The organism is Duganella sp. Leaf126 (assembly GCF_001423125.1).
In the GTDB taxonomy this organism is placed as follows: Bacteria; Pseudomonadota; Gammaproteobacteria; order Burkholderiales; family Burkholderiaceae_D; genus Rugamonas.
Genome location: NZ_LMNW01000012.1, coordinates 570,799 through 628,469, shown reverse-complemented (window position 1 = coordinate 628,469; position 57,671 = coordinate 570,799). Strand labels below are relative to the sequence as shown.

Below are 57,671 nucleotides of genomic sequence, written 5' to 3'. Positions count from 1 at the left end.
TCGAAGATGCGTACTACACCACCGCCTTCATCGACCTGATGGCGGGCCAGGTCTGGGGCCAGGGCTTTGCGCCGCCCGTGTTCTGCGACGAATTCCGCGTGGTCAGCCAGCGCATCCTCAAGGAACGTCATTTGAAACTGCTGCTGGAAAAAAACGGCGCGCGCTATGACGCGATCTGGTTCGGCCACATCGATGCGCTCGGCGACCGCGCCAGGGTCGCGTTCCGGCTCGACGCCAACGAATTCAATGGCGTGACCAAGGTGCAGCTGCTGGTCGAGCACGCGGAAGCGGCATAAACCGGGCAAAAAAGCGGCGCGCCAGTTTGATTTCGGATTGCCTTTCATCCGAAAACAGAGTATAACCACACCATCACCGGAGGATTTATGCTCAATTTTGCCTACCCCCGCAGCCGCTTCGAACCCACCGTGCTGGTGGACCTCAATGCCAAGGCCGAGCGCGAGCGCCTGTCGACGTCGGCGCTCAAGGGCTTTTTCAAGCTGGCGGCCACCTGGAGGCTGCGCGACGACGACGCGCGCCAGTTGCTGGGCGGGCTGTCCAACAGCACCTGGTACGACTGGAAGAAAAAGCCGGAGCGCACGCTGGAAGTGGACTGCATCACCCGCATCTCCTACCTGCTCGGCATCTACAAGGCGCTGCACATCCTGTACGGCGACCGGCTGGCAGACGAGTGGATCAACCTGCCCAACACCAACCAGATTTTCGACGGCCGCACACCGCTTGCCTACATGCTCGCCGGCGGCCTGCTGGCCATGCAGACGGTGCGCCAGCTGCTCGACGCCCGGCGCGGAGGGCTGTAAGTGGCCGTTACCCTGGTGCCACCGCTGACCACACTGCGCCAGTTCGATACCTGCCGCCTGCTGCCGTCGCGCTTTGCCGACGTCGAGGATTCGGTGCTGGCGCCGCTGGCCGACAACGACGCCCACCTGCGCGACTTGTTCGAGCTCGACAACGCCACCAATGCCCGTCTGCGCACTCAGAACGGCGGCCCCTCCACCGGCGCCGGCACCGGCATCAGCGTCGATGAACTGGTGTTCGGCGTGCCCAATTTCCGCATCATCAACGCCGCCTATACCTACGCCCATCCGCAGGGCAGCCGTTTCAACGACGGCCGGCGCGGGGCCTGGTACTGCGCGTTCGACGCCGAGACGGCGCTGGCGGAGGTGAGCTTCCACAAGACGGTCGAATATGCCGAGATCGGCCGCTTCGACGACAGTGTCCAGTACCAGTGCATGCTGGCCGATTTCACGGCCAGCTTCCACGACCTGCGCGGCCAGCCGCGCTACGACGCCTGTCTGGCGCCGGACAGCTATGTCGCCTCGCAAACGCTGGCCGAACAGCTGCTCGACGGCGGCTCGCTGGGCGTGCTGTATCCGAGCGTGCGGCGCGCCGGCGGCACCAACCTGGCGTGCTTCCGCCCCGCGCTGGTGGGCAATGCGCGCAAGGGCGCAGCCTACCGGCTGACCTGGCGCGGCGCCCCCGACCCGATCATCGAGATTTTATAAAATAAAGACTATGCAAACCAAACCGGAAAAAGACACCGAACTGCGCGACAAGGTCAACCGCGAGACCGCGCGCCTGCCGTTGACCGAACTGCTCAAGCATTTCGCCCAGGGTAATGTGGTGTGGGTGGCCGACTCGCTCGACCTGGTCGATGTGGCCGTGCGCATTTCGCACGACGACAAGGCCAGCATCGGCAAGTGGATGGAGGCCGGCCTGCTGGCCAAGGTCAGCGACCAGCAGGCCCAGGGCTGGCTCGACACGAACGCCCAGCTGTGGGCGTCCGTGGTCAGTCCCTTCATCCTGGTACAGCAGCACAAGGCTGTACCGGCGCGCCTGCATTAGTTCTTGAAGCTGCCGCCATCGAGCGTGAGCGTGCCGCCGCAAGCCGGCGTGGTCGCTTCACGGTTGCCGCTGGCGGTGGACTGATTGCTCTCCCACACGGCCGAGGCGCCCACCTTCACGAACTTGTACTGGATCGCCGTGGCCGGCGGCAGCTGTACGGTGCGCGACCACGGCACGTTGGCGCCGCTGCCCTCGATGGTCATCTGGGTGCCGGAACCGGGCGTCCAGTTGCCGAGCGCCGCCTGGTTGCCGACCACGTTCAGGTTCTGGCCGAACGTGGTGTTGGCGTTGGCGATGCGGAAGGTGACCGGCACCGTGCTGCAGCTGCCGGGATTGGTGGTGCCACCGCCGCTGCCGCCGCCCGACCCTGCCACCTTCTGGTTGATGTGCAGCGCCACGGCAGGCACGCTCGCGCCGCCGTTGCCGGGAATGCTCACGCTGATCACGCCATTGCTGCCGACCGTCACGCTGCCGCCGGTACAGGCGGTGCCGGCGCTGTTCAACTGGCCCTGCACCACGTTGCAGTAGGTACCGGCAGGGAGCTGGGTTTGCAGCGATGCATTCCAGGCAGCGCTGTCGTTGTTGATCGCGACATACCCCTTGGCGCCGCGGCCGAAGGCGATCTGGTTGGCGGTGCCGGTGGTGAAGTTATCGACGCCCTGCCCCGCCGTCACCGAGCGGAATTTGACCATGTTGGCAATATCGCTCCAGCGGTGGATGAAGTCCCACTGCTGGTTGATGACCGGATTGCCGCTGGCATCGAACGGGCTGGCCGATGGCGGCCCCTGGTCGTAGCTGCTGAAGCGGAAGCCCGAGTGCAGCTGGGCCTGCCCGTACGGCCAGGCCAGCATGAAGATATTGGCCAGGTCGTAGCGCTTGGTGCCCTGGGTGTCGTTGACGCTGCCCGAGACGTAGTTGCTGGCGACCAGCGAGCTGCCGTTGCGCTCGGTATCCCAGTTGTTGACGAACACGGTTGCTTTCTCGCTCGGCACGAAGCCCCAGCTGCCGCCCCAGTTGCCGGGCGTGCCCATGATGGTGCGCACCTGCGACAGGCTGGCGCCGTTCTCGTTGCGGAACATGGCTTTCAGCGCGTACGAATACTGGAACTCGTTGAGGGTGCCGGCGGCAAAATACGTCGAGCGCACGACGTTGCTGTCCGGGATCACCTCCTGCGTCACCCACAGCGGTTCGCCCGACGTCGTCGTTTGCGTGACGCCGCTGAGGAAGCCCTGAATATCGGACGGCTGCATGTGCTTGGCGGCGTCGAAGCGGAAACCGTCGACACCGAGCGAGCGCAGCTTGTTCAGGTAGGTCTTGACCTGGCCCTGGACGTAGCTGCCCTCGGTTTTCAAATCGGGCAAACCGCTGAGCCGGCAGAACATCACGTTGTTGCGGTTGCCGGGCGAGCCGTAATCGCCACCGGCGATGTCGCACGCCGGGTGGAAATCGCTGGCGCTGAAGAACGGGTACGTGAGCGACGTCGAATTCCAGGTCGAGCCGTCGGTGGCCGTGCCGGCGCCGGCTGCCACGTGGTTGACCACCACGTCCACGTACACGCGCACCTTGGCCGCGTGGCAGGTATTGACCATGGCCTTGAACTCAGCCTCAGTTCCCATATTGCTTTGCAGCGAATTGAAATTCACGGGCTGGTACACGTCCCACCAGGTGCCGAGGCTGGCGGCAGCCGTCGGCGGCGACACCTGCACCGCGCCAAAACCTTGCGGGCCGAGGAAGCTGGTGCACTCCTTGGCGATATCGTTCCACTTCCAGCGGAACATCTGGGCCGAGGTATCGGTGGGGTTGAGCGCGGCATGGGCCGGCGCCAGGGCTGCAGCGCCGATCAGGCCGGCAGCGCACAGGATGCGGGGGATGTTGCGAAGTCTCGTCGGGGTCATCATCGTGTCCTTTGTCGTTATGTTGGGGATATCATTGTCTCCCACGCAAAATGTAGCAGAACTACAGCGGTTTGCCAGCATAAATTTCAAGCGTTTACTGAAAAATTCTCCGGGAACAGTAATTCGACTACATGAATGCCTGTAGTCGTGATATGGATCGCGATATCGCAGCGGGGAAAAAATTGATTAGACGCCCGCTCCGCCAGGGCACAGCATGGGGCACTGCCGCAACGACGGCAGCCATAACATATCGGAGACTACATGACACCCCTGAAACAACTGACCCTGTGGGCGGCTGCCGGCTGCCTGTCCCTGGCCTCGCTGGGCGCCGCCGGCGCCACGTTCACCCTGACCGGCGACCTGGTCACCCACGATCCGCAGCTGTACAAGGCGGCCAGCACCTGGTGGATCGTCGAAACCAGCGACACCGGCATCGGCGTCAAGTACTCGGCCGACGGGCGCGCGTGGAAGCAAGGCGTGCCGGTCTTCGGCAGCGGCCTGTCGTGGTGGGGCCAGTACAACGGCAACACCAAAAGCGTCTGGGCGCCCGACGTCCACGAATGGAACGGCAAGGCCATCCTGTATTACGCGGTGTCGAGCTTCGGCAAGCAGAAGTCGGCCATCGGCCTGGCCACGGCGTCGAGCATCGCCCAGGGCAACTGGACCGACCAGGGCGCCGTGCTGACCTCCGCCGCCGGCGACGACTTCAACGCCATCGACCCGAATTTCTTTGTCGATAAGGCGGGCCAGCCGTGGCTCAGCTACGGCTCGTTCTGGACCGGGATCTATATCACGCGGGTGGACGCCAACACCCTGAAACCGTTCGGCGCCCGCACCCGGCTGGCCGCCGACAGCATCGGCATCGAAAATCCCTTCATCATCGCCAACGGGTCCTATTACTACCTGTTCGTCTCCAAGGGCAAATGCTGCGATGGCGCCAACAGCACCTACCGCATCGCCTACGGCCGCGCGACCAGCGTGACCGGGCCCTATCTCGACAAGAACGGCGTCGACATGCGCAACGGCGGCGGCACCGTGCTCGACGCCGGCGGCGGCCGCTTCATCGCACCCGGCGGCGAATCGGTCAGCAACGGCGTGCTGGCCCGCCACGCGCTCGACAGCCAGAACAACTACACGCCGATCCTGTTCATGAGCGACCTGTTCTTCACCAACGGCTGGCCGACCTACTGATGCTGTCCGCGCCGCTGGTGGTTGCCACCACGCTGTCGGCGGCAGCGCTGGTGCTGGCCGCAGCCGTGGATGGCGGCCGGGCGCCAGCGGCAGCAGCCGCCAGCACGGCGCCACACGTCCTGTCGCAGCTGGCGCCGGCGGCAACTGGCAGCAGCGCTGGCCGCGCGGCCCCGATGAACGACGCCTTGACGGCGGCGGACACGGCTGCCGTCCCCGGGATGGCAGCAGCTGTGCCGGCGGACAGCCGCAGCCTGGCGCTGACCGACGACCAGCACCTGATCGCCGACCAGGCGCTGCATGCGGTAATGGACGCGTATCTGGCGGACCGCCGCAATCCGCAGCGCCTGCAGCAGCTGGCCGGCTTCGTGCGCGCGCGGCTGCCGGCCGGCGCGGCCAGCGAAGCGCTGGCCCTGGCAGCGCGCTATGACGCCTACCTGACCGCGCACGATGCGCTGCTGAAGGCACAGAACTTCGGCGACCAGCCCGACCTTTACCGGCTGGCCGGCTGGCAGGCCCAGCGCCGCCAGCTGCGCCAGCGCATGCTGGGCGCCGATGTCAGCGAACAGTGGTTCGGCACCGACGACGCCTACCTGGAACAGGCAATCGCCGAACGCCGCCATCCGCCTGCCAGTACTGCGCAACGCCCCGCCAGCGACGACGAACGGCTGCACGCCCTGCACATGCAGGCGGTGATCGACGCGGCGCTCGGGCGGGCAGCACCGTGAGGGTCGCCGCGGTCAGGTCGGCGTATCGACGTCGTCCCAGTCGCGGTCCTCGAAGCGTACCAGCCAGTTCAGCGCATGGTGACGCTCCTGCAGTACGCTGTCGTTCAGGCCGGCCGGCACCGCCGTCTTCTTGAGCAGCGCCTGGCGCGAGGCCCAGTGCAGGCGGTAGTGCAGGTCGAGCGCGTCGAGCACCTCGGCGCCGCTGCGCATGACGGGCTGCTTGCGCAAGCCGTCGGTCGCGCGCTCGATGACGGTGCTGGAGATGGCTGCCACATCGCAGATCGCATCGGGGAACGGCAGCGCCTCCTGCAGACCGAGCGCCCACTGCAGCTCCAGGATCGCTTCGTAACGCCACAGGAACTGGGTGACTTCGTCGGCGGGGGGCGCATCCTTGGCCAGAAAGTCGCGCTCGCGCTCCGTCAGGCCGGCAAACGCCGGCGGGAAGCGCTGCTGCAGATCGGCCACCGCGATCGGCTGCTCGCCGGTCAGCGACTCGGCGCGGATGGTCACGGCAAACAGCGCCAGCATCCGGCGCAGCACCTCTTCCGGCGTACGCAGGCGCAGCTCGGGATCCGACACCACCGGCGGCAGATCGGCCGGCACGGCGATCTGCCTCTGGGCCAGCAGCGCATCGGTACGCGCCTTGCGCGCCCAGGCCGCCGGCGGATACGGCACGGCAGCCTGCGGTTCGCCATCGGCGCCGCCGGCGTTCAGCAAGGCGCGGCCGTGCGGATCGAGCACGCTGCCATCGGGCATGAAGGCAATCGCGTTGGCCATCTCCATCCAGGCCAGTAAACCCGGCATGTCGGCCGGCGCCACCGCCAGGCTGACGTGCTGCTGCACGCGCTGGATGTGGCGGATGACGTGGTAGCGGGTGCGCGTCATCTGCCCGTTGCCGGCGTCGGCCACGTGGTGCATGAAACCATTAAGGTGCGGGGCCAGCGCCGGATCGGCCAGGCTGCGCGCGGCGCCCGTGGTATGGGGAAAATCGCGCGGCGGCAGCTCGGCCACGGTGGCGTAAGCATTGACCAGGATCTGGTCGCCTTGCGGGACGGACGGCATGGCCGGGGACAACAGCTGCTTGAGTCGTTTGAACATGGTGATGATGGATGCCAGTGGGGTAATAAGAGCTTGCGCTGATCAACGCATATCGAGCGCGCGGGCCCGGCGCGGCGGCGGGAAGGCGCGGTCGAGTGCAGCCAGGTCGTCGCCGCTCAGGCGAAGGTCGGCGGCTGCGCGGTTGGCGCGTACATGATCGGGCGCGACCGCCTTCGGTATGGCCATCACGCCATCCTGGTGCAACACCCAGGCCAGCGCGATCTGCGCGGGCGAGACGCCATGCGCGTCCGCCAGTGCGCGCAGCGCCGGATGACCGAGCAGGGCCGCCTGGTCGCGGCCGCTGCTTTCGAGCGGAGAATACGCCATCACCGGCAAGCCGCGCGCGCGGCACCACGGCAGCAGATCGAACTCGATGCCGCGCTTGAGCAGGTTGTACAGCACCTGGTCGGTGACGGGCGCGCCATAGCCGACTGCCTCTTCCATGCTGGGCAGATCGAGATTGCTGACGCCGTAATCACCGATCTTGCCGGCCCGCTTGAGCGCCTCGAAGCCGTCGAAGGTTTCGGCCAGCGGATGGTGGCCCTGCCAGTGCAGCAGGTACAGGTCGATGCGCTCGATGCGCAAGCGCCGCAGACTGCGCTCGCACGCTGCGCGCACGCCGTCGAAGCTCGCGTTGTGCGGATAGACCTTGCTGACGATGAAAGCCTCCGAGCGGCGCCCGGCAATCGCCTCGCCGACCACTTCCTCGGCGCCGCCCTCGCCGTACATCTCGGCCGTATCGATCAGCGTCATGCCCAGATCGAGCCCCAGGCGCAGGGCCCGCACCTCGTCCGCCTTGCGCGCCCCATCCTCGCCCATATTCCAGGTGCCCTGCCCCAACACCGGCACATCGGCCCCGGCAAGCGTCACTGTCCTCATCACCCCTCCCGCAAATCCAGCAGTGTACCCAAAACCGCGCCGCCCCCGGTTCCCGATGCGGTTGAAAAATACCGCGGTTTGAGCGAAAAACCCCGATCCGGCGGCCGGCGCCCCCACGCAAACGCGGCGCTGAGCTGAACGGCATTGGCCACCGCACCGCAAGCTATTGCGCCAGGTCCACCGCGTAAAGCGCGTAGCCTTTGCCGCTGCCGTCGTCGGGCTGCAGTTCGGTGACGCTGGTCAGGCCGGCTTCGGCGGCCTGGGCGAGCATGCCGGGAGCCGAGTGGAATACGACCGGGCCGGCCACCTGCACCGGGGCGAAACGCCAGCTGCGGGTGGCGCCATTGCTGGCGCGGGTCAGGTGTTTGGCACTGCGGATGTAGGCGATCAGCACGTCGCGGCTGCTGTCCGGCGCTGCGATCACGGTCCGGCTGCCGTCGAGCCCGGGGAAATTGCCGCCGCCGCTGGCGCGGTAGTTGTTGGTGGCGACGACGAACTGCTGGCCGGGCGTGACCGGCGCGCCCTGCCAGCTCAGCGCCACGATACGCTGTCCCACCGGCCGCGTGACGTCGATCTGGTAGCTGATGTCGGCGCTGGTGGGCATGTCGAAGTTATAACCGGCCACGCCGGTGTTGACCAGCTCCTGCGGCGCCGTCACGGCCGGATCGATGCGGTTGAAGCGCTCGGCCGATTTTTCCAGCCACGCCTTCAGGCCCGCGCCATCAACCTTCACCGCATGCAGTTCGTTCGGGTACAGATACAGGTCGGCGGCGTTGTTCAGTGCCAGCGCACCCGCCTTGACGTCGGTGTAGTCGCCGGCACCGGCAGCGCCGGTCTTGAACGGCGACGCCATCGACAGCACCGGCAGCGAGGCGTATTGCGGCAGGTTGGCCTGCAGGTAGCGGCGCACATACTCGGTCTGCGCCTGGTTCACCAGCTGCACGGCGCTGACGTCGCCCACGTCGGCAAAGTACGACGACATGCGGAAATCGCTGCTGCCCAGCGGCGTTTGCACGTAGCGGATGGTGGCCTCGTGTTCGGCCGCCACCAGGTCGGCCATGGCCGGATCGGCTGCCACGTAGCTGCCATCGGCATTGCGGATGCTGCGCGCCTCCACCGTGGTGCGGGTCTTATCGACCTGCCAGTGCTGGCCGTCGTAGGTCAGGTGCAGCGCAATCACGCCCAGGTGCTTGCCCCACAGGCTGGCCATCACGGCCGGTACGCCGTGCACGGTGCCGCGCGTCTTGTCCACGCCCGGCAGACTGAATTGCGGGACCGTGCTGGCGGCCAGCGGAAACGGCAGGTGGGCATGGCCGATCAGCATGGCGTCCACGCCCGGCACCTGCGCCAGGTAGTAGTTGGCGTTTTCCATGTCGGGGGTGTAAGGCGCGCCGTCGATGCCGCCGTGCGACAGCGCCACGATCAGGTCCGCGCCCTGGGCGCGCATCAGCGGGATGAATTTCTGCGCCGTCTCGCGCACGCCGCGGGCCACCAGCTTGCCGTCGAGCCAGCGCTTGTCCCAGGCCAGGATGCCGGGTGGCGCAAAACCGATGATGCCGACCTTGATGGTGGCGGTCACGGGCTGGCCATCGGGACCGGTGGCGCTGATCTGCCGCTTGAGGATGCTGTATGGGGCAAACAGGGGCTTGCCGGTGCGCTTGCTGTCGATATTGGCCAGCACGATCGGGAACTTCGGTCCGGCACAGCGCGGCGTCCCGGCCGGTACGCCATCGACATCGAAAGCGCTGCCGGTGACCTGGTTCAGATAGGGCAAACCATAGTTGAATTCATGGTTGCCGATGCCGGCGCCATCGACGCCCAGCATGTCCATCGCCTTGTAGATGGCCGGCAGCTGGCCGCACGGCACCGGGGCCACCCTGGCCTGGTAGTCCGCCAGGGCCGTGCCCTGCAGCGCGTCGCCGTTATCGAGCAGCAGGTTGTTCGGATACTGGGCGCGCGCCTGGCTGATCAGCGTGGCCGTGCGGGCCAGACCGATCGACGGCTCGGGCTTGAGCTTGTAATAATCATAACTGAGCACATTGGCGTGCAGGTCGGTGGTCTCCAGCAGGGCCACGGTGGCCTGGGTGCCCGCCACAGGATCGGCTGCCGTCGCTGCTGACACCGGCCTGTTCGCGCCCAGCAGCAGGCATGGCAACATCGGAAGGAGGCGGAACAATGGCGGCAGCGGCATAAGGTATCAGTTCAGGAAAGATCGCCGCATGATACGCAGCGATCGGGCCCGAATCAAGCACTATGCAACCGGACGCGCCCTCGGATTTTATAGCGGTTGGCGAGCTTTTTCGGCGTTCGGACGCCATCGCTCCCTGTCGGTTATGCCCCGCTTCCGGTATCATCACGGGTATGACTACAATTCCTTTCCAACCGTTCATTATCGGGGTCGCTGGCGGTAGCGGCAGTGGCAAATCCACGGTGTCCCAGCAACTGCTTGCCGCGTTCGGGGCCGACATGGTCTCGGTGGTGATGCAGGACGATTATTACAGCGACCAGTCGCACCTGGCCCCCGAAGTGCGCACCCAGCAAAACTACGACCACCCCAACGCCTTCGAATGGCCGCTGCTGGTGCAGCACGTGCAGGCGCTGCGCCGCGGCGAAACCATCGACATGCCGGAGTACGACTTCACGCTGCATAACCGTTCCAACCGCACCATTGCGGTCAAGCCGGCGCCGGTGATCGTGATCGAAGGCCTGTTCGCGCTGTACGACGCCGACCTGCGCGACATGATGTCGCTGAAAATCTATGTCGATACCGCTTCCGACGTGCGCTTCATCCGCCGCATGCAGCGCGACATCACCGATCGCGGCCGCTCGGTCGAAAGCGTGGTCGGCCAGTACATGGACACCGTGCGCCCGATGCACAAGCAGTTCATCGAACCGACCAAGCGCAATGCCGACGTGATTTTCCCGCACGGCGCCAACGGTCCGGCCATCGACGTCATCACCGCCAAGATCGCCAGCGTGATCGGCCAGATGCAGCGCACGTAAGACGCTGCATCTGGCCGCGTGCCGCCCGCGGCAGCGCCCCATGACGCGCCTAGCGTATAATGGCGGGTTTGATTTCGCCCCTTAGAGAAAAAGAAAGAAGAACAAACATGGAAGCCGAACGCATCAACGCCCTCTCCGCCCTGCTCGCCGATCTGACCACGCGCGAAGCCGAACTTCGGAGGTATCTTTGACTTCGATAAAAAGTCGGAGAAGCTCGAGCAGGTAAACGAAGAAATGGAAGACCCGACGATCTGGAACGACCCCAAAAAGGCGCAGGATCTCGGCAAGGAAAAAAAATCGCTGGAAGCGATCGTGTTTGCGCTGACCAAGGCGGACACCGATCTCAAGGACATGGCCGACCTGTTCGCCATGGCCAAGGAGGAAGGCGACGACGACACGCTCGAAGCGCTGATCGCCGACGCCGAATCGGTGCGCGCGGTCATCGAGAGCATGGAATTCCGCCGCATGTTCAACAACCCGATGGACCCGAACAACTGCTTCATCGACATCCAGGCCGGCGCCGGCGGCACCGAAGCCCAGGACTGGGCCTCGATGCTGCTGCGCCAGTACGTGCGCTATTGCGACCGCAAGGGCTTCAAGGTCGAGGTGATGGAGCAGTCCGACGGCGAGGTGGCCGGCATCAAGACCGCCACCCTGAAGGTCGAGGGCGAATACGCCTACGGCTTCCTGCGCACCGAGACCGGCGTGCACCGCCTGGTGCGCAAGTCGCCGTTCGACTCGGCCAATGGCCGCCACACGTCGTTCACGTCGCTGTTCGTCTATCCGGAAGTCGATGATTCGATCGATATCGAGATCAACCCGGCCGACCTGCGCATCGATACCTACCGCGCGTCCGGCGCCGGCGGTCAGCACATCAACAAGACCGATTCCGCGGTGCGCCTGACCCACGGCCCGACCGGCATCGTGGTGCAGTGCCAGAACGACCGCTCGCAGCACCGCAACAAGGCCGAGGCGATGGAAATGCTGAAGGCCAAGCTGTACGAACTGGAACTGCGCAAGCGCATGAGCGAGCAGCAGAAGCTGGAAGACTCGAAGACCGACGTCGGCTGGGGCCACCAGATCCGCTCCTATGTGCTGGACCAGTCGCGCATCAAGGACTTGCGCACCAACTTCGAAACCGGCAATACCAAGGCAGTGCTCGACGGTGAACTGGACGACTTCATTTCAGCTTCGCTGAAACAAGGCGTATAGCAATATAACAAGGCTTAACAATGACTTCGACTTCCCCGCGCGCGTTCATCTTCGACATGGACGGCACCATCGTGGACAACATGGCCTACCACACGCAGTCGTGGCTGGCCTTCTTCGCCAAACGCGGCCAGCAGCTCGAGCCGGACGCGTTTTTCCGCGACACGGCCGGCCGCCAGGGCCATGAAATCATGCGCAGCTACCTGGGCCAGCAGCTCACGGCCGAGCAGGCGGCCGCGCTCGACGAGGAAAAGGAATCGCTGTACCGCCAGCTGTATGCGCCGCACCTGGCGCCCACGGCCGGCTTCGAGGCCTTCATCGCACGCGCCAAGGCCGCCGGCGTCCGGCTGGCCGTGGCCACTGCCGCGCCGCCGGCCAATATCGACTTCACGCTCGACGGGCTGGACCTGCGCCGCCAGTTCGATGCGATTGCCGGCGCTGCCGACGTGGCGCGCGGCAAGCCGAACCCCGACGTGTTCCTGCTGGCCGCCGAGCGCGCCGGCAGCGCACCGGCCGACAGCATCGTGTTCGAGGATGCGCCGCTGGGCGTGGAAGCGGCGCGCCGGGCCGGCATGCGCGCGGTGGTGCTGACCACCACCTTGCCGGCGTCAGCGTTCGCCGAGTTCGACAACGTGATCGCGATTGCGCGCGACTTCAGCGAGCTCGATGTCGAGGCGCTGTTCGCCAGCGCGTCCGACGTCGCCGCTTAACTATTTACCGCCATCTTCACCCCACCAAAGAACAGACCATGACTACGGATCTTCAAGACCAAGCAAGCGCCTCCGCCAACCCGCCCGATGACAACAAGATCATCGCCGAGCGCCGCGCCAAGCTGGCTGCCCTGCGTCAGCAGGGCGTGGCCTTCCCGAACGACTTCAAGCCGCAGCACAAGGCGGCCGACCTGCACGCCGAATTCGGCGGCAAGACGCGCGAGGAACTGGAAGCCAACCCGGTCACCGTGGTGCTGGCCGGCCGCATGATGCTCAAGCGCGAAGCCGGCAAGAAGGCCGCTTTCGCCACCCTGCAGGACGCGTCGGGCAAGAATGCCGACGGCCGCATCCAGATCTACGCCACGCTCGATCTGACCGGCGAAGCCGCGATGGCCGCGCTGCACCACTACGACCTCGGCGACATCCTGGGCGTGACCGGCACCCTGTTCAAGACCAAGACCGACGAGCTGACCGTCAAGGTCACCGAACTGCGCCTGATCACCAAGTCCCTGCGCCCGCTGCCGGACAAGTTCCACGGCCTGGCCGACCAGGAAACCAAGTACCGCCAGCGCTACGTGGACCTGATCATGAACGAGGAAACCCGCCGCACGTTCAAGGCCCGTACCGCCGCCATCTCGTCGATGCGCCGCTTCATGGAAAAGAACGACTTCATGGAAGTCGAAACGCCGATGCTGCACACCATTCCCGGTGGCGCCTCGGCCAAGCCGTTTACCACCCACCACAATGCGCTCGACATGCAGATGTTCCTGCGCATCGCGCCCGAGCTGTACCTGAAGCGCCTGGTGGTGGGCGGCTTCGACCGCGTGTTCGAGATCAACCGCAACTTCCGCAACGAAGGCGTGTCGATCCGTCACAACCCCGAATTCACGATGATGGAGTTCTACGCGGCCTACACCGACTACCAGTGGCTGATGGACTTTACCGAAGCGATCATCCGCCAGGCCGCCATCGACGCTCACGGCACCGCCACCCTGACCTACGGCGGACGCGAGCTGGACCTGGCCAAGCCGTTCCATCGCCTGACCATCGTCGAGGCGATCAACAAGTACGCGCCCGGCTACACCACCGAGCAGCTCAACGACGCCGAATTCATCAAGCAGGAACTGCTCAAGTTCGGCGTCAAGCCGTTCGCCACGGCCGGCCTGGGCGCGCTGCAGCTGGCCCTGTTCGAGGAAACCGCCGAAGCGCAGCTGTGGGAGCCGACGTACATCATCGACTACCCGGTCGAAGTGTCGCCGCTGGCACGCGCCTCCGACACCCGCGAAGGCATCACCGAGCGCTTCGAGCTGTTCATGGTGGGCCGCGAGATCGCCAACGGCTTCTCGGAGCTGAACGACGCCGAAGACCAGTCGGCGCGCTTCCTGGCCCAGGTGGCGGCCAAGGACGCCGGCGACGAAGAAGCGATGTACTACGACGCCGACTACATCCGCGCGCTCGAATACGGCATGCCGCCAGCCGGCGGTTGCGGCATCGGCATCGACCGCCTGATGATGATCATCACCGACTCGCCCAACATCCGCGACGTGCTGCTGTTCCCGCACCTGCGCCGCGAAGAATAAGGTGATCGGCGTCGCTCGCCGATCCCTGAAACCGTAGCAACCGTCCCTCCGGGGACGGTTTTTTTTCGCCCGCATTTTGCGCCCCTGCGTGCGGTGGAGCCGCTTCGTCCGTGCGTGCGCCCTTCCCGGTCCACCCGTGCTGCCTACAATGGAACGATCACCGTTTCCGCCCACAGGAGCACGCCCATGCAAATCAGTTTGGAAGGTCAGACCGCCATCGTCACCGGCGCCAACTCGGGCCTCGGTCGCGGCATCGCACTTGCCTATGCCAAGGCCGGCGCCAACGTCGTCGTCAACTACCATTCGCACCAGGACCAGGCGGACGAAGTCGTGTCCGCCATCACCGCTGCCGGCGGCAAAGCCATCCCGTTCCAAGCCGATGTCGGCGAGGAAGCCGACGTGCAGGCGCTGTTCGCCGCCGCCATCGACAAGTTCGGCGCCATCGACATCGTGGTCGCCAACTCGGGCCGCCAGGACGATGCGCCGAGCGCCGACATGACGCTGGCGCAGTGGGAAGGCGTCCTGAAAACCAATCTGACCGGCCAGTTTTTGTGCATGCGCGAAGCGGTACGCACCTTCCGCAAGCAGGGGCAGCGCGAGGGCTCGCGCGCGCTGGGCAAGATCATCTGCATGAGTTCCGTCCACCAGCGCATCCCCTGGGCAGGCCACGTCAACTATGCGGCGTCCAAGGGCGGCGTGCACCTCTTGATGGAAACCATGGCGCAGGAAATGGCGCCCGAACGAATCCGCATCAACGCCATCGCCCCCGGCGCCATCAAGACCGCGATCAATGCCGACGTTACCGCCGATGGCGGCACCGAGGCGCTGCTCAAGCTGATTCCATACGGCCGCGTGGGCCAGCCCGAAGACGTTGCCAACGCCGCCCTGTTCCTGGCCTCCGACCTGGCCGATTACGTGGTGGGCAGCACGCTGTTCGTCGATGGCGGCATGGCGCTGTACCCGGGCTTCGAGGACAACGGCTGATGGCTGCCGCCCGCCGCGCCGCGACCGCCGGTTCGTCCGCATCGACCGCATCGTCCAGGGCAAACAAGTCCGAGGCCCCGGCCAGGCGGGCGACATTGGCCGCATCGGCCGCATCGGCCAAGGCAACCAGGCCGCCGAAAGCAGCCAGGGCTGCTAAGACGGACAAGGCGTCAGGCGGCCGAGGCGCTCCGCAGCCCCTCAAGCCGGGCGAACCGGAACCGCCGGCGCACGACCGGCAGCGCCAGGAGCGCGATATCGCCGACCACGGCATCATCGGCAACCTGGCCACGATCGCGCTGGTCGCGTGCGACGGCGCCATCGACTACATGTGCTGGCCCAACCTGGACAGCCCCAGCATTTTTGCCGCCCTGCTCGATGCCGACTGCGGCGGCGTGTTCGAGTTCGCGCCCGACATCGAATCTCCGCGCGTGATGCAGATGTACATCCCGGATACCAACGTGCTGCTCACGCGCTGGATGGGCAGCGACGCCAGCGCCGAACTGACCGACCTGATGGTCGATACCTCGGAAACGGGCGAAGCGCCGACCCGCCTGGTGCGCCGCCTGGTCGTCACGCGCGGCACCGTCAGCGTGCACGTACGCTGCGCACCCCGCTACGATTACGCACGGATCACGCCCGAGGTCACGATCGAGGACGGCGCTGCGCTGTTCAGCGCCAAGGACTGCCCGCCGCTGCGGCTGTCCGGCGCCGATTTCACCATCCGCGACGGCGAAGTCCACGCGCGCCTCCAGCTCAAGGCCGGACAATGCGTGACGCTGATGCTCGACGCGCCGGACGCGCCGCTGACCGCTGCCGACGAGATCGGACAGCTGATCGACGCAACCATCAGCCGCTGGCGCGCCTGGTCGGCGCAGTCGACCTACAAGGGACGCTGGCGCGACGCGGTCGGCCGCTCGGCGCTGGTGCTCAAGTTGCTGACCTCGCGCCGGCACGGATCGATCGCGGCTGCCGGCACGTTTTCACTGCCGGAAGCTGCGGGGGGCGTGCGCAACTGGGATTACCGCGCGGCCTGGATCCGCGACTCCTCGTTCTCGATCTACGCGCTGATGCGGCTCGGCTACCATGCCGAGGCCAAGGATTTCTATCGCTGGATCGGCGACCGTGCCATGCATTCGGCCAGTGGCGGCCAGCTGAAGGTGATGTATGCGCTCGACGGCGGCAAGGTGCCCGCCGAGACCACGCTCGACCACCTGGCCGGCTACGGCGGCGCCGCGCCGGTACGCATCGGCAACGACGCGGTGGACCAGCTGCAGCTCGACATCTACGGCGAGCTGATGGACTCGATCTACCTCAGTAACAAGTACGGCGAAGCGATTTCGCACGACCGCTGGCTGGGCGTGTGCCGCGTGATCGATTATGTGGCGCGCAACTGGAAAAAGCCGGACGCCGGCATCTGGGAAATCCGCGGGCCGGCACGCCACCACCTGCATTCGCGCCTGATGTGCTGGGTGGCGATGGACCGCGCGATCCGGCTGGCCAGCAAGCGTTCGCTGGCCGCGCCGTTTACACGCTGGATCAAGGTGCGCAACGCGATCCAGGACGATATCTGGGACCATTTCTGGGACGAGAAACTCGGCCACTTCGTCGAGGAACGCGGCAGCAAGGACCTCGATGCATCGATGCTGCTGATGCCGCTGGTGCGCTTCGTCGGCGCCACCGATCCGCGCTGGCTGGCCACGCTCGACGCCATCGGCAAGCACCTGGCCGACGACGGCATGGTGTACCGCTACAAGCGCGACGACGGCCTGCCCGGCCAGGAAGGCGCGTTTTCCGCCTGCTCGTTCTGGTACGTGGAGTGTCTGGCGCGCGCCGGCCGCATGGACGAAGCGCGTCACATCTTTGAAAAACTGCTGCGCTACGCGAACCACCTGCAGCTGTACGCCGAGGAATTCGACGAGCGTGCCCACCTGGTGGGCAACTTCCCGCAGGGCTTCACCCACCTGGCCCTGGTCAGCGCGGCCTTCTACATCGACCGCGAAATGGAAGGCCGCGCCCCGCGCGACTGGCCGGCATAGCAGCGCCCACTGCCGCCATGGCACTGAGGGCGCCTGAAAAAACCTCCAGGGCAAGGCGCAGCGACGAAGACAGTACGCTGGTACGGCAAGTCGCTGCAACGCCGCCATGGAGGTTTTTCAGGTGCCCTACTGGATCACTCGGTAGCAGGGTTCGTAAGCCTTACCCGGCAACTTCATCCGGCTATGCTCCACGAAAGACGTCAGCAGCGCATCCATCGGCCCCATGATGGACTTGTCGCCGTGGATCTCGAAGTGGCCGTGCTGCTCGATGGCGCGGATGCCCTCGTTCTTGACGTTGCCGGCTACCACGCCGGAAAACGCGCGCCGCAGGTTGGCCGCCAGCAGGTGCACTTCCTGGTTCTTGTGCAGACTGAGGTTGCGCATGTTGGCATGAGTCGGCGCGAACGGCATCTGGAATTCGCGGTCGATCTTCAGTCCCCAGTTGAAGTAGTAGGCGTCGCTGCGGCTCTTGCGGTATTCGCGCACGGCGCGGATCCCGGCCTGCATTTCGCGCGCGACGGCTTCCGGATCGTCGATGATGATCTTGTAGCGCTCCTGCGCCTCCGGGCCCAGCGTGGCGTGGATGAAGTTATTAATCTGGACAAAATACTCGCGCGAGGTTTCCGGGCCGGTGAACACCAGCGGGAACGGCAGTTCGGCATTATCGGGATGCAGCAGGATGCCGAGGATGTAGAGGATCTCTTCGGCCGTCCCGGCACCGCCGGGGAACACCACGATGCCGTGACCGGCGCGCACGAAGGCCTCCAAGCGCTTCTCGATGTCGGGCATGATCACCAGCTGGTTGACGATCGGGTTCGGCGACTCGGCAGCGATGATGCCAGGCTCGGTGATGCCGAGATAACGGCCGTTGGTCAGGCGCTGCTTGGCATGGCCGATGGTGGCGCCTTTCATCGGGCCCTTCATCGCGCCCGGACCGCAGCCGGTGCAGATATCGAGTTCGCGCAAGCCCATTTGATAGCCGACTTCCTTCGAGTAGTTGTACTCGGCGCGGTTGATTGAATGGCCGCCCCAGCACACGACCAGGTTCGGGTTGAGCATCGGTTTGAGCACGCCGGCATTGCGCAGGATGTGGAACACGGCATCGGTGACGTCCTCGGTGCGGCCCATGTCGAACTTGTCGGAGTGGGTGACCTCGTTGCTGACGAAAACGATGTCGCGCAGGACCGCGAACAGCTGTTCGTGGATGCCCTTGATCATTTTGCCGTCCACGAAAGCGGTGGCCGGCGCGCCCTTGATATCGAGCTTGATGCCGCGTTCGCGCTGCACGATGCTGATCGAGAACGACTCGAAGCGCTCGAGCAGTTCCTTGCCGTCGTCGATGGTGCTGCCGCAATTGAGCACGGCCAGTGCGCAGTTGCGGAAGACGTTATACAGGCCGCCCTGGCTGGTATCGAGCAGTTTGTTTACTTCGGCCTTGGACAGTACTTCGAGCTGGCCTTCCGGCGAAATCAGGGTATCGATGACGTCATGTTCCATGTTGCGTAAATCCTTATGTTCAGAGGCGCGCACTCGCGCAGTCGGTGAATATCGCGCTGGGTTTCCTGCCCTGCCAATATACGACAAGTCTGCGCGGCGTGCGCAGAGATTGCGTGGCGTTTGCACGGCGTGCGAAGGCGGCCATCGCGCAAAAAGTACTTTCTAAACCGTTTGTAGATTAAAATGGCGCCCGATTTGGCTCCTCACGAGGGAGCCCGACACCTTTTTTAAACAGATCAATGAAGAGGAGACCCCGCATGAGCGGTGCCACCATCAACAAATCGGAAGCTGCCGTCCCCGAGTTCAAGCAGATCATGGGCCATCCCGCCCCCCTGTGGATGCTGTTCATGACCGAATTCTGGGAACGCTTCGCGTTCTACGGCATACGCTGGGCACTGGTGCTGTATGTCGTGGCCCAGTTCTACAACGGCGATCCTTCCGGCGAATCGGCAGCCAACCTGGTGTACGGCTCCTACCTCGCGCTGGTCTATGCCGCCGCGCTGTTCGGCGGTTACGTGGCCGACCGCGTGCTCGGCTACCAGCGCTCGATCCTGGTCGGCGCCGCCTTCATGGCGGCCGGCCTGTTCATGATCGCCGTGCCCAACGAAGAAGTGTTCAAATTCGGCCTGGCCACCATCATCGTCGGTAACGGCATGTTCAAGCCGAACATCTCGACCATGGTCGGCAAGCTGTACACGACCGCCGACCCGCGACGCGACTCGGGCTTCACCATTTTCTACATGGGCATCAATGCCGGCGCCATGGTGGCGCCGGTGCTGACCGAATGGCTGGCCGCCAAGGTATTCGGTACCGACGGCATGCCGGCGTACAAGGTGGTGTTCATGTCGGCCGGTGTCGGCATGCTGATCAGCCTGGTATGGTTCTTCATCGGCCGCGCGCGCCTGCTGGGCATCGGCGCGCCCGACGCCGCGCACGCTGATCCGAAGCGCTTGCTGTTCGTGATCGTCGGTTCGCTGTGCGTGATCCCGGTCGTGTACTTCCTGCTCGCGGCCGGCGCCGAGAAGCTGCAGGTCGTGCTGACCATCCTGTTCATCCTGCTGTCGGTGATGCTGATCGTCGAGGGCATCAAGAACGGCAAGGTCGCGCGCGACAAGGCCATCGCCATGCTGGTGATCTTCTTCTTCAATATCATGTTCTGGATGTTCTTCGAACAGGCCGGCAGCTCGTTCACCTTCCTGGCCGATAAGATCGTCGACCGCGAAATGTTCAACTGGACCTTCCCGGTGGCCTGGTTCCAGACCGTCAATTCGCTGGCCATCATCACGTTTGCGCCGCTGATCGCCTTCATCTGGGTCAAGCTCGGTCGTAACAACCCGTCGATTCCACGCAAGTTCGGCCTGGGCCTGCTGTTCAACGGCCTCGCATTCGGCCTGCTGATGTACGCGCTGTCGATGCTGGTCAATATCGACAACAAGATCCCGTTCTGGACCCTGTTCATGGTCTACGTGCTGCAGTCGATCGGTGAGCTGTGCCTGTCGCCGATCGGCCTGTCGATGGTGACCAAGCTGGCGCCGGTGCGCCTGGTGGGCCTGGGCATGGGCGGCTGGTTCCTGTCCACCGGCATCGGCAACAACCTGTCCGGTATCTTTGCCTCGTACGTCAGCGGCGAAGCGGGCATGTCGGTCACCTCGGCGCTGTCGGGCTACACCTTCGGTTTCTATTCGCTGATGGCGGGTGGCGTGCTGCTGTTCCTGATCGCACCGCTGATCCAGAAGCTGATGCACGGTGTGAAGTAAGCGCGGCATAGGGTAACGACAACCACCATGACAACGGCGCCCTCGGGCGCCGTTGTCATTTGCACTGCATTATTTGAACTGCAGCGGATGGGCAGTCAGCCACACCTGCAGCGTGGCCGCCGCCTCGGGCGGCAGGTGCAGGCCAAGCTTGGAACGGCGCCACAGGATGTCGTGCGCGGTGCGCGCCCATTCGTACTTGCGCAGGTATTCCACCTCGACCTGGTACAGGCCGGGCACGATCTCCTCGCCCATGTCGGCGATGGTGGTCCGCTCGCGCAACAGGGTATGGATGCGGGTGCCGTATGCACGCGCATAGCGCACCACGAGCAGTGGCGGCAGCCAGGCGTAATGCGCTTGCGCCTTGCGCACCCATTCGTCGAAACCGAACACCGACCGGTTCTGCGGCTCGGCGCCGAACAGGTCACCGCCGGGCAGGCAGGCATGCGCGGTCCAGTTGCCATGGCGGTTGTCCAGCGCCCTGGCGATCAGTTCCACCGCGTCTTCGGCCAGCTTGCGGTAGGTGGTGATCTTGCCGCCAAAGATGCTGAGGATGGGTGCACCGTCGCTGTCGACTTCGAGCTTGTAGTCGCGCGTGACGGCCTTGGCGTCGGCGCCGTCGTCGAGCAGCGGCCGCACGCCGGAAAAGGTCCACACCACGTCGGCCGGCGTCACCGGCGTGACGAAGTAGCCGCTGGCGAGCTGGCACAGGTAGGCGACTTCGGCGTCGTCGATGGCGACGTTGTCGGCGTCGCCCAGGTAGTCGATGTCGGTGGTGCCGATCAGCGTGAAGTCGCGCTCATACGGAATCGCGAACACGATGCGGCCATCGCGGTTCTGGAAGATATACGCCTGGTCGTGCTCGAACATGCGCCTGACCACGATGTGGCTGCCCTTGACCAGGCGCAGATGGCCGCTGCCTTCCTTCGGCGTCGCCTGGTGCAGCGTGCGGGTCGTCCACGGTCCGGCGGCATTGACCACGTACCGGGCATTGACGCGGATGGTGCCGCAGGTGGGCTTGTCGACCAGCGCTTCCCAGCCGCCGCCCTTGCGCGTGAGCGAGGCGACCCGCGCCTGGGTCAGGATGGTGGCGCCCTTCTCGCTCGCGTCCATGGCGTTGAGCACCACCAGCCGGGCGTCGTCCACCCAGCCGTCGGAGTAGGCAAAGCCGCAGCGGAATTCGGGCTTGAGCGGCTTGCCGGCCGAGTGGCAGCGCAGGTTGACGGCAGCGGAGCGCGGCAGCAGCTCGCGTTTGGCCAGGCTGTCGTAGAGCCACAGACCGGCGCGGATCAGCAGGGCCGACCGCTGGCCTTTTGCGTGCGGCATCACGAAGCGCAGCGGCCACATGATGTGGGGCGCGGCGCGCATCAGCACCTCGCGCTCGAGCAGCGCCTTGCGCACCAGGTTGAATTCGTAGTATTCGAGGTAGCGCAGGCCACCGTGTATCAGCTTGGTGGAGGCCGACGACGTGTGCGCCGCCAGGTCGTCTTTTTCGCACAGGACGACCGACAGCCCGCGACCGGCCGCATCGCGCGCGATCCCCGCGCCATTGATGCCGCCTCCCACGATCAGGACATCGCAATCGAGCGTGTGCTGCGGTTCCGCCATGAGTTCCCCGAAATGGTCGCTTGTTTTCTTGTTATCGTTTGAAATGTAGCCAGATTCGCCACGTCCTGCTACGGTACGACAAATTTGGTTTTGATGATAGAGGGCAACCGTAGCGTCCGCCTAAAATTCCCGTCATCGGCCACGTTACTTATGAATATGATATGTAAGGAAACCTCGAAAAACCGTAGCGAGCGGCCCGGTATCGGCTTTGGTAGCGCAAGCGTACGAAGGTACGCTGAGCAACGGGAAGGCGATAGCGGGTCGCGCAGTAGGTTTTACGAAATTCCCTTAAGCTTGCTCAAATTGGCTTGGTCTATAATCTGCGCACCGTATTGATAGCGAGACCGACGTTTTGACTGCTACCTCCAACAAACTGCCCCAGTGGCTCAATCGCCGCAATGCCATCCGCGGCGTGATCGTGATCGGCCTGGCCATCCTGGTAGGCGCCGTCGCGCTGGCGGCGTACATGTTCCTGGCGATTGCGCCGAACCTGCCCTCGCTCGACAAGATTTCCGACTACAAGCCCAAGATCCCGCTGCGCGTGTACACCGCCGACAATGCCCTGATCGGCGAATTCGGCGAAGAGCACCGCGACTTCATCCCGATCAAGGAGATGCCGGACCTGATGAAAAAAGCGGTGCTGTCGATCGAGGACAAGCGCTTCTACGAACACAATGGCATCGACTGGGTGCGCGCCCTGGGCGCGGTCAAGGCCAACCTGGGCGGCTCGTTCCGCCAGGGCGGCTCCACCATCACCATGCAGGTGGCGCGCAACTTCTTCCTCACGCGCGAAAAAGTCCTGGGGCGCAAGCTCAATGAAGTGATGCTGTCGCTGAAAATCGAGCACGCCCTCTCCAAGGATGAAATCCTCGAGCTGTACATGAACCAGATCTACCTGGGCCAGCGCTCGTTCGGCTTCGGCAGCGCTGCCCAGACCTACTTCGGCAAATCGGTGAAAGCGTTAAATATCGCCGAGATGGCGATGCTGGCCGGCCTGCCGCAAAATCCGGCGCGCCACAACCCGATCACCAATCCGAAGCGCGCCAAGCAGCGCCAGCAGCTGGTATTGCGCTCGATGCGCGACCTCGGTTACATCACCGAAGACCAGTACCAGCAGGCCCTGCACCAGCAGATCCATATCAGCGCCAAGGGCCAGCAATTCGAGGTCCACGCCGAATACGTGGCCGAACTGGCGCGCCAGGCCGTGTATGCGCAGTTCCAGGACGAGGCTTACACGCGCGGCATCAGCGTGTACACCACGCTGCTCAAGGATGACCAGAATGCCGCGTACGAATCGATGCGGCGCAACGTCATCAACTACGATCAGCGCCATGGCTACCGCGGTCCGGAAGCCTTCATCACGCTGCCGGCGGGCGAGGAAGAACGCGACGACGCCATCGAGGAAGCACTGCAGCGCCGACCGACCAGCGACCGCCTGACGCCGGCCGTGGTGCTGGCCGCCAGCGCCAAATCGGTCAAGGTGCAGAACGACGCCGGCGAGGAAATCACCATCAGCGGCGACGGCCTGCGCCTGGTGGCTGCGGCCCTTTCCGACAAGGCCAAGGAGTCGCTGCGCATCCGCCCCGGCGCGGTCGTGCGCATCATGCAGAACGATAAAAAGGGCTGGACCATTTCGCAGGTACCGCAGGTGGCGGCAGCATTCGTGTCGATGGATGCGGTCACCGGCGCCTACCACGCCATGGTGGGCGGCTTCGACTACAACCTGCAGAAGTTCAACCACGTCACGCAGGCGTGGCGCCAGCCCGGGTCCTCGATCAAGCCGTTCGTGTATTCGGCCGCGCTGGAAAAAGGCTTTTCGCCGGCCACGCTGCTCAATGACGAGCCGCTGGAACTGACCGCCGCCGAAACCGGCAACCAGCCATGGAGCCCGCGCAATGACGATGGCAAGTACGAAGGCCCGATCACCATGCGCTACGCCCTGGCCGAGTCGAAAAACGTGGTCACCGTGCGCATCCTGCGAGCGATCACGGTGCCGTATGCGCACGACTACCTGGGCAAGTTCGGTTTCGATCTGTCCAAGCATCCGAAGAACTTCACCATGGCGCTCGGCACCGGTTCGGTGACGCCGGCGCAGATGGCGGGCGCTTATGCGGTCTTCGCCAACGGCGGCTACTCGGTCGAGCCCTACCTGATCGCGAAGATCGTCGATGGCGACGGCAAGGTCATCTCCGAAGCCAAGCCGCGCACCACCCTGCCCGACGAAGCGCGCGTACTCGATCCGCGCAACGCCTATGTCACCGATAGCATGCTGCGCGAAGTGACCCGTACCGGCACCGGCGGCGCCGTGGCGCGCCTGGGCCGCCACGACATGGCCGGCAAGACCGGCACGTCGTCCGATGCGGTCGATGGCTGGTTTGCCGGCTACGGCGGCGGCATCGTGGCGGTGTCGTGGATGGGCTTTGACGATTCCAAGTCGCTGGGCAACAAGGAATTCGGCGCCACGGCAGCGCTGCCGATCTGGCTCGACTACATGAAAGTGGCAATGAAGGACCGCCCCGCGCGCGACCGCCAGGTACCGGTCGGCCTGACGCAGGTCGGCAACGAGTGGCTGTACGATGAATTCATGGGCGACGCCGGCCGCGCCTCGCTCGACCTCGACAGCCAGCCGCCCGGGGCCGAAAACATCGTGCCCGTGCCGACCGGTGCCGGCGCGCCGCCACTGCCGCCACAGCCGCAGGTACAGCCGCCAGCGCAATAAGCGCCCGGGCGGCGCCGCTACGCGAGCGAACGACGATACCGCAGCGCCCGCCCGCGCGGGCGCGATATCGGACTAGCGGCACAAGGGGCGGCATCAACTGTGGGCGCTGCGCTCCTGTCCAAATGTCGGAGCGCCTCGGTCGGCTCTGACCCTCATGCCGTTAACTTGAGCGAAAAGTACGCATTTTGTTAGCATAAAAAACGTCATCCCTGCGCAGGCGGGGACCCAATTTGGCTGACAGGTCGACGCATCTGGCACAACTTGGGTACCCGCCTACGCGGGTACGACGGATATGCACACCGTAACCTAAAGGGCCCCTTTCGCTGCATTAGTATCTGAATCTGAAGAAGCGTCAGCTGAGATAGCCGCGCATCATGCGCACGGCGCTGGCGGCGAACTGGTCGGGGGTGATGTCGGCAGCGCGGTATTTCCAGCGCTTGACGTACCAGTCCTGGAAGGTCGCCATCAGGTGCGAGGCCAGCAGGTCGGCGCTGCCTGGCGGACGCGATGGCAGGCGCACGATGACGTCGGCGAACAGCGACTGGACATACAGCTCGGAGTTCTTGGCGGCGTGGCGCAGCGCCGGCTGCAGCACGCGCGAATCCATGTACACGAAATAAAACCAGGGCTGCAGGATTTCCGAGATGTAGATCGACGAGCGGATCAGCGCCTCCAGGCGGTCGAGCGGATCGACGATGCTGTCGAACAGCAGCGGCACCTGGTGCGTGGCGTGGCGCACCACGTCGCCGATCATTTCCGCCAGCTGGTCCTTGGTGGTGATATAGCCGTACAAGCCGCCCATCGACAGGCCGGTCTCCTGGCACAGGTCGCGCAGGTTCATGGCGCGGAAGCCGACATCGTTGGCGAGCTTGAAGGTGGCGTTGAAGATGCGCTCGATGTTTTCCAGCGCCGGCTTGCGGCGCTTGACGGTAATGCGGTCAGCGTGATGGTCGAGCAGATAGGCCCAGATATTGCCCGCGTCGAGCGGCGTCATGGTCTGGAACTGCTCAAAAGTGAAGTCTGGCTGCACGGCAGTCTCTTTACTTGTTTTTATAAAAAATATTATAGCGTATGCCTGGCGTCCGCCGTCCGGTTCAGTCCTGCTGTACCTTCTTGCGCCGCTCCAGGTAATTCGACATGCTGACAAAGAATGTGGGCGTGATATAAAGCGTCAGCAGCTGCGAAAAAATCAGGCCGCCCACGACTGCGATGCCCAGCGCCTGGCGCGACTCGGCGCCGGCGCCGATGCCGAGCGCGATCGGCAAGGTGCCCAGCAGCGCCGCCATGGTGGTCATCATGATGGGCCGGAAGCGCTCGGCGCAGGCCTCCTGCATGGCCTCCACTGCGCCCAGCCGCTTTCCGTCTTCGCCGGTGCGCATCAGCTCCAGCGCGAAATCGACCATCATGATGCCGTTCTTCTTGACCAGGCCGACCAGCAGCACCAGGCCGACAAAGCTGAACAGATTCAGTTCCTGTCCGAACAGCCAGAGCATCAGGAGCGCGCCGAAGCCGGCCATCGGCAGCGCGGTCAGTATCGTGACCGGGTGGACGAAATGTTCGTACAGGATGGCCATCACCATGTAGATCAGCAGCACGGTGACCAGCAGCAGGATGGGCAGGCTGCGCAGCGAGTCTTCGAACGCCTTGGCGGCGCCGGCAAACGTGCCGGTGAACTGCCTGCTGCCGGCGGCGCTGAGCTGGTGCACGGCCTCGGTGGCGGTGCCCAGCGCCACGCCGGGCGCGGTATTGAACGACATGGACACCGCCGGCAGGCCGCCATAGTGGTTGACCGCCACCGGGCCGACATCGCTGCGCACCTGCGCCACGGCGCGCAGCGGCACCATGTCGCCGCTGGCGGACAGCAGCGACAGCTGGTCGAGCGCATTGATATCGGCCTGGAACTGCTTGTCCACTTCGAGGATGACCGGATACTGGTCGGTGGCGCCGAAGATATTCGACACCTTGCGCCCGCCGTACGCGCTTTGCAGCGCCGTCTGTATCTGGGCCGGACTGACGCCGACCGCAGCGGCCAGGTCGCGCCGCATCTCGACGCGGATTTCCGGATTGCGCAGCTGCAGGTCGCTTTTCACGTCCTGCAGTTCCGGCAACTGGCCCAGCCGGCGCAGGAAGTCGTCCGACGCCGGATACAGGGTTTCCGTCGCGGTGGACTGCAACACGTACTGGAGGCCGGTGTTGGGACCGACGCCGATCTCGATGGCGGGCGGGTTACGCAAGGTCAGCTCGATCCCCTGCACCCGGTTCGCTGCGCTGCGTATCCTGGCGATCACTTCGTCGGCCGACGTTGTTCGCTGCGCAAACGGCTTCAGGCCGATCAGCAGGCGCCCGCTGTTGCCCAGCGTGCCGTCGCTGCCGATGACCGACATCACGGCGTCCACGTCGGGATCGGCACTGACGATGGCGGCGATCTTGTTCTGCCGCGCCAGGAAGGTGGCGTACGGCGTTCCCTCGGGCACCCGCGTGTCGCCATCGATCTTGCCCGAGTCCACCTTGGGAATGAAGCCCTTGTCCACCACGTGGTACAGGCCGACCATGCCCACCACCACCGCGCCCGAGAGCAGCAACATCGCACCGCGGTGCTGCATGCACCAGGCCAGGCTGCTGCGGTAGCCGTTCAGGGTGGCCGTGAAGCCCGCTTCGAACCAGCGGAAGATCGTCATCTCGCTTTGTTTGGCGCGCAGGTAGCGCGCAGCCAGCATGGGCGTCAGCGTCAGCGAGACGGCGCCCGACAACATCACCGCGACCGCCATGGTGACGCCGAATTCGGTAAACAGGCGCCCGACGATACCGCCCATGAACACGATCGGAATGAACACTGCCGCCAGCGACAGCGTGATCGAGACGATGGTGAAGCCGATTTCGCCGGCGCCGGTCAGGGCCGCCTGCTGGCGCGGCATGCCCTGCTCGAGGTGGCGTACGATGTTTTCGAGTACGACGATGGCGTCGTCCACCACCAGGCCGACAGCGAGCGTGAGCGCCAGCAGCGAGACGTTGTTCAGACTGTAGCCGAGCAAATGCATGACGCCGAAAGTGCCGATCAGCGACGTGGGCAGGACCAGCACCACGATCAGCGTGGCCGACAGATTACGCAGGAACAGCATGATCACCACCACCACCAGCACCAGCGACGCCACCAGCGTCCACTCCACGTCGTGGATCGACTCCTTGATGTAGTCGCCGCGGTCGTACAGGATCTGCAGCTGCATGTCGCCCGGCAGCTGGCTGCGGATCTCCTCGACCGCCTTGCGTGCGGCCGTGGTCACCGATACCGTGTTGGCGCCGGGCTGGCGGCGCAGGTTGACCTCGATCGCGCGTTGCTGGTTGACGAAAGCGGACGTCTTGATATTTTCCACGCTGTCCACCGCGCGGCCCACGTCGCGCAGCCGCACCGGCTGGCCGTTATCGTAGGCCAGCACCAGTTTGCCGAACGACGCCGCGTCGTGCAGCTGGCCGTCGGCCTTGACCGTGTAGCTGCGGGCCGTGCCGTCGAGCGTGCCCACCGGCGCGTTGGTGTTGGCGTTCTGGATCGCGCTCACCACCTGGTCGAAACCGAGCTTGCGCGCCGTCAGCGCATGCGGATCGACGTACAGGCGTACCGCATAGCGCTGGGCGCCGTTGACATCGATCTGGCCGACCCCGCTGACGGTCTGCAGGCGCAGGGCAATCCGGTCCTTGGCGAACTGGTTCAGGTCCGACAGCGGCAGGGTCTTCGAGCTGATCGCCAGGTGCATGATCGGCGCATCGCTGGGATTGGCCTTGCGCAGCTGGGGCGGATCGATATCGGTCGGCAGCAGCGCCTGCGCCTGCGAAATCGCTGCCTGCACGTCCTGGGCGGCAGCGTCGATATTGCGTTCCAGCTTGAACTGGATCAGCACCCGCGTACTGCCGCTGGTGCTGGTGGACGTGATGGTATCGACGCCATCGATGGCGCTGAACGCGCGCTCGAGCGGCGTGGCGACGGAATTGGCCATGGTCTCCGGACTGGCGCCGTTCAGCGTCACGCGCACGCTGACGGTCGGGAAATCGACGTTGGGCAATTCGTTGACGGGCAGGCTGGCAAAGGCAAAGCCGCCGAAGATCACCAGAGCGCTCATCAGCACGGCCGTCATCACCGGGCGGCCGATGAACAGTGCGCTGATATTCATCGGCTGCCGCCGTTGCTGGCGGTTGCAGGAGCTGCCGCACCCGACGTCGCGGTGATCCTGACTGCCGAACCATCGCGCAGAGTCGACGGCAGCGCCGCGAGCACGGTTTCGCCGGCGGCCAGGCCGGCCGCGATCGCCACCGTGCCATCGAGGATGCGGCGCACCTTGACCGGCCGCATGCGCGCCACGTCGTTCTGCACCACGAACACGTAGGGGCCGTTCTGCCCCTGCTGCAGCGAGCGTTCCGGCACCGTGACCGACTGCTCGTCGTCGCCGAGGATGATGCGCAACGCGTAGAATTCGCCGGGCCACAAGGCATCGTCGCCGTTGTCGAAACGCGCTTTGAGGGTCACCGCGCCGGAAGTATCGCCGAACGCGTTATCGACGAACAGCAGGTGGCCGCTGGCGCGCAGCTTCTGGGTCAGGCTGTCGCGCGCCTCGACCGCCAGGCGGCGGCCGGCCGGCTGCTGGCGCAGGGCGTCGCGCAGCTCGCGTGCCGTTTCCTGCGGCAGCGAAAACACCAGATCGACCGGGTGCATCACATTGATCACCAGCAGCGGGTTGCTGTTGTTGGCGGCGACCAGGTTGCCTGTCTTGACCAGCACCGCCCCTGCGCGGCCGGCAATCGGCGCCCGCACGGTGGCGTAATCGAGGGCAATGCGGGCCTGTTCGATCAGCGTCTTGCTGGCCGCAGCCGCTTCCTGCAGCGACTTGTAATTGCTGACGGCGGACTCGTAGTCGCGCGCCGACACGTACTCCTTGTCGGCCAGCGGCTTCAGACGCGCTGCCGCGGCGCCGGCATCGCTGGCCAGGGCCTGGTCGCGCGCATACTGGGCGCGGGCCTGCGCCAGGCTGGTGACCAGCGGTGACGATTCCAGCTCGAACAGTACCTGGCCGGCCCTGACCTGGTCGCCGTCATGCACGAGCACACGGCGGATGATGCCGCCCGTCTGCGGTCGCACTTCGGCGCTGTCCCGGGGCTGGACCTTGCCCACGCTGTCGACCACCTGGGCCACCGCCTGCTGCCTTGCGACCGTCACCTCGACCGGAATCGCGGGCGCCGCCTTGGGCTTGTCCTCGGGCTTGCGCTGCCACCACCATGCGATGGCGGCCAGCGCCACCAGCACGACGACGGCCAGCAGTGTTGAATGTTTGATGCGTCCGCTCATGGCCGACCTTTCTGATTTTCGGCCAACGCGCTGCGGCTGCCGACTGCATAAGCCAGGCTGGCATAGGCCAGCCTGGCGCCATACTGGGCCTGTATCAGGCTGACACGGGCCTGGGCCGCATCGCTCTGGGCGACCATCAGCTCGAGCAAGGTGCCCACGCCCACGCGGTAGCGTTCGCGCGCGGCCGCCTCGGCCTCGGACGCGCTGGCCAGCAGATCGCGGGCGCTGGCAATCACCGCGCTGGCGCTGGCGGCGCCCTGGAAGCTTTGCCAGACTTCGAGCTCGACGCTTTGCTGCTGCTGCCGCGACTGCGCAGCCAGCTGCTCGACCCGGGCCTGCGCCGCGCCCGTCTGCGCGCGCACCAGGCCGCCGTCGTACAGCGGGAAGGACAGGGCCAGACCGATGGTGCGACTGCCGGCAGGGCTGGTATTGTTACTGAAGCTGCGGTTCAGCTGGGCGCTCAATGCCAGCGTCGGCAGGCCCTGCGCCCGGGTTGCGCGCAACTGCGCTTCGCCCTGCCGCAGCTGCGCCTGGGAGGACGCCAGGTCGGCGCGCGTCAGGCGCGCCATCGCCAGCAACTGATCGACGCCGGGCAGGTTGGGCTGGTCGGCCAACGGGGCACCGTCATCGGCCAGCGCCAGCGCGCTGGTCACCGGCAGGCCCACTGCACTGGCCAGCTGGCCGGCAGCACTGCGTGCAGACGACTGCGCCTGCACCAGTTGCAAGCTGGCCAGGCTCAGCGCGGCGTCGGCCTGCGCCGTGTCACCGGCGGTGCCGACGCCGGCACTGCGCCGCGCGCGGGCAGCGTCGGCGCTGGTGCGCGCGGCGGCAACGGTCACCTCTGCTGCCGCCGCCAGCTGGCGCGCGCCGAGCAAGGTGAAATAGGACTGCTCGACATCGTTGAGCACCGTCTGCAATTCCCGGTTGTACAGCAACCGGCTGCTGAGCTCCTGCCACTGCGCCGCTTCCACAGCGTCGGCGCGGGCGCCCGCATCGAACACGATCCACGCCAGGCTCAAGCTCGGCGACACTGTCCGCGTGACACCCGAAGCGTCGGCGCCGCTGGCACGCGAGATCGTGAACGGGATATTGGCATTGACGGCGGGTTTCAACAGGGCGCGCGCGCCATCGACCCCGAACTGGTCGGCCAGCGCACCGGCCCAGGCGGCCTTGGTGGCCGGGTTGTGGGCCAGCGCATAGTTGCTCAACTGGGCCAAGGTCCAGGAAGTGGTCTGGGTGGCGGGATCGGCAGCGTCCGGCGCCGTAAAAGGTCTGACCGGCAAGGATTGCTGTCCCGTTGCGACCGGCCACGGCTGACCGGCAACCGGCGCACTGTCCACACCCGCCCTCGCTGCCGCGCACCACACCATCGCGCCCAGCACCAGCACGCTGGCGGTGCGCATGCGGGCGTGCCGCCTGTAAAACAAGGGCGCACTCATGAAATGCGTCCGCCCAGGCGGCAGCAACCGACCAGCTCATCTGACAACGAACCATCGCGGCGCGGAGCAAAAGCCAACGTTGCCTTATATGAAACTGGTTTCATTGAATAGCTGCAATTTAGAAATATCGACGCTAGCGATGTTGAAGCAAGGTCCGCTTGCCATCCGTACGCTAGCGAACATTGGGGTGCGATTGCAGCGGACAAAAAAAAGCAGCCACGCGGGCTGCTCGATCGTACTGCGGTACCAGAAGTGGCTTACCTTTTTGTTTTACGTAGCCAATATCCGTTGTCATGCAAGTCACGTCAATCGAAATCTGCGGCGCGCCGCGACGCTGTGGCGCGGCGGCGACGGAAAATCGGGTAAAGTGGTGTAATCGATAACCCGACCGCAATCAGTACTCCGCACCATGGCCTATCCGATAGAACACAAGCTGGTGGTCGGCATCGCGTCGAGCGCGCTGTTCGACCTGACCGAATCGCACCAGGTGTACCTGGAAAGCGGCGCGGAAGCGTACCGCCAGTACCAGGAACGTCATCTCGATGTCGTGCTCGGCAAAGGCGTGGCGTTTCCGTTCATCCGTCGTTTCCTGTCGATCAACACCCACCATGCGCAGGCAGCGCCGGTCGAAGTGGTGCTGCTGTCGCGCAATTCGCCGGAAACGGGGTTGCGCGTGATGAACTCGATCGCCCATTACGGCCTCGACATTTCGCGCGCCTGTTTCGTGACCGGCAAGTCGCCGTACACCTACCTGCCCGCCTTCAATACCTCGCTATTCCTCACCGCCAACGAGCAGGACGTGCGCATGGCGCTCGACGCCCATTACCCGGCCGGGCTGGTGCTGCCGGGCCTGACCGAGGACGACGATGCCGACGGCGAGTTGCGGGTGGCCTTCGACTTCGATGGCGTGATTGCCGACGACGAATCGGAAACCGTCTTCAAGCGCAACAACGATGTGGCCGAGTTCCATGCCCACGAGCGCGAGCGGGTGGCGATTCCGCACCAGCCGGGGCCGCTGGCCGACCTGTTCCAGAAGCTGTCGGCCATGCAGCGCCTCGAAGACCAGGCGCTGCTGGCCGATCCCGGCTACCAGCGCATCCTGCGCATTGCCATCGTCACGGCCCGCAGCGCGCCCGCGCACGAGCGCGTGGTCACCACGCTCAAGAGCTGGGGCGTGTCGGCCGACGAAACCTTTTTCCTGGGCGGCATGGAAAAGGCGCGCATCCTGTCGATCTTCAAGCCGCACCTGTTCTTCGACGACCAGCTCAGCCACCTGAAATCGCCGGCCGGCAATATCCCGATGGTGCACATCCCGTTCGGCATCGCCAACCTGGCGGCGACCCACGCACCGAAGCCGGGGTAGCCGCCTGCCCGGTGACGGGGCTTCGTCTATAATGTCGGCACCGTTTATCACCGTGCCTCGCAGCCCCAGCGCCTATCCTCGTGTCCCTACAAATCGCCAACGTTCTCCCCAAACCCGGCAACCGGTTTGCCCTGCCCACCCTGCATGGCTCGTCGGACGCCTGGGCGCTCGCGCAAGCGGCGCTTGCCCTCAAACCGCAAGGCCGCATGCTGGCCGTGATCACGTCCAGCGCAGCGGACGCGCAGCGCCTGCGCGACGAGATACCGTGGTTTGCGGGCGAGGACGTGCGCTGCCACCTGCTGCCGGACTGGGAAACGCTGCCCTACGACGCCTTCTCGCCGCACCAGGACCTGGTGTCCGAGCGCCTGGCCACGCTGCACGAAATCTCGGGCGGCCAGTGCGACGTGCTGCTGGTACCGGCCACCACCGCGCTGGTGCGCATGGCGCCGCCGTCGTTCCTGGCGGCCTACACCTTCTTCTTCAAGAAGGGCGAGTCGCTCGACGAAGCGCGCCTGAAATCGCAGCTGACCCTGGCCGGCTACACCCACGTGACGCAGGTGATGTCGCCCGGCGAATACTCGGTGCGCGGCGGCCTGATCGACCTGTTCCCGATGGGTTCCGCCCTGCCCTACCGGCTCGACCTGTTCGGCGACACGGTGGAAACCATCCGCACCTTCGATGCCGACACACAGCGCTCGCTGTACCCGGTGGGCGAAGTGCGGCTGCTGCCGGGGCGCGAGTTCCCGATGGACGAAGCGGCGCGCACCACGTTCCGCAGCCGCTGGCGCGAGCATTTCGAGGGCGACCCGTCGCGCTCCGTGGTGTACAAGGACATCAGCAGCGGCATCGCCTCGGCCGGCATCGAATACTATCTGCCGCTGTTCTTCGAGCAGACCGCCACGCTGTTCGACTACCTGCCCGACGGCGCCGCGCTGGCCCTGGTCGGCGACATCGACGCCGCCATCAAGCGCTTCTGGGCCGACACCACGTCGCGCCACCGCTTCCTGAAGGCCGACCGCGAACGCCCGATCCTGCCGCCCGAAATGCTGTTCCTGTCGGACGAGCAGTTCTTCACGCTGGCCAAGCCGTACGGCCGGATGACGATTGCCAGGGATCCCGACCAGGGCGCGTCCGAACTGTCGGCGCCGATTCCGAATATCGCCGTCAACCGCCACCTCGACGATCCGCTGACCAACCTGCGCAGCTACCTGCTGCAGGCCGGCACCCGGGTGATGATCTGCGCCGAGACCAACGGCCGCCGCGAAACGCTGCAGCAGTATTTCAGCGAATACGACCTGGCCCTGACGCCGGTCGAAGGTTACGAAGGCTTTGCCACCTCTGATGCCAAGCTGGCGCTGGGCGTGGCGCCGCTGCACGCCGGTTTCGAGCTGGCCACGCCGACCGAGCGGCTGATCTTCATCACCGAAACCGAGCTGTATGCGGGGTCGGGCCGCCGGGTCGGCAAGAAGAAGCAGGAAGCCGTCACCCAGGTCGAATCGATGGTGCGCGACCTGTCGGAACTGAAAATCGGCGACCCCGTGGTGCACATTAACCACGGCATCGGCCGGTACATGGGCCTGACCAGCATGGACCTCGGCGAAGGCGAAACCGAGTTCCTGCACCTGGAGTACGCCAAGGACACCAAGCTGTACGTGCCGGTGTCGCAGCTGCACGTGATTTCGCGCTACTCGGGCGCCTCGCCCGACGACGCACCGCTGCACACGCTGGGCTCGGGCCAGTGGGAAAAAGCCAAGCGCCGCGCGGCCGAGCAGGTGCGCGACACGGCCGCCGAGCTGCTCAACCTGTACGCGCGCCGCGCGCTGCGCCAGGGCCACGCGTTCGAATATTCGGCGCATGATTACGAACGCTTCGCCGAGAGCTTCGGCTTCGACGAGACGCCCGACCAGCAGGAAGCGATCAACAACGTGATCCGCGACATGACCTCCGGCAAACCGATGGACCGCCTGGTGTGCGGCGATGTCGGCTTCGGCAAGACCGAGGTGGCGCTGCGCGCCGCCTTTATCGCGGTCATGGGCGGCAAGCAGGTGGCGATCCTGGCGCCCACCACCCTGCTGGCCGAGCAGCACGCGCAAACCTTCACCGACCGCTTTGCCGACTGGCCCGTGCGCATCGCCGAGATGTCGCGCTTCCGCACCGGCAAGGAGATCAACCAGGCCATGAAGGGCATGGCCGACGGCACGCTCGATATCGTGATCGGCACGCACAAGCTGCTGTCGGACGACGTCAAGTTCACCCGCCTGGGCCTGGTCATCATCGACGAGGAACACCGCTTCGGCGTGCGCCAGAAAGAGGCGCTCAAGTCGCTGCGCGCCGAAGTCGATGTGCTGACGCTGACGGCCACGCCGATTCCGCGCACGCTGGGCATGGCGCTCGAGGGCCTGCGCGAGTTTTCCATCATCGCCACCGCGCCGCAAAAGCGCCTGGCCATCAAGACCTTCGTGCGCAGCGAGGGCGAATCGATCATCCGCGAAGCCTGCCTGCGCGAACTGAAACGCGGCGGCCAGGTGTACTTCCTGCACAACGAGGTGGAGACCATCGGCAACCGGCTGGCGATGCTGACCGAGCTGCTGCCCGAGGCGCGCATCGCGGTCGCGCACGGCCAGATGCACGAGCGCGACCTGGAAAAGGTCATGCGCGACTTCGTGGCGCAGCGCTACAACATCCTGCTGTGCACCACGATCATCGAAACCGGGATCGACGTGCCCACCGCAAACACCATCATCATGCACCGCGCCGACAAGTTCGGCCTGGCGCAGCTGCACCAGCTGCGCGGGCGCGTGGGCCGCTCGCACCACCAGGCTTACGCCTACCTGCTGGTCAACGACGTGCAGGGCTTGTCCAAGCAGGCGCAGCGCCGGCTCGACGCCATCCAGCAGATGGAAGAACTGGGCAGCGGCTTCTACCTCGCCATGCACGACCTGGAGATCCGCGGCGCCGGCGAAGTCCTCGGCGACAACCAGTCGGGCGAGATGACCGAAGTCGGCTTCCAGCTCTATACCGACATGCTGAACGAGGCGGTGCGCTCGCTCAAGGCCGGCAAGGAGCCGGACCTGGCGGCGCCGCTGGCCACCACCACCGAGATCAACCTGCACACGCCGGCGCTGCTGCCGGCCGACTTCTGCGGCGATGTCCACGAGCGGCTGTCGATCTACAAACGGATGGCCAACTGCACGTCGCAGGGCAAGATCGACGACCTGCAGGAAGAGCTGATCGACCGTTTCGGCAAGCTGCCCGACCCGGTCAAGGCGCTGATCGAAACCCACCGCCTGCGCATCGCCGCCAAGACCGTCGGCATCATCAAGATCGACGCCCACGGCGAAGCAGCCAACCTGCAGTTCATGGCCCAGCCGCCGATCGACCCGCTGCGCATCATCGAGCTGATCCAGAAAAACCGCCAGATCAAGCTGGCCGGCCAGGACAAGCTGAAAATCACGGCAGCCATGCCGGACCTGGCGTCGCGCGTCGCGCAAATAAAAGGTGCAATTAAACAACTTACCGGGAACTAGGCCCCGGCAAGGGCAAGCGACGAGGTTGACCGCGGGCCACTTCCGTCGTAACTTGAACACTGCATTCAAACAACGCAGTCCTCACCCTATCGATAATGACAACCGCTACAACATCCATGAACCTGGTATTACAAGGGGGCGACGACTGCCGCGCGCGCCTGGAACGCATCGCTGCGCTGACGGCGCCGCGCTCGCTCACCTGGCTGAGCGAGCGCGCCGTGCGCTGCGAGGGCATCGCCTTTTCGCCGGCGCTGCGCCAGACCATCGAGGTGGCAGCCAACGCCGCCCAGCTCGACGCGACCTATACCATCGGCTTGCAGAAACTGAGCGACTTCAAGCTGGTGGCGATGGACATGGATTCCACGCTGATCACCATCGAATGCATCGATGAAATCGCCGACATGCAGGGCTTCAAGGCGCAGGTATCCGAAATCACCGAAGCGGCAATGCGCGGCGAGCTCGATTTTGCCGCCAGCCTGACGCGCCGGGTGGCGCTGCTCGAAGGCCTCGAGGCTTCGGCGCTCGCGCGCGTGTACGACGAGCGCCTCCGGCTGTCGCCGGGCGCGGAAACCATGCTGCAGGCGGTCCAACGGGCCGGCCTGAAAACCCTGCTGGTCTCGGGCGGCTTCACGTTCTTCACCGAGCGCCTCAAGGAGCGCCTGGGCCTCGACTACACCCACGCCAACGAACTCGAAATCATTGACGGCAAACTGACCGGCAAGGTGCTGGGCGCCATCGTCGATGCGGACGTCAAGCAGCAGACCGTGGAGCGGGTGTGCGCGGAACTCGGCATTTCGCCGTCGCAGGCCATCGTCATGGGCGATGGCGCCAACGATCTGAAAATGATGAGCATCGCCGGCATGTCGGTGGCGTTCCGCGCCAAGCCGGTGGTGCGCGAACAGGCCAGCGTGGCGCTCAATTTCACCGGACTCGACGGCATCCTGCCGCTGCTGGCGTCTGCATGACGAAACTCACGTCCAAAGGCTGTCTCCAGTGCCGCCAGGCCGAGCCGCTGGGGTTCGAGTTCGCGTTCGCGTACCAGCCCATCGTCGAACTGAGCACGCGCCAGATCTATGCCCACGAGGCGCTGGTGCGCGGCCCCAATGGCGAATCGGCATGGTCGGTGCTGTCGAAAGTGAACGAAGACAACCGCTATGCCTTCGACCAGGCGTGCCGGGTGGCCGCCATCGAAGGCGCCGCCAGGCTCGATCTGCAGGGGTATTTGTCGATCAACTTCCTGCCCAACGCCGTGTACATGCCCGAAGCCTGCATCCAGCGCACGCTGCAGGCGGCCGAGGAATCCGGCTTCCCGACCGAACGCATCATCTTCGAGGTGACCGAGGGCGAGCAAGTGCAGGACCGGCCGCACCTGGTCAACATCTTCCGCGAATACCGGCGTTTCGGTTTCCAGACCGCGATCGACGATTTCGGCGCCGGCTACGCGGGCCTGAACCTGCTGGCCGAGTACCAGCCGCACATCATCAAGATCGACATGGACCTGGTGCGCGGCATCGACACCAGCAGCGCCAAGCAGGCCATCGTGCGCGGCATCGTGGCGATCTGCCGCGACCTCAATGTAAAAGTGCTGGCCGAGGGCATCGAAACCGCTGCCGAACGCGACACCCTGCGCGGCGCCGGCATCGACCTGATGCAGGGCTACCTGTTCTGCAAGCCGGCCCTGCGCGCAGCAGGCGTCATCGATCCGGCTGCCTGGGGTTGAACGGCGTGCATGCCTGCGGCTGCCGCCTGCTCGAGGTGGACGATGCCGTGCAAAAGGCAGTGATACCGCTGGCGCTGCTGTATCCGGCAACCGGCAGCGAGACCACCGCCCGATTCGGTCCCTACACGCTCGACGTGGCGCAGGATGCGGCGCCCGTCGGCGGCCCGTATCCGCTGGTGGTGGTCTCGCACGGCAATGCCGGCACGCCGTGGGCCTACCGCGAACTGGCCCGGCACCTGGTGCAGGCCGGCTACGTGGTCGCCCTGCCCGCCCACCCCGGCAATACCCGCAACAACAATAACCGCGCCAATACGGCCGCCAACCTGGCCAACCGGCCGCGCCACATCTCGGTCGTGATCGACGCTGCTTACCGCGCGCTGCCAGGCATGCTGCTCGCCGACACGGTGGCCGTGATCGGCCATTCGATCGGCGGCTACACGGCGCTGGCGGTTGCCGGCGGCCAGCCGTGGACCGGCCCCTACGAACGCAAGACCAACCCGCCGCAGCCGGTGCCGGTCACGCCCGATGCACGGGTGCGGGCGCTGGTGCTGCTGGCGCCGGCCACGGCCTGGTTCCGCCCCGGTGCGCTGCGTGAAGTGCATCAGCCGATCCTGATGATCACCGGCGATCTCGACGTCAACACGCCGGTGGCGCACGCACTCAACGTGCTCGACGGCGTGGCCGATCGCAGCCGGGTCGTGCACAAGGTGTTTGCCGGCGCTGCCCATTTCTCGTTCATGAGCAAGTTCCCGGCCGAGATGACCAGGCCGGAATTCCACCCGTCGCAGGACCCGCCCGGTTTCGACCGCGCTACGATCCAGCCCGCGCTGTTCGACGACATCACCGCTTTCCTGCACCGTACGCTGGGCGACACAGCGACACATTAAGCGCGTTCGGGCAACCGCGATTCCGTTATACTTTTTCTTGTATTTTTCTTTATATTTTTTGTTACCGCCCACCTGAAAGGAAACGCCATGTCGCAAGAACTGATACTTGACAGCCGTGACAGCTCGGCCAAGACCATGGCCTGGTGGCTGTACGTCGTGCATGCCGTGAGCTTCATCTTTTCGCTGGGCCTGTTTTCGGTGATTCCGCTGGTGATCAATTACGCCCAGCGTCCCGCCACCGCCGGTACCTTCGTCCACAGCCACCACACCTGGATGATCCGCTCGTTCTGGTGGTACGTGGTGTGGATCGCGGTCGGCGGCGTGGCCTTCATCACCATCATCGGCATCCCGTTCGCTTACCTGATCTGGCTCGGCGCCTGGTTGTGGAAGGCCTACCGTCTGATCTCCGGCTTCATGCGCCTCAACAACAACGAGGCGGCTGCCGTCTAAGGCTGGCCGCCCTGCAGCAGCTGCAGGGCCTGGCGCAGGCCGGCAACGATCACGCCATAGGCCTGGCGCCGGCTCGCTTCGTCCGGCGCGCGCAGCACATAGGACGGGTGATACACGGTCACCAGCCAGCGGCCGTCGTGCTGCACCGGCACCGGCTGGCCATCGCTGATCATCGCCGTCATGGTGGCCGCGCCATCCTGCAGCAGCGACTTCAAGGCCGTGCTGCCCAGCGCCACCACCACCTGCGGCTGCACGCGTTTCAGTTCCTCCTCCAGCCACAGGTGGCAGGCCGCCACCTCGCGCTGCGCCGGCGTCTTGTGCAGGCGCCGCTTGCCGCGCGGCTCCCACTTGAAATGCTTGACCGCGTTGGTCAGGTAGATGTCGTCGCGCGCCATGCCCGCTTCCTGCATGGCCCGCTGCAGCACGGCGCCGGCCGGTCCCACGAACGGCACACCCTGCAAATCCTCCTGGTCGCCCGGCTGTTCGCCGACCAGCATGATGCGCGCGGGCGCCGGCCCGATGCCGGCCACCGGCTGGGTGGCGTGTTCCCACAGCGCGCAGCGGCGGCACTGGTCGAGCGAAGTCGGCAAGGTGCGCTGGGGCTGCGCCCGTTCGGGGGCGATCGGGATGTCGGTGGCGCCGCTGCGCTGCCCCACGGTGCCGGTCTGGCCGGTGCGGCGTTCGCCATTGTTGGCGGCCGTGACCATGGCCGGCACGATCGCGCCTTCGGGCAGATGCTTCCAGAACCGCGACGGGATATGGCTGCGCAGCAGGTCGGCGTTCACCCGCGCCGGGTTGAAGATGCTGCGGTAATAAGTGAGCCACAGCGCTTCGCCGGCGTCCTCGATATCGGCTGCGCTGCGCAGCAGCGACGGCGCTTCGATCAGTTTTTCGCCATCCCACAAAATGGCCTGGCCCGGCGTGGCGATCATCCAGGTGGTGGGCCCCATGCGGCGGGCGAAATGGCGCGCCACCTGCGGCAGCACGTCGTGCACCGGCTCGAACCAGGCCACGAAGCGCGGCGCGCCGTCCTCCTCCTTGCGTTCGCGGAAGCGCACGTAGGCGTGCATATCGTGCTGCTCGCGGTGCACGGCTTTCACCATCGCGTACAGCCGAGCGCCGTCGGCATCGGCCGGCGACACCACGTCGCGCTCGCCGAGGTGCCAGCGCCAGATCACCTTGTACAGGAATGACCAGCGGTCGAGCGCATTGAAGCAGGCGGCATCCTCGATCATGTCCATCAGCTGGCGCGGCACGCGCAATTCGGCGCCCGGCGGCGGCATCGCCGGCACCACGGCAGCGCCGGCAGCGGCACCGAAACCGGAAAACAGGTCGCCATCCTCCGGCTCGCTGGCCCACTCCACGTACTCGGGCGCGATGCTGCGTGCCACCAGGTCGCGCGCGGCGGTGCGCCATTCGGCGAAAGTGCCGACCACGCGCCGCGTCATGCTGCCTGCAGCTCCGGCCACAGATTCATCTGCTGCGGCGCCACGGCCATGGCCCGTCGCAGGTGCTCGGACGGGCTGGCGTCGTTGGCCGGGAAGTAGTCGGCCGTGATGATGAACGGCGCGATCTTCTTCAAGCTGCATTTCAGGCGCGTGAGGTCGGCGTAGCGGACCTGGCGCAAACGGCGCAGATCGACGATGCGCTGGGCGTTACGCAGGCCGATGCCGGGAATGCGGGCGATCATGTGCGGCTCGGCGCGGTTGAGGTCCATCGGGAAATGCTCGCGGTTGGCCAGCGCCCAGGCCAGCTTGGGATCGATGTCGAGCGCCAGGTTGCCGGTCTTGGGCAGCAGCTCGTCGACCTGGAAGCCGTAGCTGCGCAGTAAAAAATCGGCCTGGTACAGCCGGTGTTCGCGCACCATCGGCGGCGGCACCAGCGGCACGCTTTTCGGACTTTGCGGAATCGGGCTGAAGGCCGAGTAGTACACGCGTTTGAGCTTGTAGCTGCCGTACAGCGTTTCGGCGGTTTTCAGGATCTGTTGATCGTCGCTGGCATCCGCGCCGACGATCATCTGCGTGCTCTGGCCGGCCGGAGCGAAGCGCGGCGCTTTCGGCTCTTCGGCTTTTTCGTCGAGCTTGCGGCGGATCGAGCCCATCGCCAGCTTGATCGTATGGACGCTTTTTTCCGGCGCCAGCTTCTGCACGCTGTCCTGGGTGGGCAGCTCGATGTTGACGCTGAGGCGGTCCGCGTAGCGGCCGGCAGCGGCGATCAGCGCCGGGTCGGCATCGGGGATGGTTTTCAGGTGGATGTAGCCGCGGAACTGGTGCACCTCGCGCAGCTCGCGTGCGATCTGCACCAGCTGCTCCATCGTGTAGTCGGCCGACTGGATGATGCCGGAGCTGAGGAACAGGCCGTCGATGTAATTGCGCAGGTAAAAATCCTTGGTCAGCTTGACCACTTCGGCCACCGTGAAGCGGGCGCGCGGCACGTTGGACGTGCGGCGGTTGACGCAATACTGGCAGTCGTACAGGCAGTAATTGGTCAGCAGGATCTTGAGCAGCGAGACGCAGCGTCCGTCCGGCGTGTAGCTGTGGCAGATGCCCATGCCGGTGGTGGCGCCGAAACCGTCCTTGCCGACCGAATGGCGCTTGGGCGCCCCGCTGCTCGCGCACGACGCGTCGTACTTGGCCGCATCGGCCAGGATTTCCAGTTTGTCCGTCAGTTCCATGATCTGCTCCGCACCTGTATAGGCATACAGTATAGCAGAACGGATCAGGCCAGCAGCGTCTTCAGTACGTCTGTCAGCGCCGCCGATTCGGCATCCGTACCAATCGAGATACGCAGGAACTGGTCGATGCGCGCCTGCCTGAAATGGCGCACCAGGATGGACCGCTCGCGCAGGCCGGCAGCCAGCGTGGCCGCGTCGTGCTGCGGATGGCGCGCAAACACGAAGTTGGCCTGCGACGGCAGCACCTCGAAACCGAGCGCCAGCAATTCGGCCGTCAGCCGGCCACGGGTGGCGATGATGGCGCGCGCGCTCTGCGCTGCATACGCGACGTCGTCGAGCGCTGCGACTGCCCCGGCCTGCGCCACCTGCCCCAGCGGATAGCAATTGAAGCTGTTCTTCACGCGTTCCAGGCCGGCGATCAGGTCGCGGTGACCGACCGCGAAGCCGACCCGCAAGCCCGCCAGCGCGTGCGACTTGGACAGGGTCTGGATCACCAGCAGGTTGTCGTAGCGGTCCACCAGCGCGCTCGCGCTGGCGCCGCCGAAGTCCACGTAGGCTTCGTCGATCACCACCACCTGGTCGCGGTGACGGTCAAGCAGCGCCTCGATGCGGGACAGCGGCAGCGCGATGCCGGTCGGCGCATTGGGGTTGGCGATGATGATGGCGCCGCACGGCGCGCGGTAGTCGTCGACATCGATCTCGAAGCGCGCATTGAGCGGCACCGGCTGCGCGGTGATGCCGTACAGGCTGCAGTAGGTGGCGTAAAAACTGTAGCTGATGTCGGGGCACAGCAGCGGCAGCGCATGCCTGAGCAGCGCATGGAAGGTATGCGCCAGCACCTCGTCCGAGCTGTTGCCGACAAAGACCTGCTCGCGCTGCACGCGCAGGCGCCGCGCCACGGCATCCTTGACCGCCGTATTGGCCGGGTCGGGATAGCGGCGCAGGCCGTCGCCGACGGCGGCCTGCATGGCGGCGACGGCTTGCGGCGACGGACCGTACGGGTTCTCGTTGGTGTTCAACTTGATCAGGCCAGGCACGTTGAGCTGCTCGCCCGGCGTGTACGGCGTCAGGCCATGCACCACGTCGCTCCAGTAGCGGCTCATGCCATCACCTCCAGCGCCTGCGCGATGTCGGCGATCAGGTCGTCGGCGTCCTCCAGACCGATATTGAAGCGCACCAGGATGCCGGCGTCGCGCCAGTTCTGGCGCATGTGGGCGATACGGTACGGGATTGCCAGGCTGTTGGCGCCACCCCAGCTGTAGCCGATGCCGAACAGCTGCAGGGCATCGACGAAGCGGTCGGTCTGCGCTTCCGTGTAGCGGGCGTCGAACAGCACCGAGAACAGGCCGCCGGCGCCGGTGAAGTCACGCTGCCAGGTGGCGTGGCCCGGGCAGTCGGGCAGCGCCGGATGCAGCACGCGGGCGATCTCCGGCCGCGCCGCAAGCCAGGCCGCCACCTTGCGCGCCGACTTGTCGTGGGCCTCGAAGCGCAGGCGCATGGTGGGCAGGCCGCGCAGCACCAGGTAGGCGTCGTCGGCGCCCACGCCGAGGCCGAGGCGCATGTGAGCCATGCTCAGGCGGTCGTGGATGGCGCGGTCGCGCGTGATGACGGCGCCCATCAGCACGTCCGAGCCGCCCGACTGGTACTTGGTCAGCGCCTGCATGACGATGTCCACGCCGTGCGCAAACCCGTTGAGCGCCAGGCCGGCCGACCAGGTGTTGTCGAGCGCGACCAGCACGCCGCGCGCGCGGGCCGCTGCGCAGATGGCCGGCAGGTCCGGCACTTCCATCGACACCGAGCCGGGCGCCTCGGTCCAGATCAGCCGGGTGTTCGGTCGTATCAGTTCGGCGATGCCGGCGCCCGCCAGCGGATCGTAATAGCGCACGGTGATGCCGAAATCGGCCTCGAGCCAGCGACCCAGTTCGCGATTCGGGTTGTACACATTATCGGGTAGCAGCACGTCGTCGCCGGCCCTGAGCAGTGCAAGGTCCACCATGGCGATCGCCGCCAGCCCGCTGGGGGCGAGCAGGCACTGGTGGCCGCCTTCGATTTCGGCCAGGCGCGCTTCCAGCGTAAACGTGGTGGGCGTGCCGTGCAGCCCGTAGGTATAGGCGTTCTTGTCCTTCCACTGGCCAGAACGCAGCGCCGCCACGTTTTCGAATAGCACCGTGGACGCATGGTGGATCGCGGTGGGGAACGCATCGAAGCCTGCCGGCGGGCGGTAGTCGGAGTGGATCAGGGCGGTCTGCGGGGATTTTTTGGTGGTCATCGGCGGCGGTAGGCAGATAAAAAAAGGCGGGCCATCTGCATGGTCCGCCTTCATTATAGCCGCGCCGACCGGGCTTACTCGGCCTGACCCCACAGGTCGTGGGCATCGGACGTGGTGATGCGCACGTCGACGAACTGGCCGACGGCCAGCTTCTTGTGCGGTTCGTACGGCGGCTTCACATAGACCACGCCGTCGATCTCGGGGGCGTCGGCTGCCGAGCGGCCGATGCCGCCGGTGCGGTTGACTTCATCGATCAGCACGCGCACGGTCTTGCCGACCTTGGCCTTCAGGCGGTTCTTCGAGATTTCTTCCTGCAGCAGCATCACGCGGCCGCGGCGTTCTTCGCGCACTTCTTCCGGCACCGGGTTGGCCAGTTCGTTGGCGGTGGCGCCTTCCACCGGCGAATAGGCGAAGCAGCCGAGGCGGTCGATCTGCGCTTCCTTGAGGAAGTCCAGCAGGTACTGGAATTCGGCTTCGGTCTCGCCCGGGAAGCCGGCGATGAAGGTCGAGCGGATCGTGAGCTCCGGATTCATCTGGCGCCAGGCCAGGATGCGGTCGAGGTTTTTCTCGCCGCTGGCCGGGCGCTTCATGCGCTTCAGCACGTCGGGATGCGCATGCTGCATCGGGATGTCGAGGTAAGGCAGCACGTGCTCGCCCATCATCGGGATCACCTGGTCCACGTGCGGGTATGGATACACATAGTGCATGCGCACCCAGGCGCCGTACGACTTGGCCAGTTCGCCCAGCGCTTCCATCAGCTGCGTCATGTGGGTCTTGATCGGGCGGCCGTTCCAGAAGCCGGTGCGGAACTTGACGTCGACGCCATAGGCCGAGGTGTCCTGCGAGATCACCAGCAGTTCCTTGACGCCAGACTTGAACAGGTTTTCCGCTTCCAGCAGCAGCTCGCCGATCGGGCGCGACACCAGGTCGCCGCGCATCGACGGGATGATGCAGAACGAGCAGCGGTGATTGCAGCCCTCGGAGATTTTCAGGTAGGCGTAATGCTTGGGCGTGAGCTTGATGCCTTGCGGTGGCAGCAGGTCGATGAACGGCTCGTGCGGCTTGGGCAGGTGCAGGTGGACCGAGTCCATCACTTCGCCGAGCGCGTGCGGGCCGGTCACGGCCAGTACCTTCGGGTGCACCTTCATGATGATGTCGTCGCCTTCCGCGTCTTTCTTCGCGCCCAGGCAACCGGTGACGATCACCTTGCCGTTTTCGGCCAGCGCTTCGCCGATGGCGTCGAGCGACTCCTGTACGGCAGCGTCGATGAAGCCGCAGGTGTTGACGATGACCAGGTCGGCGCCGTCGTAGGACTTGGCGGTCTCGTACCCTTCGGCGCGCAGCTGGGTCAGGATCTGCTCGGAATCGACCAGCGCCTTGGGGCAGCCGAGCGAAACAAAGCCGACTTTGGGCGCCGCACCGCTGACGGTGGTGGTGGCAGCAGGCTTGGCGATACGGGAAAGTGGTTGCGATTGCATGTTGGGTGTCGTGAAGATGCCGGGCAATCGGGCATTATACCCGATCATGCTTGCTCCGGAGAAGCCCGGGACCCGGGTTACCGGCGGCGACAGCTATTTTAAAAACTCGCCGAAGACAACAACGGCACAGCAGCTCGCGCCCTGTGCCGTCCTTTTCCGTCAATACAGATGACTACTTCTTGTCGCTCGGCGGCACCACCGCGCCGAACGGGAAGGCGCCGAACAGGGTCTTGCTCTGGTTTTGCATTTGCTCCTGCATCTGCACGAACAGGCTCTTGCTCTGGTCGATGTAGTTGTTCATCATCCCCTGCATCATCGGGCCCTGGACGTTCATGAACTGGGTCCACATTTCGGGGCTGAAGGCTTTGCCGTCCATGGCGCCGGCGCCGGTGAACTTGCGCTGGATGTCGGTGAAGGCCTGGACATTTTTTTCCAGGTAGGAGCCCATCATGCCCTGCATGGCGTGGCCATAGAAACGGATGATTTGCGACAGCACGTCGCTCGAGAACATGGGGGCGCCGCTGGCCTCTTCTTCCAGAATGATTTGCAGGAGAATGCTGCGGCTCAGATCTTCGTTGGTCTTGGCATCGACCACGGTAAATACCTCGTTGTCGAGCACCAGCTGCTTGACGTCCGACAGCGTGATGTAGGAACTGGTCTGGGTGTCGTACAGCCGGCGGTTCGGATATTTTTTGATCAAGCGGTCAGCATTTTTTTTCGCACTACTCATCACAAGTCCGATCACAAGTCCATTTATTGCGCTGCAGCGCACACTGCAACTATTCTAAAAAAAAGCGAACCGGGGTCCGCTTTTCACGTGTCTACCTGATCCTATTATAGAGGGGAAAATGCAAAAATTGCATAAAGTCGCAACAGTACTGGATTTTATTGCAACGCAACTAATAGTCAGCTTTACAATCCCTGCGCACCTTGTTAACCCGGTTTAATAAGACTTCACCTTCACGTAACGCCCCGGCGCCGGCTCGATCGGCGTGTAGCGGACGTTGCCGGCCTTGCCTTTCGGCTTGACCTGCTTGCCGCCGTGGCTGGCCAGGAACGCGGCCCATTGCGGCCACCAGCTGCCCGGCATTTCGGTGGCGCCATCGAACCAGGCCTGCGCAGTGCCGTCGCCGGCACTGTTGTCGTTGATCCAGTAGCTGCGCTTGTTCTTGGCCGGCGAGTTGATGACGCCGGCGATGTGGCCCGACGCGCCGAGCACGAAACGGTTGGCGCCAGGCTTGCCCTGGTTCAGGATATGCAGCGAGCCGAAAGCCGATTTCCACGGCACGATATGGTCGTCGCGCGAGCCGTAGATGAAGACCGGCGCATCGATCAGGCCAAGGTCGACTTTTTCGCCGGCCACCGTCAGCTTGCCCGGCACCTTCAGGCTGTTTTCCAGATAGGTGTTGCGCAGGTACCAGCAGAACATCGGCCCCGGCAGATTGGTGCTGTCCGAATTCCAGAACAGCAGATCGAACGCGGCCGGCTCATTCCCTTTGAGGTAGTTGGACTGCACATAGTTCCATACCAGGTCGTTCGGCCGCAGGCTCGAGAAAGTCGACGCGAGATCGCGTCCCGGCATCAGGCCGCCGTCGCGCAGCTGCTGTTCGCGCAGCGAGACCTGGGTTTCGTCGACGAACACGTCCAGCACGCCGGTGTCGCTGAAGTCGAGGAAGGTGGTCAGCAGGGTCAGGCTGGCCGCCGGATGCTGGCCGCGCGCCGCCAGCACTGCCAGCGCGGTGGCAGCGAGGGTGCCGCCGACGCAGAAGCCGAACAGGTTGAGCTTTTGCTGGCCGCTGACATCCTGCACGATACGGATCGCCTCGATCACGCCCTGCTCCACGTAGTCGTCCCAGCTGGTGGTGGCCAGCGACTTGTCCGGATTGCTCCACGAGACCATGAACACGGTATTGCCCTGCTCTACCGCGTACCGCACCAGCGAATTGTCCGGCTGCAGGTCGAGGATATAGAACTTGTTGATACACGGCGGCACCATCAGGAGCGGTGTCTGGCTGACGGCCGGCGTGGTCGGCGTATACTGGATCAGCTGGAACAGCGGATTTTCATGGATCACGGTACCCGGCGTGATGGCCAGGTTGCGCCCCACTTCGAACGCCGATTCGTCCGACAGCGAGATATGGCCCTTGTTGATGTCGCCGAGCATGTTGGCCAGACCACGGGTCAGGCTTTCGCCCTTGGTGTCGATCAGCTTTTGCTGGGCTTCCGGATTGGTGGCCAGGAAGTTGGCGGGCGACATGGCGTCGATCATCTGCTGCACGGCAAAGCGGATTTTCTGCTTCTGCTGCGGGGCGGTCTCCACCGCCTCCACCATCGCACTGAGGAATCTGGCGTTGAGCAGGTACGTGGCGGCGTTGAAGGCCGACATCGGATTACCCTGCCAAGCAGCCGAACTGAAACGCCGGTCGCTGACCGCCGGCGCCTTGCCGGCCAAAAAATCCTGCCACAACACGCCGAAATCGCGCATATAGTCGTTCTTCAGCTGCTCCATCGCTTCCGCGTCGAGCGCAACGCCGATATCGTGCAACATGGTGGCAAACGGGTTGGCGTCGATGGTGGGCGCCTTGCTGAACCAGGATTGCCACTGGCTGGGATCGCCGACCTGCGACATCCAGGCGTTGGCAATGGCTTGCGGATCGGGCAAATTCATGTGTAAGTCCCTAAAAAATATTAACTATCTCTGAACGGGTTGCTACATGCTGATTGTTGCTATTGCGTGGATGTATGTCGTGGGACTGATGGCCCTGACCGAACCGACCATCATTGCGGGAATTGTAACGTTTATCTTCTATTGCGTGCTACCCCTGGCGACCTGGATCTACATCGCCGGCAGCGGCCGGCGCCGGGCGCGCCGGCGCGCCGCGCAGGAAGGCGCGCAGTCCGGTCCGCCCGCCCCGCCGGACCGGTGAAGCGCGCCCGCGTCAGAGAACCCGAAACACCGCCGCGGGCGGCCCGATATCGTCGTGCGCAGCGCAAGCGGATGGAAACGGACAGGCGATCGCGGCTCGCGCAGCAGGCTTTACGAGCTGCCCTTCAGCCAGATCAGGCTGGCCTGGCGGCCGGTCACGCCGTCGCGGCGGAACGAATAAAACCTGGCGGAATTGGCCACCGTGCAGTATTCGCCGCCGTGCACCTGATCCACGCCCGCGCGCAGCATGCGGTGCCGCGCCAGCGCATAGATGTCGGCCAGGAACTTGCCGGGCTTGTGGTCAAGCGCCGTAAAGGCTGCCGTCACGTGGCGCACACTTGAAGCATCGGCCGCGTTGTGCAGGAAGGCCTGGCGCACCTCGCTGCCGACCTCGAACTGGTAGGCGCCGATCGCCGGCCCCATCCAGGCGGTGAGGTCGCCGGCGCCGGCAGCGCGCATGGCGTCGATGGTGTTTTCCAGGATGCCGGACAGCAGCCCGCGCCAGCCCGCGTGGGCGGCAGCCACGGTGGCGCCGCGGCTGTCGCACAACAATACCGGCAGGCAGTCGGCCGTCATCACCACGCACACCTTGCCGGCGATGGTGGTCATGCTGGCGTCCGCTTCCGGCACCTGCTGCGGCCCGACCTTGCCCAGGTCGGCCACCACGGTGCCGTGCACCTGCGCCAGCCAGCCCGGATCGCCGGGCAGTTGCGCGCGCAGGATGTGGCGGTTGCGGGCCACGTTGTGCGGCTGGTCGCCGACGTGGGTGGCCAGGTTGAGGCCGCCGTGCCCCATGCCATCGTCATACGGCGCCGGGCTGACGCCGCCGCGCCGCGTGGTCGAGAGCACGCCCACGTTGGCAGGCAGGTCCGGCCAGTGGGGCAGCAACCATTGCTGGCCGCCGGTCGCCGGTGTGTCGCCGATCGGCCCGCCGGACATCAGTGCTGTTCCGGCTCGGCGATGCCGGCCTGCGCGATCAGGGCCGCGAAGTCATCGGCCAGCGGCACAACCCATTCGCACGGTTCGCCGGTCGCCGGATGCACGAGCCCCAGGCGGCGCGCCTGCAGCGCCTGGCGCGGGAACACATTCGACAGGTGCTGCTTGCCGTAGGTGGTGTCGCCCACCAGCGGGAAGCCGATCGACATCATGTGCACGCGGATCTGGTGCGTGCGCCCGGTTTCGAGGCGGCACTTCATCAGGCTGACGGGACGACGGTCGAGGTCGCCGCTGGCCAGCAGTTCGTAGTGGGTGATGGCCGGCTTGGCGCCCATGCTGGTGGACACCGCCATCTTGATGCGGTCCTTCGGATGGCGGCCCATCGAGGCATCGATGGTGCCGCTGATGCGCGGCGTACCCCACACCAGCGCGAAGTACTCGCGCTTGACCGTGCGTGCCGCCAGCTGGCGCACCAGGTCGGTCTGCGACGCCAGCGTCTTGCCGACCACCATCAGGCCGCTGGTGTCCTTGTCCAGCCGGTGGACGATGCCGGCGCGCGGCACGCCCACCAGCTGCGGGCAGTGGTGCAGCAGGCCGTTGAGCAGGGTGCCGCTCCAGTTGCCGGCGCCCGGGTGCACCACCAGGCCGGCCGGCTTGTTAATCACGATCAGGTGCTCGTCCTCGAAAACGATGTTCAGCTCCACCGGTTCCGGTTTAAAGGCCTCGTCTTCCGGCGCCGGTTGGGGCAGAATGACGATCTTCTCGTCGCCGTAGACCGTATCCTTGGTGCTTTTTGCCGGCTTGCCATCGACGCTGACGAAGCCGTCGGTGATCCACATCTGCAGGCGGCCGCGCGAAAATTGCGGCACCAGGCCCGAGATGACCTTGTCGAGGCGCTGGCCGCACGCGTCCGGCGTCAGTTCCAGTTCGATCGGCGCCAGGCTATCGTCTTCGTCGCCGTCGGCATCGAGGGCCAGCGCGGTGTCGTGTTCGACAGGGTCGGCCAGTTCGGTGGAGGATTCGGTCGAATTCGGCTTTGGAGTTAATATCACAGCATTCCCATCGGCTATAATCAGCCTATTGTAAAACTTTGGTTAAACAGCTTCTTGCAAAACGATATGCAAAAAAAATTATCAGTAGTCGCAGCAACGTTGGTGATGCTTAGTTTGTTCGGTTGCGGAGCGTTGTCCGACAAGGCCGACGAAACAAAGGGCTGGAGCGCTTCGAAATTATACTCGGAGGCGACCGAAGAGCTCGAAGGAGCGCACTACGAGCGCGCGATTCAACTGTACGAGCGGCTCGAATCGAGCTATCCGTTCGGCACCTACGCCCAGCAGGCGCAGATGCAGATCGCCTATGCCTATTACAAGTCGCAGGACCAGGCCCAGGCGCTGGCGGCGGTCGAGCGCTTCATCAAGCTGCACCCGAATCACGCCCAGGTCGACTATATGTACTACCTGCGCGGCTTGATCAACTTCAACGACCAGGTGGGCCTGCTCAATTTCGTCTACGAACAGGATGTCACCGAGCGCGACCCGAAAGCCACGCGCGAAGCGTACGCGGCCTTCAAGCAGCTGGTGGACAAGTTCCCCAACAGTAAATACACGCCGGACGCCCGCCAGCGCATGCGCTACCTGGTCAACGCCATGGCCTCGTACGAAGTGCACGTGGCGCGCTACTACTACCGTCGCGGCGCCTACCTGGCGGCGGCCAACCGCGCCATGGGCATCATGGACGACTACCGCGACTCGCCGTCGATCGAGGAGGCGCTGTTCATCATGATCCGCAGCTACGACAAGCTCGGCATGACCGAACTGCGCAACGACGCCGAACGCGTGTTCCGCCTGAACTACCCGAACAGCCGCTTCCTCGACGAAGGCAAGAAGGCCGAGCGGCACTGGTGGAAGTTCTGGAGCAGCAACGACACCACGAAATAAGCCAAAACCGGGATGCACATCCCGGTTTTTGTTTCTTTACCTGGTTTTACGCAGCCACCTTGCGGCGGAAAATCCAGGTCGTGTCGCTGGAGTCGCCGGCATCGAAAGCATAGCCGTCGACGTCGAATTTTTTCAGCTTGTGCGGATCGGTCAGACCCTTGACGGCCGCATAGCGGGCCATCAGGCCGCGCGCGCGCTTGGCGTAGAACGAGATGATCTTGTACTTGCCGCCCTTCCAGTCCTCGAACTGCGGCGTGATCACCGGTACCGCGAGCTGTTTCGGCTTGACCGACTTGAAGTATTCTTCGGACGCCAGGTTGACCAGCGCACTGGCGCCCCGCTCGGCCGCCAGCGCGTTCAGCGCGCGGGTCTGGGTGTCGCCCCAGAAGTCGTACAGGTTCTTGCCGCGCGCGGTGCCCAGGCGCGTGCCCATTTCCAGCCGGTGCGGATGGATCAGGTCGAACGGCCGCAGCAAGCCGTACAGGCCGGACAGGATGCGGATGTGGGCCTGCGCGTAGTCGAGCTGCCTGGCGTTGAGGCTGTAGGCATCGAAGCCCGCGTAGACGTCGCCGTTGAAGGCCATGATGGCCTGCCGGCCTTCGGACGTGTCCGGGGTCCACGATGCGTAGCGCGCCACGTTGAGGGCCGACAGCTTGTCGGACAGGTCCATCAGTTCGCCGACCTGGGCGGGCGAGAATGCGCGCAGGCGCTCGATCAGCAGCGCCGACTGGTCGAGAAAATCCGGTTGCGAGGTCAGCTTGGTGGTGGGAGGGGTTTCGAGGTCGAGACTTTTGGCGGGCGACAGCACGATCAACATATTTCTGATTAACCTATTTTTTGAACTACCGACATGATACCCGTTCCCCGCATCGTCATCGACACCAACGTCTGCCTCGATCTGTTCGTCTTCAGGGACCCGCGCTGGGCGGCGCTGCTGCACGCGCTGGAGACCGGCGCGGTGGACGCCGTCACCCGCGCCGACTGCCGCGACGAATACCGCATCGTGCTCCACTACAAGCAGCTGCCGCTCGACGACGACAGCCGGCCGCTCGCTGCCGCCCGCTTCGACGCGCTGATCAAGGTCGTGGCGCCGGCCGCATCGGGCGTGCGCCTGCCCGTGTGCACCGACCGCGACGACCAGAAATTTCTGGAAGTGGCGCGCGATGCCCAGGCCGGCGTACTGATCACCAAGGACAAGGCCCTGCTCAAGCTCGGCAAACGCTTGCAGAAGGCCGGCCTGTTCAAGGTCGTGGTGCCGGAAAAGTGGTCGCTCGACAGCTGACCGGCGCGCACCGACCTGCGCTAGAATAGGCGCTCTGTCCACCCGATCGCCGACATGAACAGTAGCCAACACAGCAGCAACGAGGTCCCTCCCCCTGCCCTGCACAGCCGCCTGCCGGCCGTGGGCACCACGGTGTTTACCCGCATGTCGATGCTGGCCGCGCAGGCGGACGCCGTCAACCTGGGCCAGGGCTTTCCCGACTTTCCCTGCGATCGCAGCCTGATCGACGCCGTCACCGGCGCCATGCAGGCCGATTGCAACCAGTACCCGCCGATGAGCGGCGTGCCGGCCCTGCGCGCCGCCATCGCCGCCAAGATCGCCACGTTGTACGGCCAGCAGTACGGCATCGACGACATCACCATCACCGCCGGCGCCACCGAGGGACTGACCACGGCCATCCTGTGCTGCGTGCACCCGGGCGACGAAGTGATCGTGATCGAGCCCGTGTACGACAGCTATGTGCCGGCCATTACCCTGGCCGGCGGCACAGCGGTGTGCGTGCAGATGGACATGCGCGCCAGCGGCTATACGGTGCCGTGGGCCAAGGTGGCGGCGGCCGTCACCAGCCGCACCCGCCTCATCGTCATCAACACGCCGCACAACCCGACCGGCAGCATTCTGCGCGGCTCGGACATGCATGCACTGTCGGACATCGTGCGCGGCACCAACATCCTGGTCCTGTCCGACGAGGTGTACGAACACATGGTCTACGACGGCCAGCGTCATGAATCGGTGTGCCGGCATCCGGAACTGGCGGCGCGCGCCTTCGTCGTCTCGTCGTTCGGCAAAACCTACCACGTGACCGGCTGGAAGGTCGGTTACGTGGCAGCGCCGCCGGCGCTGACGGCCGAGTTCCGCAAGGTGCACCAGTACAATGTGTTCAGCGTCAACACCCCCATGCAGCATGGCATTGCCAGCTACATGGACGACCCGCAACCGTATCTGCAATTGCCGGCGTTTTACCAGCGCAAGCGCGACCTGTTCCGCGCCGGCCTGGCCGCCAGCCGCTTCGAGCTGCTGCCGGCCGATGGCACGTATTTCCAGTGCGTGCGCTACGAGAAAATTTCGACCCAGACCGAGGCCGCGTTTGCCGAGTGGCTGACCAGCGAAATCAAGGTGGCCGCGATTCCCGTCTCGGCTTTTTACCGGCACGGCATCGAGTCGGGCATCGTGCGCTTCTGCTTTGCCAAGCAGGACGCCACGCTGGCGCTGGCACTGGCGCGCCTGGCGACGCTCTAGGAGGCAGGCATGGCCGACCTCGACGCAGCGGCGCCCGGCGTTTCGGTCCTGCACCAGCTCAACGCCTGCAACCGCCGGCTCGCGCACATGCTGGACAACCTGCGCAGCGCCTCCGATGCCGAGGCCGCGCTGCGCGCGGTTGCGGCCGATGTCATCCACGCGGTCGAGGCAAACGCCGACATCGCGATCGCCGCCGTCCTGCTCAACCAGATCGCCGGCAGCTACGCCGTGCGCCACTGTATCGAGACGGCCGTGCTGGTCGCCGTGCTGGCGCGCCGGCTGGGCAAGTCCGGCGCCGACATCCAGACCGTGGCGGCCGCCGCGCTGACCATGAACGTCGGCATGCTGGGCCACCAGGACAGCTTCCAGGACAAGCACACGCCGCTGTCGGGCGAGGAACAGGCCATCGTGCGCCGCCATCCCGAAGATTCGGCCACCCTGCTGCAATGCGCAGGCGTACAGGACCAGGCGTGGATTTCCTGCGTGCTGCTGCACCACGAAAATGACGACGGCAGCGGCTATCCGGCCGGCCTGGCGCGGCCCGAGGTCACGCTCGACGCCAAGCTGCTCAGTCTTGCTGACCGCTATTGTGCCCTGGTTTCGGCCCGCAACTACCGGCGCTCGATGCTGCCGGACGCCGCGCTGCGCAAGCTGCGCGACGACCGCGCCAGCCCGGTGGACCCCGGCCTGCTCGACCTCTTCCGCGACGAACTCGGCGATTACCCGCCCGGCTGCCTGGTGCGCCTGCACGGCGGCGACATCGGCGTGGTCAGCACGCGCGGCGCTGGCGCTGGCACCGCGCAGGTGGTGTGCCTGCGCGACGCTGCCGGGATGGCGGTGCCCGCCGGCGCCCGCTCGCTGCCGGCCACCGCGATCGCCGCCGCCCTCAGCGAGGACGACGCCGATATCCGCTTCAGCATGAAGCAGGTATGGGGCCCACAGGCCGGACTCTAGCGCAACCTCTGCACAAGCTTCGGGCGCCGGCGCCGCCGGCAGCGCTGCCCCACGTGGTGTGCTCTCAAGGAAGCGCGCGGACCGGGCAACGATTTATTTTGATTGTCCGGATATTAAGTTAATTAAGATCGTTATAATGTCCGCAGTGTTTCGCATCGCTCGATTCCATCTCTCACACCCGATAGACCATGCCTTCCTCCCTGGCTGCCCGCGCTGCGACCCGACGTCCCGCTCCCTGGTTCGACATGGATACGCTCGACGATTTTCCCGGCACCCACAGCAGCCAGGCCCTGGGCGCCGTGACGCTGTCGCAGGCCGCGGCGGCGCACCACAGCGTGCAGCGCGATATTGCGTGGAGTGGTAACAGCAAGGCGCAACACCTGTTGCTGCTGTGGCAGCAGCGCGGCAGCGCAGTGCTGGCCCAGCACGGCGGCACGATACGGCTGGCGGCAGGCGATGTGGTGCTGCACGATGCGAGCCAGCCCTACCGGCTCGATTTCGACGCGCCGTTCGAGGTCAGCGTCGCGCGCATCCCTGCTGCCGCCATGCGCAGCCTGTGTCCGCCGATCGATACGCTGCTCGGTGCCGTGCTCACCGTGCGCAAGCCGCAGGTGGCGTTGCTGACGGCGATGGTCGCGTGTCATGCCGCCACCGACTATGCGGGCTTGCCGCAGGCGGCGGCGCTGCACGCAGCCGAAGCCCTGCGGCAGACGCTGGCCGCGTGCGCACTCGGTCTGGCCGTCACGGGGCCGCAGCAGCGCCCGCGCCTCGGCCAGTATCACCTGGCCCGCATCCGCCAGTATGCCCTCAGGCACATCGGCGACAGCGGGCTGTCGATCAACGAACTGGTCGAAGCACTGGGCATCTCGGCTGCCCACATCCACCGCCTGTTTGCGGGCGAGGCGCAAAGCTTCAGCACCTGGCTGTGGGACACGCGCCTGCAACTGTGCCATCTGGCCTTGCGCGATCCGGCCTGCAGCGGTCAGCCGATCAGCCAGATCGCCTACCAGTTCGGCTTCAGCCACCCGGCACACTTTTCCCGCGCCTACCGCAACCATTTCGGCATGACGCCAAGCGCCTGGCGCGCCGGCGCAGCACCGCCCGCCGACCCGGCCCCGGTTCAGGCAGCAAGCGCCTCGTCCCGCAAGGTCGCCGCGCGGGCCGCCGACAGCACTGCCGACCAGGCGGTTCGGCAGCGCGCCGGATGACCGGACGAGAGCATTGCCGATCAGGCAGCCGAACCGGTAACCGGGCAGGCGATCAGACGGCTGCTCGACGGCGCCTTCGATCGGACGGCTGGCGGCCAGCCAGGCAGTCTTTCGCACCGGCAGCCGATTGCGCTGGCAATCGCGCTGGAATCGCGCTGCCAGCGGGCGCCGCCACGCTCGGTCGGCGCCGCCGCCTGGCGTCAGGCGCCCGGCGCTGCCTTGCGGCGGCGCGCCACCAGCAGCATGCCACCCATGCCCAGGCTCATCATCAGCCAGGCCGATGGTTCCGGTACGGCCGACACGGTGTCGAGCATGGGCACGCCCAGCGCCGAGGTGCGGAAGGCGGCGCCGCCCCCGAGCACGTAATTGAAGGCGTAGGCGCCCTGCTGGGCGTAGGTCATCGACGAGCTGATCACCAGGTGCTGGTTGCCGGCGCCGAACAGGCCCAGGTCTACCACGTGGTCGTTGAAGTACAGGTTGGCGGCGGCCAGCGTGGTGAAACTTTGCGACAGCAAGGTCACGCCATTGTTGCTGATGGTGAGGTCGAGCGCGTCGAAGCCGCTGCCGACGAAGGTCGATGACACGAAGCCGAGCAGCAGGCGCTGCGCGGTGTCGGTGGCGAAGCTGAATTCGCCGGACGTGGTCAGCACGGCTGGCGAGGTATCGATCAGCGCCTCGACGCCGGCCGCGTGCACGCCGGTGCCAAGCACGTTCGGCACGGCGGCCGCCACGTTGGCGCCCAGGCCCAATGCTGCTGCGTCCGCGGGGCCGGCGCCCACGTGGGCCGACATGGTGGAGACGGCCGCCAGCTGCGGCAGGTCGAACGCACTGGTGCGGAACCGGTTCGAGGCCGAGGCCTGCGCCGCATTGCCGAAACTGCTGCGGGCGCCGGCGGCAAACGTCATCGCGCCGCCGGCTGCACCGATGCCCTGGGCCGTGGCCGTGACGTTCATGACCAGGCCTTCGCCCTCGGCGCGCGCCAGGCTGACGCCGCCGGCACGGGTCGTCACTGCGGTGGCCGACGCGTTGGCATGGCTGAGTTGGCCGTTGTCGAACGCGTAGCCGTAATAGCCGCCGCGCGCCACGGCCACGCTCTCGACGACGCCGCTGCCGGAGCGGCCGTAGCTGCCGGCCGTGGCATTGCCGAGGAAGGCACGATCACCGCCGGGATTGCCGATATTGCTGAGCGCAGTGGCGGTGACGTTGACGTTGTGGGCGCCGCTGGTGATGGCCCGGCTCATGGCGACGCTGTCGCCGCTGTGCGAATCGGCGTGCTCGAACGAGTCCGAGCCGCCGCTG

The 57,671-nt window shown here is 65.4% G+C and carries 48 protein-coding genes (2 of these 48 only partly in view); 27 read left to right on the top strand and 21 right to left on the bottom strand.

Translation table 11 applies throughout. The features are described 5' to 3' along the window. The 4 genes from recJ to ASF61_RS10435 form a co-directional block, all read left to right on the top strand. Positions 1 to 296, top strand: the 3' end of a protein-coding gene (gene recJ / locus ASF61_RS10450; RefSeq protein ID WP_056154976.1) for a single-stranded-DNA-specific exonuclease RecJ. Its footprint begins 1,399 nt before the window's first position; the window shows 296 of its 1,695 coding nt (coding positions 1,400-1,695); the start codon falls outside the window, past its left edge; the stop codon is at positions 294 to 296. A gap of 87 nt (positions 297 to 383) precedes the next feature. Further along, a complete protein-coding gene (locus ASF61_RS10445; protein WP_056154974.1) occupies positions 384 to 818 on the top strand; it encodes an antitoxin Xre/MbcA/ParS toxin-binding domain-containing protein in 435 nt (144 codons plus the stop codon). Further along, positions 819 to 1,523, top strand: a complete 705-nt coding sequence (locus ASF61_RS10440) for an RES family NAD+ phosphorylase (RefSeq protein ID WP_056154970.1) — start codon at positions 819 to 821, stop codon at positions 1,521 to 1,523. It abuts the gene before it with no gap. Between the two features lie 10 nt (positions 1,524 to 1,533). Further along, entirely contained in the window at positions 1,534 to 1,863 is a 330-nt protein-coding gene (locus ASF61_RS10435; protein ID WP_056154967.1) for a DUF2288 domain-containing protein, read from the top strand. On the opposite strand, the gene ASF61_RS10430 is transcribed toward ASF61_RS10435, so the two are convergent. Continuing rightward, the gene (locus ASF61_RS10430; protein ID WP_229205788.1) at positions 1,860 to 3,761 is read right to left on the bottom strand and encodes a carbohydrate-binding module family 20 domain-containing protein; all 1,902 of its coding nucleotides are present in this window, start codon (positions 3,759 to 3,761) and stop codon (positions 1,860 to 1,862) included. The genes ASF61_RS10435 and ASF61_RS10430 overlap by 4 nt on opposite strands. 258 nt (positions 3,762 to 4,019) lie before the next feature. Here ASF61_RS10430 and ASF61_RS10425 point away from each other — a divergent pair, with 258 nt between their 5' ends. Next, on the top strand, positions 4,020 to 4,949 hold the full coding sequence (locus ASF61_RS10425; protein ID WP_056154964.1) for a glycoside hydrolase family 43 protein: 930 nt from the start codon (positions 4,020 to 4,022) through the stop codon (positions 4,947 to 4,949). Then, positions 4,949 to 5,674, top strand: coding sequence for a lipase secretion chaperone (locus ASF61_RS10420; RefSeq protein ID WP_056154961.1), 726 nt, complete (start codon positions 4,949 to 4,951; stop codon positions 5,672 to 5,674). Before ASF61_RS10425 ends, ASF61_RS10420 begins: the two co-directional genes overlap by 1 nt. Before the next feature lie 12 nt (positions 5,675 to 5,686). Here ASF61_RS10420 and ASF61_RS10415 read toward each other — a convergent pair whose 3' ends face one another. The 3 genes from ASF61_RS10415 to ASF61_RS10405 form a co-directional block, all read right to left on the bottom strand. Then, positions 5,687 to 6,772 (bottom strand): DUF4272 domain-containing protein, encoded by a 1,086-nt coding sequence (locus tag ASF61_RS10415; RefSeq protein ID WP_056154957.1) that lies wholly within the window; start codon positions 6,770 to 6,772, stop codon positions 5,687 to 5,689. A 42-nt stretch (positions 6,773 to 6,814) separates the two neighbouring features. Continuing rightward, on the bottom strand, positions 6,815 to 7,651 hold the full coding sequence (locus ASF61_RS10410; protein ID WP_056154954.1) for an aldo/keto reductase: 837 nt from the start codon (positions 7,649 to 7,651) through the stop codon (positions 6,815 to 6,817). A 163-nt stretch (positions 7,652 to 7,814) separates the two neighbouring features. Then, positions 7,815 to 9,842, bottom strand: a complete 2,028-nt coding sequence (locus ASF61_RS10405; protein ID WP_056154951.1) for a bifunctional 2',3'-cyclic-nucleotide 2'-phosphodiesterase/3'-nucleotidase — start codon at positions 9,840 to 9,842, stop codon at positions 7,815 to 7,817. 170 nt (positions 9,843 to 10,012) lie between these two features. Between ASF61_RS10405 and udk the strand changes: the two genes are divergently transcribed. The 6 genes from udk (at position 10,013) to ASF61_RS10375 (ending at position 17,173) form a co-directional block, all read left to right on the top strand. Continuing rightward, entirely contained in the window at positions 10,013 to 10,654 is a 642-nt protein-coding gene (gene udk, locus ASF61_RS10400; protein WP_056154949.1) for a uridine kinase, read from the top strand. Positions 10,655 to 10,761: 107 nt separating this feature from the next. Then, a protein-coding gene (prfB, locus tag ASF61_RS10395) for a peptide chain release factor 2 (RefSeq protein WP_156369520.1) occupies positions 10,762 to 11,866 on the top strand; the annotation gives its coding sequence in 2 pieces (ribosomal slippage) (positions 10,762 to 10,842 and positions 10,844 to 11,866; 1,104 coding nt in all). A gap of 20 nt (positions 11,867 to 11,886) precedes the next feature. Next, positions 11,887 to 12,573: an HAD family phosphatase gene (locus ASF61_RS10390; RefSeq protein ID WP_056154946.1), complete on the top strand. Its 687-nt coding sequence runs from the start codon at positions 11,887 to 11,889 to the stop codon at positions 12,571 to 12,573. A gap of 38 nt (positions 12,574 to 12,611) precedes the next feature. Next, a complete protein-coding gene (lysS, locus tag ASF61_RS10385; protein WP_056154943.1) occupies positions 12,612 to 14,153 on the top strand; it encodes a lysine--tRNA ligase in 1,542 nt (513 codons plus the stop codon). A 186-nt stretch (positions 14,154 to 14,339) separates the two neighbouring features. Continuing rightward, on the top strand, positions 14,340 to 15,137 hold the full coding sequence (locus tag ASF61_RS10380; RefSeq protein WP_056154939.1) for an SDR family oxidoreductase: 798 nt from the start codon (positions 14,340 to 14,342) through the stop codon (positions 15,135 to 15,137). Further along, positions 15,137 to 17,173, top strand: coding sequence for a glycoside hydrolase family 15 protein (locus ASF61_RS10375; RefSeq protein ID WP_229205786.1), 2,037 nt, complete (start codon positions 15,137 to 15,139; stop codon positions 17,171 to 17,173). The genes ASF61_RS10380 and ASF61_RS10375 overlap by 1 nt, the downstream gene beginning before the upstream one ends. A gap of 126 nt (positions 17,174 to 17,299) precedes the next feature. Here ASF61_RS10375 and ppnN read toward each other — a convergent pair whose 3' ends face one another. Next, positions 17,300 to 18,670: a nucleotide 5'-monophosphate nucleosidase PpnN gene (gene ppnN / locus ASF61_RS10370; protein ID WP_056154935.1), complete on the bottom strand. Its 1,371-nt coding sequence runs from the start codon at positions 18,668 to 18,670 to the stop codon at positions 17,300 to 17,302. A 257-nt stretch (positions 18,671 to 18,927) separates the two neighbouring features. On the opposite strand from ppnN, the gene ASF61_RS10365 reads away from it, so the two are divergent. Then, on the top strand, positions 18,928 to 20,427 hold the full coding sequence (locus tag ASF61_RS10365) for a peptide MFS transporter (protein WP_056154932.1): 1,500 nt from the start codon (positions 18,928 to 18,930) through the stop codon (positions 20,425 to 20,427). 69 nt (positions 20,428 to 20,496) lie between these two features. Here ASF61_RS10365 and glpD read toward each other — a convergent pair whose 3' ends face one another. After that, positions 20,497 to 22,032, bottom strand: coding sequence for a glycerol-3-phosphate dehydrogenase (glpD, locus tag ASF61_RS10360; RefSeq protein WP_056154929.1), 1,536 nt, complete (start codon positions 22,030 to 22,032; stop codon positions 20,497 to 20,499). A gap of 352 nt (positions 22,033 to 22,384) precedes the next feature. On the opposite strand from glpD, the gene ASF61_RS10355 reads away from it, so the two are divergent. Continuing rightward, entirely contained in the window at positions 22,385 to 24,751 is a 2,367-nt protein-coding gene (locus ASF61_RS10355) for a penicillin-binding protein 1A (RefSeq protein WP_056154925.1), read from the top strand. 352 nt (positions 24,752 to 25,103) lie between these two features. Here ASF61_RS10355 and ASF61_RS10350 read toward each other — a convergent pair whose 3' ends face one another. From ASF61_RS10350 to ASF61_RS10335, 4 genes are all read right to left on the bottom strand, one after another. Next, positions 25,104 to 25,781 carry a TetR/AcrR family transcriptional regulator gene (locus tag ASF61_RS10350; protein ID WP_229205785.1) on the bottom strand — a complete coding sequence of 226 codons (678 nt, stop codon included), beginning with the start codon at positions 25,779 to 25,781 and terminating at the stop codon, positions 25,104 to 25,106. A gap of 64 nt (positions 25,782 to 25,845) precedes the next feature. After that, on the bottom strand, positions 25,846 to 28,914 hold the full coding sequence (locus ASF61_RS10345) for an efflux RND transporter permease subunit (protein WP_056154917.1): 3,069 nt from the start codon (positions 28,912 to 28,914) through the stop codon (positions 25,846 to 25,848). After that, positions 28,911 to 30,083, bottom strand: a complete 1,173-nt coding sequence (locus tag ASF61_RS10340) for an efflux RND transporter periplasmic adaptor subunit (RefSeq protein ID WP_056154913.1) — start codon at positions 30,081 to 30,083, stop codon at positions 28,911 to 28,913. Before ASF61_RS10340 ends, ASF61_RS10345 begins: the two co-directional genes overlap by 4 nt. Continuing rightward, the gene (locus tag ASF61_RS10335) at positions 30,080 to 31,486 is read right to left on the bottom strand and encodes a TolC family protein (protein ID WP_056154910.1); all 1,407 of its coding nucleotides are present in this window, start codon (positions 31,484 to 31,486) and stop codon (positions 30,080 to 30,082) included. Before ASF61_RS10335 ends, ASF61_RS10340 begins: the two co-directional genes overlap by 4 nt. A 34-nt stretch (positions 31,487 to 31,520) precedes the next feature. Here ASF61_RS10335 and ASF61_RS23245 point away from each other — a divergent pair, with 34 nt between their 5' ends. The 7 genes from ASF61_RS23245 (at position 31,521) to ASF61_RS10305 (ending at position 39,469) form a co-directional block, all read left to right on the top strand. Then, the gene (locus ASF61_RS23245) at positions 31,521 to 31,898 is read left to right on the top strand and encodes a hypothetical protein (protein ID WP_156369519.1); all 378 of its coding nucleotides are present in this window, start codon (positions 31,521 to 31,523) and stop codon (positions 31,896 to 31,898) included. Positions 31,899 to 31,931: 33 nt separating this feature from the next. Next, positions 31,932 to 32,885 (top strand): 5'-nucleotidase, encoded by a 954-nt coding sequence (locus ASF61_RS10330; protein ID WP_056154906.1) that lies wholly within the window; start codon positions 31,932 to 31,934, stop codon positions 32,883 to 32,885. Between the two features lie 80 nt (positions 32,886 to 32,965). After that, on the top strand, positions 32,966 to 36,412 hold the full coding sequence (gene mfd, locus ASF61_RS10325; protein ID WP_056154900.1) for a transcription-repair coupling factor: 3,447 nt from the start codon (positions 32,966 to 32,968) through the stop codon (positions 36,410 to 36,412). Between the two features lie 116 nt (positions 36,413 to 36,528). Continuing rightward, positions 36,529 to 37,377, top strand: coding sequence for a phosphoserine phosphatase SerB (serB, locus tag ASF61_RS10320; protein ID WP_056154896.1), 849 nt, complete (start codon positions 36,529 to 36,531; stop codon positions 37,375 to 37,377). Further along, positions 37,374 to 38,132 carry an EAL domain-containing protein gene (locus ASF61_RS10315; protein ID WP_056154893.1) on the top strand — a complete coding sequence of 253 codons (759 nt, stop codon included), beginning with the start codon at positions 37,374 to 37,376 and terminating at the stop codon, positions 38,130 to 38,132. Before serB ends, ASF61_RS10315 begins: the two co-directional genes overlap by 4 nt. Before the next feature lie 5 nt (positions 38,133 to 38,137). Then, complete coding sequence (locus tag ASF61_RS10310; protein WP_056155467.1) at positions 38,138 to 39,019, top strand: alpha/beta fold hydrolase; 882 nt, start codon at positions 38,138 to 38,140, stop codon at positions 39,017 to 39,019. Between the two features lie 87 nt (positions 39,020 to 39,106). Further along, positions 39,107 to 39,469, top strand: a complete 363-nt coding sequence (locus ASF61_RS10305; RefSeq protein ID WP_056154890.1) for a hypothetical protein — start codon at positions 39,107 to 39,109, stop codon at positions 39,467 to 39,469. Here ASF61_RS10305 and ASF61_RS10300 read toward each other — a convergent pair. The 7 genes from ASF61_RS10300 to phaC all read right to left on the bottom strand — a co-directional run bounded on the left by ASF61_RS10300 (position 39,466) and on the right by phaC (position 48,558). Beyond that, entirely contained in the window at positions 39,466 to 40,917 is a 1,452-nt protein-coding gene (locus tag ASF61_RS10300) for a UdgX family uracil-DNA binding protein (protein ID WP_056154886.1), read from the bottom strand. The two genes, ASF61_RS10305 and ASF61_RS10300, sit on opposite strands and share 4 nt — an antisense overlap. Then, positions 40,914 to 42,143, bottom strand: coding sequence for a putative DNA modification/repair radical SAM protein (locus tag ASF61_RS10295; protein WP_056154882.1), 1,230 nt, complete (start codon positions 42,141 to 42,143; stop codon positions 40,914 to 40,916). The genes ASF61_RS10300 and ASF61_RS10295 overlap by 4 nt, the downstream gene beginning before the upstream one ends. A gap of 44 nt (positions 42,144 to 42,187) precedes the next feature. Continuing rightward, on the bottom strand, positions 42,188 to 43,246 hold the full coding sequence (gene hisC, locus ASF61_RS10290; protein WP_056154879.1) for a histidinol-phosphate transaminase: 1,059 nt from the start codon (positions 43,244 to 43,246) through the stop codon (positions 42,188 to 42,190). Beyond that, positions 43,243 to 44,412: a cystathionine beta-lyase gene (locus tag ASF61_RS10285; RefSeq protein ID WP_056154875.1), complete on the bottom strand. Its 1,170-nt coding sequence runs from the start codon at positions 44,410 to 44,412 to the stop codon at positions 43,243 to 43,245. The genes hisC and ASF61_RS10285 overlap by 4 nt, the downstream gene beginning before the upstream one ends. Before the next feature lie 74 nt (positions 44,413 to 44,486). Then, the gene (rimO, locus tag ASF61_RS10280; protein ID WP_229205804.1) at positions 44,487 to 45,890 is read right to left on the bottom strand and encodes a 30S ribosomal protein S12 methylthiotransferase RimO; all 1,404 of its coding nucleotides are present in this window, start codon (positions 45,888 to 45,890) and stop codon (positions 44,487 to 44,489) included. 172 nt (positions 45,891 to 46,062) lie between these two features. After that, a complete protein-coding gene (phaR, locus tag ASF61_RS10275; protein ID WP_056154873.1) occupies positions 46,063 to 46,620 on the bottom strand; it encodes a polyhydroxyalkanoate synthesis repressor PhaR in 558 nt (185 codons plus the stop codon). A gap of 213 nt (positions 46,621 to 46,833) precedes the next feature. Next, positions 46,834 to 48,558 (bottom strand): class I poly(R)-hydroxyalkanoic acid synthase, encoded by a 1,725-nt coding sequence (phaC, locus tag ASF61_RS10270; RefSeq protein ID WP_056154869.1) that lies wholly within the window; start codon positions 48,556 to 48,558, stop codon positions 46,834 to 46,836. Between the two features lie 46 nt (positions 48,559 to 48,604). On the opposite strand from phaC, the gene ASF61_RS10265 reads away from it, so the two are divergent. After that, the gene (locus ASF61_RS10265) at positions 48,605 to 48,817 is read left to right on the top strand and encodes a hypothetical protein (RefSeq protein WP_056154867.1); all 213 of its coding nucleotides are present in this window, start codon (positions 48,605 to 48,607) and stop codon (positions 48,815 to 48,817) included. A gap of 110 nt (positions 48,818 to 48,927) precedes the next feature. On the opposite strand, the gene pgeF is transcribed toward ASF61_RS10265, so the two are convergent. Both pgeF and ASF61_RS10255 read right to left on the bottom strand, forming a co-directional pair. After that, positions 48,928 to 49,755 carry a peptidoglycan editing factor PgeF gene (gene pgeF / locus ASF61_RS10260; protein ID WP_056154864.1) on the bottom strand — a complete coding sequence of 276 codons (828 nt, stop codon included), beginning with the start codon at positions 49,753 to 49,755 and terminating at the stop codon, positions 48,928 to 48,930. Further along, positions 49,755 to 50,804: an RluA family pseudouridine synthase gene (locus tag ASF61_RS10255; RefSeq protein ID WP_056154861.1), complete on the bottom strand. Its 1,050-nt coding sequence runs from the start codon at positions 50,802 to 50,804 to the stop codon at positions 49,755 to 49,757. Before ASF61_RS10255 ends, pgeF begins: the two co-directional genes overlap by 1 nt. 66 nt (positions 50,805 to 50,870) lie before the next feature. Between ASF61_RS10255 and ASF61_RS10250 the strand changes: the two genes are divergently transcribed. Further along, the gene (locus ASF61_RS10250) at positions 50,871 to 51,689 is read left to right on the top strand and encodes an outer membrane protein assembly factor BamD (protein ID WP_056154858.1); all 819 of its coding nucleotides are present in this window, start codon (positions 50,871 to 50,873) and stop codon (positions 51,687 to 51,689) included. Positions 51,690 to 51,735: 46 nt separating this feature from the next. On the opposite strand, the gene yaaA is transcribed toward ASF61_RS10250, so the two are convergent. After that, complete coding sequence (yaaA, locus tag ASF61_RS10245) at positions 51,736 to 52,506, bottom strand: peroxide stress protein YaaA (RefSeq protein WP_056154856.1); 771 nt, start codon at positions 52,504 to 52,506, stop codon at positions 51,736 to 51,738. 33 nt (positions 52,507 to 52,539) lie between these two features. Here yaaA and ASF61_RS10240 point away from each other — a divergent pair, with 33 nt between their 5' ends. From ASF61_RS10240 to ASF61_RS10225, 4 genes are all read left to right on the top strand, one after another. Continuing rightward, entirely contained in the window at positions 52,540 to 52,971 is a 432-nt protein-coding gene (locus ASF61_RS10240; protein WP_056154852.1) for a putative toxin-antitoxin system toxin component, PIN family, read from the top strand. Between the two features lie 54 nt (positions 52,972 to 53,025). Then, on the top strand, positions 53,026 to 54,210 hold the full coding sequence (locus tag ASF61_RS10235) for a pyridoxal phosphate-dependent aminotransferase (RefSeq protein ID WP_056154849.1): 1,185 nt from the start codon (positions 53,026 to 53,028) through the stop codon (positions 54,208 to 54,210). A gap of 9 nt (positions 54,211 to 54,219) precedes the next feature. Continuing rightward, positions 54,220 to 55,164 carry an HD-GYP domain-containing protein gene (locus ASF61_RS10230; protein WP_056154846.1) on the top strand — a complete coding sequence of 315 codons (945 nt, stop codon included), beginning with the start codon at positions 54,220 to 54,222 and terminating at the stop codon, positions 55,162 to 55,164. A 188-nt stretch (positions 55,165 to 55,352) separates the two neighbouring features. Continuing rightward, on the top strand, positions 55,353 to 56,372 hold the full coding sequence (locus tag ASF61_RS10225) for a helix-turn-helix domain-containing protein (RefSeq protein WP_082491428.1): 1,020 nt from the start codon (positions 55,353 to 55,355) through the stop codon (positions 56,370 to 56,372). 200 nt (positions 56,373 to 56,572) lie between these two features. Here the strand turns inward: ASF61_RS10225 and ASF61_RS10220 are convergent, their stop codons facing one another. Next, a protein-coding gene (locus tag ASF61_RS10220; protein WP_156369518.1) for a PEP-CTERM sorting domain-containing protein crosses the window boundary here: on the bottom strand, positions 56,573 to 57,671 show its final stretch. Its footprint extends 1,616 nt past the window's final position; 1,099 of the gene's 2,715 nt are visible here — the last part of the coding sequence; its start codon lies beyond the right edge, outside the window; its stop codon occupies positions 56,573 to 56,575.

Bases quoted from the DNA above. Each gene is read 5' to 3' on its own strand.
- ASF61_RS23245 (WP_156369519.1), top strand. From the start codon at position 31,521: ATGAAATGCGTCCGCCCAGGCGGCAGCAACCGACCAGCTCATCTGACA.
- ASF61_RS10365 (WP_056154932.1), top strand. From the start codon at position 18,928: ATGAGCGGTGCCACCATCAACAAATCGGAAGCTGCCGTCCCCGAGTTC.
- phaR (WP_056154873.1), bottom strand. From the start codon at position 46,620: ATGAGTAGTGCGAAAAAAAATGCTGACCGCTTGATCAAAAAATATCCG.
- yaaA (WP_056154856.1), bottom strand. From the start codon at position 52,506: ATGTTGATCGTGCTGTCGCCCGCCAAAAGTCTCGACCTCGAAACCCCT.
- ASF61_RS10420 (WP_056154961.1), top strand. From the start codon at position 4,949: ATGCTGTCCGCGCCGCTGGTGGTTGCCACCACGCTGTCGGCGGCAGCG.
- ASF61_RS10445 (WP_056154974.1), top strand. From the start codon at position 384: ATGCTCAATTTTGCCTACCCCCGCAGCCGCTTCGAACCCACCGTGCTG.
- ASF61_RS10375 (WP_229205786.1), top strand. From the start codon at position 15,137: ATGGCTGCCGCCCGCCGCGCCGCGACCGCCGGTTCGTCCGCATCGACC.
- ASF61_RS10230 (WP_056154846.1), top strand. From the start codon at position 54,220: ATGGCCGACCTCGACGCAGCGGCGCCCGGCGTTTCGGTCCTGCACCAG.
- ppnN (WP_056154935.1), bottom strand. From the start codon at position 18,670: ATGGAACATGACGTCATCGATACCCTGATTTCGCCGGAAGGCCAGCTC.
- ASF61_RS10405 (WP_056154951.1), bottom strand. From the start codon at position 9,842: ATGCCGCTGCCGCCATTGTTCCGCCTCCTTCCGATGTTGCCATGCCTG.
- ASF61_RS10410 (WP_056154954.1), bottom strand. From the start codon at position 7,651: ATGAGGACAGTGACGCTTGCCGGGGCCGATGTGCCGGTGTTGGGGCAG.
- ASF61_RS10340 (WP_056154913.1), bottom strand. From the start codon at position 30,083: ATGAGCGGACGCATCAAACATTCAACACTGCTGGCCGTCGTCGTGCTG.
- ASF61_RS10380 (WP_056154939.1), top strand. From the start codon at position 14,340: ATGCAAATCAGTTTGGAAGGTCAGACCGCCATCGTCACCGGCGCCAAC.
- serB (WP_056154896.1), top strand. From the start codon at position 36,529: ATGAACCTGGTATTACAAGGGGGCGACGACTGCCGCGCGCGCCTGGAA.
- pgeF (WP_056154864.1), bottom strand. From the start codon at position 49,755: ATGTCCGGCGGGCCGATCGGCGACACACCGGCGACCGGCGGCCAGCAA.
- ASF61_RS10240 (WP_056154852.1), top strand. From the start codon at position 52,540: ATGATACCCGTTCCCCGCATCGTCATCGACACCAACGTCTGCCTCGAT.
- ASF61_RS10265 (WP_056154867.1), top strand. From the start codon at position 48,605: ATGCTGATTGTTGCTATTGCGTGGATGTATGTCGTGGGACTGATGGCC.
- ASF61_RS10330 (WP_056154906.1), top strand. From the start codon at position 31,932: ATGGCCTATCCGATAGAACACAAGCTGGTGGTCGGCATCGCGTCGAGC.
- ASF61_RS10335 (WP_056154910.1), bottom strand. From the start codon at position 31,486: ATGCGCACCGCCAGCGTGCTGGTGCTGGGCGCGATGGTGTGGTGCGCG.
- ASF61_RS10435 (WP_056154967.1), top strand. From the start codon at position 1,534: ATGCAAACCAAACCGGAAAAAGACACCGAACTGCGCGACAAGGTCAAC.
- ASF61_RS10300 (WP_056154886.1), bottom strand. From the start codon at position 40,917: ATGACGCGGCGCGTGGTCGGCACTTTCGCCGAATGGCGCACCGCCGCG.
- ASF61_RS10305 (WP_056154890.1), top strand. From the start codon at position 39,107: ATGTCGCAAGAACTGATACTTGACAGCCGTGACAGCTCGGCCAAGACC.
- ASF61_RS10430 (WP_229205788.1), bottom strand. From the start codon at position 3,761: ATGATGACCCCGACGAGACTTCGCAACATCCCCCGCATCCTGTGCGCT.
- rimO (WP_229205804.1), bottom strand. From the start codon at position 45,890: ATGCAATCGCAACCACTTTCCCGTATCGCCAAGCCTGCTGCCACCACC.
- ASF61_RS10390 (WP_056154946.1), top strand. From the start codon at position 11,887: ATGACTTCGACTTCCCCGCGCGCGTTCATCTTCGACATGGACGGCACC.
- ASF61_RS10225 (WP_082491428.1), top strand. From the start codon at position 55,353: ATGCCTTCCTCCCTGGCTGCCCGCGCTGCGACCCGACGTCCCGCTCCC.
- ASF61_RS10345 (WP_056154917.1), bottom strand. From the start codon at position 28,914: ATGAATATCAGCGCACTGTTCATCGGCCGCCCGGTGATGACGGCCGTG.
- lysS (WP_056154943.1), top strand. From the start codon at position 12,612: ATGACTACGGATCTTCAAGACCAAGCAAGCGCCTCCGCCAACCCGCCC.
- phaC (WP_056154869.1), bottom strand. From the start codon at position 48,558: ATGAATTTGCCCGATCCGCAAGCCATTGCCAACGCCTGGATGTCGCAG.
- ASF61_RS10235 (WP_056154849.1), top strand. From the start codon at position 53,026: ATGAACAGTAGCCAACACAGCAGCAACGAGGTCCCTCCCCCTGCCCTG.
- ASF61_RS10285 (WP_056154875.1), bottom strand. From the start codon at position 44,412: ATGACCACCAAAAAATCCCCGCAGACCGCCCTGATCCACTCCGACTAC.
- ASF61_RS10295 (WP_056154882.1), bottom strand. From the start codon at position 42,143: ATGGAACTGACGGACAAACTGGAAATCCTGGCCGATGCGGCCAAGTAC.
- udk (WP_056154949.1), top strand. From the start codon at position 10,013: ATGACTACAATTCCTTTCCAACCGTTCATTATCGGGGTCGCTGGCGGT.
- ASF61_RS10415 (WP_056154957.1), bottom strand. From the start codon at position 6,772: ATGTTCAAACGACTCAAGCAGCTGTTGTCCCCGGCCATGCCGTCCGTC.
- ASF61_RS10250 (WP_056154858.1), top strand. From the start codon at position 50,871: ATGCAAAAAAAATTATCAGTAGTCGCAGCAACGTTGGTGATGCTTAGT.
- glpD (WP_056154929.1), bottom strand. From the start codon at position 22,032: ATGGCGGAACCGCAGCACACGCTCGATTGCGATGTCCTGATCGTGGGA.
- ASF61_RS10315 (WP_056154893.1), top strand. From the start codon at position 37,374: ATGACGAAACTCACGTCCAAAGGCTGTCTCCAGTGCCGCCAGGCCGAG.
- hisC (WP_056154879.1), bottom strand. From the start codon at position 43,246: ATGAGCCGCTACTGGAGCGACGTGGTGCATGGCCTGACGCCGTACACG.
- ASF61_RS10425 (WP_056154964.1), top strand. From the start codon at position 4,020: ATGACACCCCTGAAACAACTGACCCTGTGGGCGGCTGCCGGCTGCCTG.